Genomic DNA, 53,478 nt, shown 5'->3' on the forward strand with positions numbered 1-53,478 from the left:
TTGATAATATGTTTCAGCTTCAGAGAGACGGTGCATATCATACATATTTGCTCCAAACATCATATTGCATCCGATAACTTTAACTTTGTAAAAACAATTGCCTTCAAATAAACTTTTGGCAATTGTTAGATGATTCAATGAAACATAATGTTGGTCGATTTGATAATAAGCATCAGCTAGTTTGTAATGAAATTCTGCTTTTTCGATTTCATCTGTAACTTCGTTTAACTCTTGTTCGGCATCTCGATAATAATGGATTGCCTGGATATATTCTTTTTGATCAAATTCATACATTCCACGAAAAAATAATGAATAATATTTAAGAAGGCCAGTAAGCCTTTTTTGTTGATTTTCAATTTTCTCAAGCAGTTCTGAGAAGCTTGGTCGCTCATATTTCTTTTCTGGCGGTTCTAAGGAATCTAACATCAATTGGTGACGGAAACACATAAGAGAATAATAGAGAAGTAAATCTTGGTCCTGTTCCATTGCCTTTATTTCCTGCTCAACCTCTGACTTTAAAACTTCAGCATCAGGAACACTAAATTGACGAATCATTTTATACCAATCGTTAATCTTAACGCCTACGTGTGAAGATGGTACTGCTGAACCCATGGTTCATCCTCCCTATTCATCCTTTTTATGTAATATTCTATCATTTTCCATATGACGCTTGTCCGCAAAAAAACCGCAAACTTCAAGGAGGCATTATTCAATCTAAAAAAAGAAAAAAACCAAAACAGCTTTCGTTTTGGTTTTTTTGGAATTTTACAACGGGTTCAAAATCCGGTTCAAGAACCGCTGCGTCCGTTCTTCTTTTGGTGCGGAGAAGATTTGCTCCGGCGGTCCCTGTTCCACGATTACGCCGCCGTCGATGAAGACGACTTCGTCGGCCACATCCTGGGCGAATTTGATTTCGTGGGTCACGACAGCCATGGTCCACCCCTCATTGGCCAAATCCTTGATCACCTTCAGCACCTCTCCGACAAGTTCGGGGTCAAGCGCTGAGGTCGGTTCGTCAAACAGCATGAGTTCAGGCTGAATCGCCAGAGCGCGGGCGATGCCGACGCGTTGCTGCTGTCCTCCGGAAAGCTGGAACGGATATAAATCCATTTTGTCCTTCAATCCGACTTTATCAAGTAGCTGAATCGCTTCTTTTCTGACTTCCTCTTTGTTCCGTTTTTGCACCTGAACAGGGCCCTCCATCACGTTCTCAAGAGCTGTGCGGTGCGGGAACAGGTGATACGCCTGAAACACCATTCCGGATTTCCGGCGAAGCCGAAGGATATCCGCCTGTTTCACCTTTTTGGAGAAATCGATAGAGAAATCGTCAAATGCAAGTTCCCCGCGATTGGGGATCTCCAGCGCGTTCAGGCAGCGGAGCAGCGTCGTTTTCCCAGAACCTGAAGGCCCAAGTATAGCGATGACTTTCCCTTTTTCAATCTTCATATCTATCTTTTTTAAAATTTCATTTTCACCGAATGATTTGTTTAATTCTGTAACGGTAAGCATACTCGGAACCTCCTTATTTGGCCACGTAGCGGTCAAGACGCCGTTCGATGACATGCTGGACGAGTGAAAGCAGGAAGCAGATCATCCAATAAATAAAGGCTGCTTCAATATAGATCACTAAAATTTGATCAAGATTCCGCGCGCCGATTTCCTGGGCTTTTCTGAACAGCTCAGCGACCAGAATCTGAGAGGCGAGGGATGTATCTTTGATCAGGCTGATAAAGGTATTGGATAATGGCGGGATCGATACCCGAAACGCCTGCGGCAAAATAACGCGGAACAGCGTTTTCTGATGGGTCATGCCAATCGTATAGCCGGCTTCCCATTGCCCTTTCGGCACGGATAAAATAGATGCCCGGATAATTTCAGATGCATAGGCGCCGACGTTTAGTGAAAAGGCGATCACTGCGCTTGGAAATGGATCTAATGTGATGTTAAAAGCCGGGAACAGATAGAAAATGATGAACAATTGAACGAGAAGAGGAGTGCCGCGTATCGCGGATACGTATACGCTGAACACCCATCTTAAAGGTCTCACTTTCGACATTCTGGCAAGCGCTGTAATCAGCGCGATGATCATTCCAAATATAAAGGAAAGAATGGTAAGGGGAATCGTATAGTAGATTCCCCCTGAAAGTATCGGCCAGAATGACTGCTGCACCAGATCCCACGGGATCGCCGTGCCAAGCGTCAATGCCGGCAGATTATTTAGAAACATCTTCGCCGAACCATTTTTTAGAAATGTTAGAAAGAGTCCCGTCCTCTTTCATTTCTTTTAATGCTTTGTTGACTTGATCCACAACCTCGCCGCTTCCTTTGCGGAACGCGAAATAGGTTGACTGCGGATCACCTGTTTCAAACGCGATTTTCACGTTTTTGTTGTCTGATGTTTTTAAGTAGTTCAATACAGCAAGTTTGTCGTTGTATGTCATATCGACGCGGCCTTGCTGGATGAGCTGAAGGGATTGTGCCAAGCCTTCAACGCCTTCAACTTTCGCGCCGGCATCTGTAGCTAATTTGTTGTAGTTGCTTGTCAGTGATTGAGCTGATGTTTTTCCTTTTACATCTGCTTCAGACTTAATGTCGTTGTTGTCTTTTTTTGTTACGACAACAGCTCTTGATGTTGTGTATTTATCAGAGAAATCGTATTTGTCTTCACGGTCTGTTTTTCCGACTTGGTTGGCAATAACGTCAAACCGTTTGGAATTCAGGCCGGCAAACATACTGTCCCATTGTGTTTCTTTAAAATCGACTTTCAGCCCTAGGCGTTTTGCGGCTTCTGTGATGACTTCCACATCATAGCCAGTCAGCTTGTCCGTGTCTTTGTCGTGGAAAGTGAACGGTTCATATGTTCCTTCCGTACCGACTGTCAGCACACCTTTTTTCTTAATTGAAGCCCAAAGGTCGCCGTCTTTGGCGTTGTCTTTTGACTGATTGTCATTTCCTGCTCCGCAAGCTGCGAGCACTGCAATGCTTACGACCATGAATAAAGCCAAAAATGCTTTTTTCATCTTATTCCCCACTTTTCTGGTTGATTTTATTGAAATAAAAAATTAGCTTACAAATCTAAAGGATAACTTTTTTTTAGTATGAGTCAAGTAATTGGTTTTCATAAGGCCATTTCTTTTAAAATAAATCCAAAAATTGCTGTATCGGTTTTGGCAAGTAACTGTCTGTTCTCCACATGACAGCCGGTGTCATAATAAAGGGATTGTTTTCGATATGAACGGTATGAACGTGATTCCTCATATGAACGGGAATCATCGTGACGGGCAGAATGGAAGCGCCGAACCCGGATGAGACGAGACTGAGCAAAGTGGCGGAATCGTGGCATTCGCAAACAATGCGCGGCTCCAGATTCAAACGATGAAATTCATTCATGACCTGATTATAGACGCCTTTTCCGTTGACGGGCCGCAGCAGAATCAGCGGAAAGGAAGGGATGTCTTCCATTTTAATGGTGTCTCCGCACGTATATCCGGCTTCATCGGAAAGCACGAGCACACATGGAATGTCATCAAGCTGTTTGAATTGAATCGTGTCGCTTTTGATGATTGTCGTCGTGACAGCCGCATCGATTTGACGGCTTTCCAGTAATTCTAACAGCGTCGCGGGCTCATTCTCCCAAATATTAAAGGTAAGGTGCGGGTATCTCTCTTTGATCTGTGTCACTTTTTCAAGCATCAGAGCGGCGCAATAGATGGTTGAACCGACGGCTAGCGTGCCGGCTACCTCCTCCTTCAGCTCTTGTACCTCGATGACTGCATCTTCAAACCTGTGCAGAATCTCCTTCGCTCTTTTCAGAAAAATAGTTCCTTCATATGTTAGAGTCATTTGTTTTTTCTTATTTCGGTCAAAGAGAATGACACCAAGCTCATCCTCTAGCTGTTTCAGCTGTCTGCTTAAAGGCGGTTGCGCCATATGAAGCTTTTTGGCGGCGGATGTGATTTTCTTTTCTTGGGCGATGGTAATGAAATATCGAAGCTGTCGAATGTCCAAAAAAATAGCGCCTCCTCATTTATACCTTTTGGGTATTAAATATAGATTTAACAGATATTTATCATATGGATATATCAGGAGTATGATGGAAATGAAAGCAGAATTCAAGCGTAAAGGAGGGGGCAAAGTGAAACTCGTTGTCGGAATGACAGGGGCAACAGGTGCCATTTTTGGAGTCAGGCTGCTGGAGTGGCTGAAGGCTGCGGAAGTGGAAACCCATCTCGTTGTGTCTCCTTGGGCGAACGTCACGATCAAACACGAAACAGGCTATACCTTAAAAGAAGTGGAACAGCTGGCTACATACACTTATTCGCATAAGGATCAGGCGGCAGCCATTTCAAGCGGATCGTTTGATACCGATGGAATGATTATTGCGCCTTGCAGCATGAAATCTCTTGCAAGCATTCGCACCGGGATGGCGGATAATCTGCTGACTCGTGCGGGGGATGTCATGCTCAAGGAGAGAAAAAAACTCGTCCTCTTAACGAGAGAGACGCCTTTGAACCAGATTCATCTCGAAAATATGCTAGCGCTTACGAAGATGGGCACGATCATTCTTCCGCCGATGCCGGCATTTTATAATCAGCCGGGCAGCTTAGAGGAAATGGTCGACCATATTGTATTCAGAACGTTGGACCAATTCGGCATTCGCCTTCCTGAAGCGAAACGCTGGAATGGGATTGAAAAACAAAAAGGAGGAGCTTGATCATGGCTTATCAAGATTTCAGAGAATTTCTCGCTGCCCTTGAAAAAGAAGGACAGCTGCTGACAGTGAATGAAGAGGTAAAGCCGGAGCCGGATTTAGGGGCCGCGGCACGAGCAGCCAGCAATCTTGGCGATAAAAGCCCAGCGCTTTTATTCAATAACATTTACGGCTACAATAACGCGCAAATTGCGATAAATGTGATCGGTTCCTGGCCGAACCATGCGATGATGCTCGGCATGCCGAAAGACACGCCGGTAAAAGAACAGTTTTTTGAATTCGCGAAGCGTTATGACCAGTTTCCGATGCCGGTCAAACGTGAGGAAACAGCGCCATTTCATGAAAATGAAATCACTGAAGATATCAATTTGTTCGATATACTGCCTCTTTTTAGAATTAACCGAGGGGACGGCGGCTACTATTTAGACAAAGCGTGTGTCATTTCCCGCGATCTTGAAGATCCAGACAACTTTGGCAAACAAAACGTCGGCATTTACAGAATGCAGGTCAAAGGAAAAGACCGCCTTGGCATTCAGCCTGTACCGCAGCACGATATTGCGGTCCATCTGCGCCAAGCTGAAGAACGCGGCATCAATCTTCCGGTCACCATTGCGCTCGGTTGTGAGCCGGTCATTACAACGGCGGCATCGACTCCGCTTCTTTATGATCAATCAGAATACGAAATGGCGGGCGCGATTCAAGGCGAACCATATCGCATTGTGAAATCAAAGCTGTCTGATCTAGATGTTCCATGGGGCGCCGAAGTGGTGCTTGAAGGTGAAATCATTGCCGGAGAACGTGAATATGAAGGTCCGTTCGGTGAGTTCACAGGCCATTATTCCGGCGGCCGCAGCATGCCGATTATCAAAATTAAACGCGTATATCACAGAAACAATCCGATTTTTGAACATTTATACTTAGGCATGCCTTGGACAGAATGCGATTACATGATTGGCATTAACACTTGTGTGCCGCTTTATCAGCAGTTAAAAGAAGCATATCCGAATGAAATTGTGGCTGTGAACGCCATGTACACACACGGTTTAATCGCGATTGTTTCCACAAAAACCCGCTATGGCGGATTTGCGAAAGCCGTCGGTATGCGCGCACTCACAACACCGCACGGACTTGGCTACTGCAAAATGGTCATTGTCGTTGACGAGGATGTCGATCCATTCAACCTGCCGCAGGTCATGTGGGCGCTTTCCACCAAAATGCATCCGAAACACGATGCGGTCATCATCCCGGACTTATCTGTCCTGCCGCTTGACCCGGGATCTAACCCATCAGGAATCACTCACAAAATGATTCTTGACGCTACTACACCTGCTGCGCCAGAAACAAGAGGCCACTATTCACAGCCGCTTGATTCACCATTAACAACGAAAGAATGGGAACAAAAACTAATGGACTTCATGAACAAATAAGGAAAGGATGATTCGATATGCATACATGTCCTCGATGCGATTCAAAAAAGGGAGAAGTCATGAGCAAATCGCCTGTAAAAGGCGCATGGGAAGTTTACCAGTGCCAAACATGCTTTTTTACATGGAGATCCTGTGAGCCGGAAAGCATTACAAATCCCGCGAAATACAGTCCGGCGTTTAAAATTAATCCGAAGGAAACTGAAACAGCAATTGAAGTTCCGGCTGTGCCGGAACGAAAGGCTTGATCAGCGTGAGTTGTATATCAGACCGTCTCTTTGAGCTGCTTGACGGGAATCGCCTGAAGGAGAAGCAGCAGGAGGCTTTCGTTCTGCAAACGGTATCGGAGGATGGCTGGCCGCACGCCGCTATGATCAGCGTGGGAGAAATTATCGCTCTAAGCCGGACAGATATCCGAATCGCTCTGTGGAAAAACACAGTGACTGCCGCCAACATCCTTCGGACAGGAAAAGCGCAGTTCACGGCATGGTGGAAGGGATCAGCCCATTATGTAAAGCTGCAATGTGAGCCTTTGCCGCCTTTGCAAGAAGCCGAATATGACAGAGAACGTTTTGCCTGCTGCGTCGTTTCGGTGAAGGAAGACGTTGCTAAATATGCTGATTTGACTTCCGGTGTCCGTATCCGGCTTCACAGCCCTGATAAGGTGCTGAACAGATGGGAAAAGACGCTTGAGGAATTAAAACAGTAATATAGACAGCTCGAAAAAAGTGAATCGTTTTTTTAGAAACAGCCGGTCTTGAGAGAAAGAAACGCTTTGAAAAAGACATCGCGAATTTGCAGCAAGACATTAAAAAAGATCCTGAGAGACGCTTCGTACACATGTGTACGAAGCGCTGAGGCGAAAAGCTTTTATCAAGAGCGGCCGCATGCTGCTCTATGGGATGGTGATTTCACGAATATGCCGATCATTGATGAATGATGGGGCCATACATTTGCCGGGTTTGTCTTATTAAGCGGTTAGCAGATGTTCAAATGCCGGTGTCCATCGGATAAGGGAGATATGAATACCTGGTCGCCCCTGTTGCGCTGTGGGATATTGTTGACGGTTTATATTCCCATGTGGAGAAGGTAATTTTTGAGGGTAGCGGCCATCAGCCGATGCTGGAAGAATCGCAAGCCTTAGATCAAAGCTTCAGCAAAAGGACGGATAAATAAGAAACAGCCCGCAGGTCAAAATCCGCGGGCTGTTTCTTATTATAAGACCCCTTTCATCGCACGCTTGATGATCGGCGAAAGCAGCAGAAGAATGCCGCCAAGTACGATAGAAATCAAGCCGATGGTGCCGAAGTAAGTTGTTTCAGGAATTTTATCAAATAATCCGGCTACTTGGGCATTGATCGCTTGGGCTGCTGCGTTAGTCAGAAACCACATACTCATTGTCTGTGCAGAGAATGCAGCTGGCGCCAGTTTCGTTGTGACGGATAAACCGACTGGAGACAGGCACAGCTCTCCAAGCACGACAAGCAGGAAGCTGAGAACGAGCCAAAGCGGGCTTACGAGTGCTTCTTTTCCTTGCATAGCCGGGAATACCATAATGATAAATGACAATCCAGCTAGAATAATTCCGATTGAGAATTTAACTGGTGTGGACGGCTGGCGTTTGCCGAGCTTCATCCATAGCCACGCGAAAATTGGCGCGAAAATGACGACAAACAATGGGTTTAATGATTGGAACCAAGATGACTGAAGTTCTAATCCGCCCAATGAAAGCCTTGTGCGTTCATCAGCGTATACCGCAAGAATGGTCGCTCCCTGTTCCTGAATGGCCCAGAACATGACAGCACCGATAAACAAAGGAATGTAAGCGGCAAGACGAGATTTTTCTGTTTTGTCCGCTTTTTTGCTTGTAAACATGATGATGAAGTAAACAATAGGAATCAAAATACCGAGAATACTGACAAGGTCGATGAAACCATTGACCGTCAGCACGCCTGTTTGTACAGAAATAATCACTGCGATCACCACAATGATAACACCGATTCCAGTACCAATCGCAGATTTTTTAGACAGCGGATTCGGCACATTTGAGCCTGCAAGCCCGAGGTTTTTCTTTCTTGTCAGAGCATATACGATAAGCCCGAGAAGCATTCCGACTGCGGCAGCTCCGAAGCCAAGATGATAGTTGTACTTCTGTCCGAGTGTTCCGACAATTAACGGCGCGAGTAAACCGCCAAGGTTAATCCCCATATAGAAAATACTAAAACCTGAGTCGCGGCGCGGGTCTTCTTTCGTGTAAAGATCTCCAACCACACTTGAAACGTTTGGTTTTAATAAGCCTGTTCCGATAATGATAAGTGCCATGCTGATATAGAATGCTGTCGCGCTGCCCGGATAGGCGAGTGCAATGTGGCCGAACATAATGAATATGCCGCCGTAAAACACGGTGTTTGCGGTTCCGAATACCCGGTCAGCGAGCCATCCGCCGATAATAGTGGACATGTATACGAGTGATCCGTAAATTGACATAATGGCAACCGCTGTGCCTTTGTCAAAGCCAAGCCCTCCGTTTACCGTCTCTGTATACAAATAGTAAAGTAAGATTGCTCTCATTCCATAGTAAGAGAAACGCTCCCAAAATTCGGTGAAAAATAGCGTAAATAGTCCCCGCGGGTGACCAAAGAACCCTTTTTGCGGGACGCTTTTGATGATACTTTCGTTATCAATCGAAGCCATGTCAGCCAAACCCTTTCTTAAAAAAGTGTATTATAAAAATCATATTCTTATATAATACTTGTGTCAATATAATTTATACGCATTTCAAATAGTTCCATAATGGAAAAGTTATAAATGTATAAAAATAGTGATTTTGTCCTAATGATTAAATCCTTTTTCGTAAGGTTTTATTACAAAACGATTCCTTTATATTTTTTCAATAAAATTTTAGAGAGATGTACAAGCGGATCGGGCCTTTGTGAGTATCATGATAGTAATCATGGAGAAGGAGGCTCGCAATTGGCTGAATTCATATTAAATGCGGCGGATTTCGGTATTTCAGGAGATGGTAAAACGGATTCAACAGAACTGATTAATCAGTGCCTCAGTACGGCTGTTTCGAAAGGATATCATACGGTCTGGTTTCCAAAGGGAACCTATTTAATAGACGGAACGCTTGGAGCAGATCCTAATCAGAAGTTTCGAAACGCGGGGATTAAAGTTCCCGCCAACCTTGAGATTGTGATGGACCCCGAGTGTATCATCAAAGTCATCCCGAACAGTTCGTGGGGTTATTCCGCATTTTATGTAGGCAAGCAAGAAAATATCACCATTTCCGGAGGACAAATTATCGGCGAACGCGATGAGCATACGTATGCGTCCGCGGGGGTAAGGTCAACCCATGAATGGGGCTTCGGCATATGTATTGAAGGATGTTTGAATGTCGTCATTGATGATGTCAAAATTTCTGATTTTACCGGCGACGGGATCATTGTCAGTCCGAGGGGATTAAAGACAAATAATGATTATCGAACGTCAGAGCATATTACCATTCGCCGCTGTGAGGTTCGGCGGTCGAGGAGAAATAACATTTCTATTACCGGATGTGACAGGGTCACGGTGGAGGAATGCGTGATTGAAGACGCCGGAACGGGGAATGGAACAGCGCCGAAATTCGGAATTGACATAGAAGGATATGGCGAAGGCGATGTTGACTATGAAGAACCGATCAATGTATCCATTCGCAATAACCATTTTATAGGGAATGTCTCAAGTTCTGTGACCAATTTTAACGGGTACGGCATTTCAATAGAAGGAAACCACTCAGACAATACCATCAGCTATGGGTATGGAGCGCAGACTGTGATCAAAGGAAATATTCTCAGACGGGAGAAAGACGCGGCTCTTGCGCCTAGAGTCGGGATTACGGGACTCGGTGTGTCACAAGGAAAAGAGAGCAGTGATGCGGTGATCGCCGGCAATCTCATTACCGGGTTTTCAACCGGGATTGATGTCAGGGGAAAGAGCGTGCTTGTCACGAACAACAAAATCAGCAACTTTGAAAACACAGGGATATTGGTTTATCAGTCATCCGACGTAAAGGTAGACGGCAACCAGATTCAAAACGGACTGTCTGAAACAAGGCGCAGTACCGGCCTTCGCGCAGTGCTGTCAGATGATACCGCATTTCTGAATAACTGCCTCATTCAAGTCATTGACGGCGTGAATATTTCCGGGGGCGAGATGATCATTAAAGATAATGTGCTGAGAAAATTCAGCCGGGGGATCTGGATCGCTCAAGGAAACGCGGTGATTGAAGGAAATACACTGAATCCTGACGCGTTTGAAGCAGCCCCAGAATCATATACTGTTTCTGTTACAAACAATGCGAGCGCTATCATCAAAAACAATACATGTAAAGAGTTTAAAAATTACCCGATTTACTGTTCCACAAGTGCGAAAACCTCAATTATCGGCAACCACTTTGAAAGATCTCCGCTTTTGGTCACCGTCTATATCAACGCCGGTGTGCATGAGATTTTGGATAATACCATTTCAGTCAACAGAACAGCCGGAAATCCGATAGTCATGTATATCAACGGTTCTGCGGGCTCTATCATTTCTGGAAACACCATCAATAACCTCTCCGCAGGCACGGCGACAGCCATTCAAACAAACACCTCAACCAATTCGAAAATCATCGGCAATCGCATTTTCAAAGGAACCATCAGCAAACATAGCAGCGATACCGCAGACGGCAATATAATCGTCTGAAAAAACGCCCCTTCTAGGGGTTCTTTTTTTTTGATTTATACATCAAGAATATTTCTCTGCTCAATTCCAACATAAAAAATAAAAACACAATCCACTCAGCAAACGTTGTCATTTTGAAGCTGGACATATTGTTGTATATGGCTTTTGTCAAACTGAACCCTTGCAGCGTGTCCATGAAAACAGAAATAACTAACAGACAAAACAATAAAAGCGCAGTCACGCCTAATATCTTCAAGATTGATCACCCTCCGCCTATTATTTTCTATCTTTATCAGAGAGTTATACCGTTCGCCGGACACATGCATAATTTTAACGCCTAAAGGGAGAATATGAGAAAACGACAAAGAAAGGTATTTGTGTATGCCTTTATTTTCAAAGCGAAAGAACATTACCGATGCAAAAGACAAGCAGAATACAGAAGAAAAGAATCACGAACAGCAGAAAGAAAAAGAAAGGCCGGTTCTCATTTCCCCAAGTTTGGAAAAAAACATAGCGGAAATGAAGAAGGAAGTCGGAAGCAGCGCTGATGTCATCATTCGCGAGATCAAAATCGGGGAACAGGAGCGTGTCCGCCTCGCCGTTATTTATATTGCGGGTCTGGTCGATAATAACACGCTTCATGAATCCTTAATTGAGCCTTTGGTTGAGGACCAGTCCATTCAAAATTCTCATGCGATCCAGCAGATTCTAGAAAAAACGCTTCCGCTGGGCGGGGTGAAAGCGGATAAGGATTGGGACAAGCTTTTTTCTGAATTAATGCTCGGCAATGCGCTGGTTTTTGCAGACGATTCAGAAGAGGCGCTGATCTGCAGCACACAGGGCGGAGAACAGCGCTCCATCCAAGAGCCGAGCACCCAGGTGTCCTTTCGCGGCCCGCGCCAAGGGTTTACAGAGTCTCTTCAAACCAATATTTCCATGATCCGACGATACATCAAAAATCCGAATGTATGGGTAGAGAAAATGAAAATCGGATCTGTAACACACACGGATGTCGCGCTGATGTACATTCATGGCATTTGTGAGGAAAAGGTGCTGAAGGAAGTTCGCTCACGCCTGAAAAGAATAGATATTGACAGTATTTTAGAGTCGGGATATATCGAGCAGCTGATTGAAGATGAAACATTTACAACGTTTCCGACCATGTATCATACAGAACGCCCTGATGTTGTAGCGGGAAATCTGCTGGAAGGAAGATTTGCGATCCTTGTGGATGGAACGCCGTTTGTTCTGATTGCCCCGGCCTTATTTGTTCAATTCTTTCAGTCTGTTGAAGATTATTATTCGCGCTTTGACATTGCGACAAGCATAAGGATTCTGCGGGTTTTAGTCTTTTTTATTTCACTTGTGGCGCCGGCTGTTTATGTGGCGGCCACGACGTTTCACCAGGAAATGATTCCTACACAGCTGTTGGTTGTCATTGCCGCTCAGCGGGAAATTGTCCCATTTCCGGCTGTTGTCGAAGCACTCACGATGGAGATTGCGTTTGAGATCCTCAGAGAAGCGGGAGTCAGGCTTCCGCGTGTCGTCGGCTCGGCGGTGTCTATCGTAGGTGCGCTTGTTATCGGGCAGGCCGCCGTACAGGCTGGCATCGTCTCTCCGGCCATGGTCATCATCGTTGCCCTCACGGCTATTGCCAGCTTTGCAACACCGGCGTTTGCGATGGCGATTTCAGCCCGGCTCATTCGGTTCATCTTTATTATTGCATCAGCTGTTATGGGATTTTACGGGCTTATTTTAGGAATTATTATCATGATTGTCCATTTATGCAGCCTTCGTTCCTTTGGCGTTCCTTATATGTCGCCGCTTGCTCCTTATTCTTCTCAAGGCGTAAAGGACACGCTGTTTAGGGTGCCGTGGTGGGCCGATGAAAAACGGCCGGAATCAATCAGTAAGAAAGATAAAGTGCGCCAGTCAAAACATCAGCGGCCTTTGCCCGACGCTTCACGCGGAATGGTGAACAAAGAACTGGAAGAAGGGGATAAGGATGATACGTAATCGTGTATTAGCCGTTATCATGCTTTTAAGCATCATTGTGCTGCCCGGCTGCTGGGATAAGCGGGAACTGACGGACCTGGCGATTATTTCGGCAATTGGCATCGATAGAACAAATGAAGGAAACTATGTACTGCATTTTCAAATTATCAATCCCGGAAATGTAGCCGGCGGGCTTCAGGGAGGCGGCGCGGGAGACAGGCCGCCTGTATCCGTTTATTCGATTGAAGGCGACAACATGACGGAAGCGCTGAGAAAAGCCTCCATGAAAGTATCAAGGCGGCTTTACTTTGCCCATACGAATCTGATCGTGATCAGTGAAAAGCTGGCGAAAGAGGAAGGGTTGGATTTTGTGTTAGATAATCTTGACCGCGACACAGAATTCAGAACAACAGCCACAGTGGTCATCGCTCATAAAACAAAAGCGGAAAACATTGTGAAAACCCTGACCCCGATTGACAAAATTCCGTCAAATAAAGTCAATAAAACACTCGACTTTACACAGGCCCAATATGGGCGGGTCATTAAAACAAATATTCAGGACGTCATAAAAACTCTTGCTGCTTCGACACAAGCGCCGGTCATACCCGGGTATTTGATGATCGGTGACAGCGAAAAAGGGATCAGCCTGGAAAACACACAGACGACTGATCCGAAAGCGATTCTTCAGGCGAACGGTTTAGCGGTCTTCGATAAAACCGGCCATTTAAAATATTGGATTGAAGATGATACGGTAAGCTCCGGTGTGGTTTGGCTTAAGAATCAAATTCAGCACACGTATATTAATGCCGATTGGGGCAAGACAAAAGATGCGGTAAGCTTACAGATCACGCATCAAGTCACAAAGCTAAGCCCCGAGATGCGCAACGGCCGCCCGCGAATTCATGTTCATGTCACTGTCGAAGGCATCATAGACGCGGTCAAATACCCGTTTCAATTGTCTGATCCAAAGGTGCTGGCAAGTATCGAAAAAGCGCTAAACAAAGAATTGGAACATGAAATCAGCAGAACTGTTAAAACCATTAAAAAGAATAAAATAGATTTTATCGGATTTGGAGAGACGATCTACAGAAAGTATCCGAAGCAGTGGGAAAAAATGAAACGCACATGGGACAAAGAGTATTTGCCTGAACTGCCTGTCGATGTAAAGGCGGAGACGTATATCAGAAGAACGGGATTGCGTAATAATCCGATCAGGCACCAGCTTGACCATGAATAGGCCTTGGAGAAAGGGGAAGTGACAGATGGAAAAAGCCCAAATCAGCATAAGGCAGCTGTTTGTCATGATTATCATTTTTGAGCTGGGCAGCTCCTTATTGATTACCCCGGGGACGATTGCGGGCCGTGATGCCTGGATAGCAGTGCTTTTGGGCTGTGCGGCCGGTTTGTTTCTGTTTTATTTGTATCAGGGCATATACCAATGCTACCCGGACTTTTCCCCGAAAGAATATATGGATGAAATGCTCGGCACTACGCTCAGCTGGATTTTTTCTTTTCTCTATATCTTATACTTTGCCTATATTGCCGCACGGGTGCTGCGTGACTTCGGAGAAATGCTGCTGACGTTTGCATATCATGATACACCTATCATTATTGTCAATGCGCTATTAATAGTTGTAAGCATTTATGCAGTCAGAAAAGGGATTGAAGTGCTGGCCCGGTCAGCGGAACTTCTTTTTGGGGCCATGTATTTATTAGGTGCGCTCGGTCTCGTACTGCTTATTGTATCAGGCTCTGTAGAACCGCAAAATTTAAAACCAGTTTTAGCAGACGGCGTTTATCCTATCGTTCACTCTGTTTTTACGCAAACGATGTATGTACCGTTCGGTGAGGTTGTTTTATTTGTGATGATTTTTCCTTATCTCAGTGATCGTAAAGGTGTAAAAAAAACGGGGATGCTTGCCATGATCATCAGCGGATTGGTTGTGACGCTTACCGTGGCCATTAATATCAGTGTGCTTGATGGTGATTTGACATTGAGATCTCAGTTTCCGCTATTAAGCACAATTCAGACGATCAAGGTTGAAGAATTTTTAGACCGTCTCGATGTCTTTTTTATGCTGGCGCTGATTATCGGCGGTTTCTTTAAGGTCAGCCTTTATTTATACGCGGTGGTGGTGGGCGCGTCCACGCTTTTTAAGGAAAAGAACCCTTCTCAACTGGCTTATCCGATGGGATTTGGCATCTTAGTCCTTTCCATTACAATTGCGACCAACTTTTCGGAGCATTTGAACGAAGGCCTGAATGTGGTGCCGCTCTATATTCATTTGCCTTTTCAGTTTTTGTTTCCGCTTTTCTTGTTTATCATAGCCGTTTGGAAAAAGAAGAGAAGAGAGAAATTAAAGCCGTCGGAAGAAAAGAAACAATAAAAAGAGCGGGGGGATGCAGCCGCCGCTCTTTTTACGTTCACTTCTATATAAAAGGGGGATATAGGTTGCGCCCCTGTCTGCACTGGCAGAGGCGCGTTTTGTTATACGACTGCGACGTTTTCCTTCACAGTAAAGCTTCCTCTTGAAAGCCTGATGTTGATGTCCGATACTTTCGCAATTTGCTCATCGTGCGTCACCATGATGACGCATTTATTTTCCTTGTGCGCCAGATCTTGAAAGAGCCGCACAATTTCTTTTGATGTATCCTCATCAAGGTTCCCTGTCGGTTCATCGGCTGCGATGAGATCCGTGTCACAGCAGAAAGCCCTTGTAATTGAAACCCGCTGCTGCTGTCCGCCGCTCAGTGTCAGCACTTTTTGCCGGGCTTGTTTTTCATTGATGCCGACCTTCTGAAGCATTTCCAGCGCGTACGCTTCTTTGTTCTTTTCTTTAGAACCTGTGATTTCCATGGCGGTTGTGACGTTTTGAAGAGCCGTCATATATGGGAGCAGGTTGTACGCCTGAAAGACAATTGATACATATTGATTTCTGAAATTTGTTAAGCCGATTTTGGAAACAGCTTTTCCGCCGTAAAGAATCGTTCCTTCTTTTGGTGCGTCAAGTCCGCCTGCCAGAGACAGGAAAGTGGTTTTTCCTGTCCCTGATGTGCCGACGATCGTGTAGAATTTTCCTTTTTGAAAGCTGATGTTGATATCCTGAAACAATGGTTGGCTCTTGTCTTTATACCAGTAGCCGACTTGTTGAAATTCTAATAAGCTCATAGGTTTCGCCTCTTTCTATTCCTGTTTTGTCAATATCGTTTTTGGATGGAGCCGCAGTACTGAAATAGACGGCAGCAATGTTGCGATGATGGCGATTAAGTTGCCGATTCCGCCAAGAACAAGCATGTCGTTCATAGAAACCGCGACGTTCAGTGAATCAATGACATTCGTGTTTGCTGAGCTGTGGCCGAACATTCCGCCCATGCCGCCGCCAGGCATTTGTCCGCTTTGTGCGCTTGCGTTTTGCGTTGAATCAGTTGATGAGCTGACCTGCTGGGATAAAAGCTGATTTCCGAGCTGGTTTGCGACTAGATTTCCCGTCACTGATGCAAGACCGATGGCGATAACGGCCACGATCAAAATCTCAGCTAAGAACTGTCCGATCAATTTCCAGCGTTTTTCACCGATGGCCATTAAAACGCCCATCTCATATTTTCGTTCTCTGATTGACATCATAACAATCAGGCCGAGAATGACCGCGCCAGCCGCTGATACAAGGTACACGACGTTTTTAGAGAATGAAGCCACATTTTCAATCGGACCGACCATTTGCTGGTAAAGCTGGTCGTTTGTATTCAGTGTGTACGTATCGAAATCAATTGATGTTTTCTTCGCTGCTTTTACGAAATTATCCATATTTTTCGCATCGTCCATATAGTAAACAGCTGAGTCAATTGTGTTTTTATAGTCGTCACCTTTCAGCGCCGCTGTTGTTGTGTAAGGTGTGTACAGCTTGTTGTAAGGATTTAAAAAAGAGAAATTCTGGGCTTGGTCGTCGCCTGAAGACGTTGTTTTATAGATACCGACAATCTTCAGCTTCACCGTTGTATCTTCATCCGTTGCTGATTCAATTGTGATCGAATCGCCTACGCTTAAATCATTTTCTTCCGCTAATGTTTCATTAATCACTGTTACTTTTTTGCCGACGTCTGATTTTGTAATCGCGCGTCCGTCTGTGATTTTTGAATCTCCGTCAGAGAAATCATCGACTAACGCTGTGCTGATGACACCTTCAATCGAAAGATCGGCTTGAACCATTTGCGGTCCGCCTTGTCCGCCGCCTTGGCTGTTTTTCGTATTTGTGCTTGAACTGCTTGAACTGGAATCACTTGAACTAGAGCTTTCAATCGCATCAAAGTTTCCCGCGTTGGCTGAAGCAGACGTGATGTAGTTGTAGCTCTTCACATGATCAAGTGCTGCAAGCTTATTCGCATCAGACACTTTGATCAGTGTTGATTCGAAACTGCGCTTTTCTCCGCTGTCCTGCTGTTTTTCCATTTGCTTTTGGCGGTCCACCTGGAGCGTCACGCTTCCGCCGAGCTCCTGTCTGGCCAGTTCGCTTGATTTTTGTGCTGCCGACTGAATGGTGAGGCCTGACAGAACAAAGACACATATGACTGTAAACACAAATAATTGCAATAACGTTTTTCCCTTTTTCGCCTTCATATTCCAAAAGGCCCGTTTGATAAAGTTCATGTATGTTCCTCCGTATAGGTATTTTTATTGATAAGGCCGCCTATGGAGCGGGCCCGCTTGCTGTTAAATTAATAGTAGTCCTAAGGTATGAAAAAACTATGAACAATGTATTGCTAGTTGGTTAAATAAAAACTAACAAATGTGAAACACAAAACCTTCTGTATAAAATGGTGCTATGATATAGAAAAGCATCAAAACAACCGGAGGATACAATGAAAATATTAATGATAGAAGATAACATTAGTGTATGTACGATGACGGAGATGTTCTTTTTTAAGGAAGGTTTTGAAGCGGAATTCGTTCATGACGGGTTAGAGGGGTACCAGCGTTTTGCGGAGGATAATTGGGATCTGATCATTTTGGACATTATGCTTCCCTCTATGGACGGCGTGACCATCTGCAGAAAAATAAGAGAGACAAGCACGGTGCCGATTATCATGCTGACTGCCAAAGACACTGAATCAGATCAGGTTATCGGTTTTGAGATGGGAGCGGACGATTATGTCACGAAGCCGTTCAGTCCGCTGACGTTGGTTGCCCGCATCAAAGCCGTTATCAGAAGATATCAGGCGACAGGCAAGGCGGTTATGGATGATGATATGATCGAATCTGAATGTTTTACAATTAATAAGAAGACGAGAGAAGTATTCTTAAACGGAGAGCCTGTGGAAAACCTCACGCCGAAGGAATTCGATCTGCTTTATTACCTGGTCCAAAATCCGCGGCAGGTATTCTCCAGAGAACAGCTGCTTGAGCAGGTTTGGGGCTATCAGTTCTACGGAGATGAGCGAACTGTCGACGTTCATATTAAACGGCTGCGGAAAAAGCTTTCCAGCGAGGACAAGCCTTTCCTGTATACGGTGTGGGGAGTAGGGTATAAATTTGATGAAGATTAAATATTTATATCAGCTGCTGCTGAGCCATATCAGTATTTTAATTTTAGCGTTTGTCATTATCATTTCTCTCTTTTCCCACTTTGTGAAAGAGTTTGCCTATCAAAACAAAGTAGAGGAATTGACGTCATATGCGGTGCAGATCGCAAACGAATTCCAAGGCGGCCAGATTGATATGCACAGGCTGTACCCGTATCAGGATATACTGGGCACGAGAAAGACAAAGTTTCTCCTCTTTGATGAAAAACAGCAGCCTTATTTTCTTCCTGAAGGGTTCCCGCCAAGGGATAAACTGAAAAAAGAAGAATGGTCTAAGCTGAAAAAAGGGCAGACTGTCATGATTCGATCGGATGGCCGCTTTAATGAAGAAGTTTCACTAGTTGCACAGCCAATCATGATTCAGAATGAATTTAAAGGCGCGGTTGTGCTGGTTTCTCCGATCAGCGGTGTTGAACAGATGGTCAATCAAGTTAATCTCTACATGTTTTATGCCGTGATCAGCACGCTTGCCATTTCCATTCTCGTTAGCTGGCTGCTATCGAAATTCCATGTGAAACGGATTGAAAAGCTGAGAGAAGCAACGGATAAAGTGGCTTCCGGTGATTATGACATTCACTTGGAAAGCAGCTACGGGGACGAAATCGGCGTGCTGGCGTCTGATTTTACGATCATGGCGAAAAAATTAAAGCAATCAAGGGATGAAATCGACCGCCTTGAGAAGCGGAGAAGGCAGTTTATCGCTGATGTATCACACGAATTAAAAACACCGCTGACGACGATTAACGGCTTGGTTGAAGGACTGAACAGCCATACGATTCCTGATGATAAGAAGGAAAAATGCTTCTCGCTCATCAGTGAGGAAACAAAGCGCATGCTGCGGCTCGTCAAAGAAAATCTGGATTATGAAAAAATCAGATCCCAGCAAATTACCTTGAACAAGCTCGATGTTCCACTGATTGAGGTTTTTGAAATTGTGAAAGAGCACTTGGAACAGCAGGCGGAAGAAAAGCAAAACAAGCTGACGATTCAGGTAGAGGATCACGTCATCGTTCACGCCGATTACGACCGACTCATTCAAATCCTCGTCAACATGACAAAAAACAGCATCCAATTTACGCAAAACGGTAACATTTGGCTACGCGGAATAGAAGGATATAAAGAGACGATTATCGAAATTGAAGATACAGGAGTCGGCATCTCAAAAGAGGATATTGAGCATATTTGGGAGCGGTTCTACAAAGCTGATATTTCAAGAACGAACACGGCATACGGGGAATACGGACTCGGTCTCTCCATCGTCAAGCAGCTCGTTGAAATGCATCAGGGCACAGTAGAAATCAAGAGTGAGGAAGGAAAAGGCACAACATTCATCATCCGCCTTCCTTTAACGGCAAAACAGCCATAACATACAGGGCGGCGGCATCATGAGGTGCAACCGCCTTTTTTGCGTATCACTTCGGTTTATTGCGTGCTCCCGAAACAAAGATTGCGTGTTTTTCGGGTTGGGACGGTCTGTAAACATGATAAAATATGACATAAACAGTTTTTGATGGGAGAGGGTGAAGGAATGAAGAGCGGGGTAATTCCTTCTTCAGCGGTCGGTCAAAAAATTAACGAGTGGTACAAATATATCCGCACATTCAGCGTGCCGGATGCCGAAGTGTTAAAAGCTGAAATCCAGCAGGAACTGAAACACATGCAGCATGATTCCAACTTGCTGCTCTATTATTCACTAATGGAATTTCGCCACCAGCTTATGCTTGATTATCTTGAGCCGTTAGAGAAATTAAATATCGAGGACCAGCCAAGCCTGTCTGAATTATCAAGAAACATCGACAGCAACCAGGCGGATCTCAAAGGGTTGCTCGACTACTATGTGAATTTTTTCCGCGGGATGTATGAGTTTGATAAGCGGGAATTTATTTCTGCCATTACATACTATAAACAGGCGGAAAAGAAGCTCTCCTTTGTCGCAGACCATATTGAACGGGCTGAATTCTATTTTAAAATCGCGGAAGCTTATTATTATATGAAGCAAACGTACTTTTCACTGATCAATATAAAAAACGCCTATGAAATTTATGTGGAGCAGGAAACCTATAATGTGAGAATCATTCAATGCCATTTCGTCTACGGGGTTAACCTGATGGATGAAAGGAATTTTGAACAAGCCGCAAGCCATTTTAAATTGGCGCTCGATATGGCCGAAGCAGAACAAAAAGCCCAGCTGGTCGGAAGAGCGTACTACAATCTCGGACTATGCTATTACAATCAAGACATTCTCGACCCTGCTATTGACTACTTTGAAAAAGCGGTCTCCACGTTTGAAAGCAGCCGGATTATCAATTCACTGCCGCAAGCCTATTTTTTAATCACCCTGATTTATTATAAACGGGGAAAACATGATAAAGCTTCGGAATATCACAAGCGGGGCTATGAATATGCTAAAGAAACAGACGATGCAGATTACGCGGTAAAATTCGAATTTTTGAAATCCCTATATCAGGATCAGCCCAATGAAATAGGAATCGAACGATGTTTCCAATACTTAAAAAATAAAAATATGTACGCTGATATAGAGGATTTAGCCCTAGAAGTAGCAAAATATTACTATGAACAGAAATGGTTTAAACTGTCTGCTTCCTACTTTCTAAAAGTTGAAGAGGCAAGAAAACAAATACAAAGGAGTGAAGGTTTGTATGAAATTGAAATCTAAGTTGTTTGTTATTTGTTTAGCCGCGGCTGCGATTTTTACAGCGGCTGGCGTCTCTGCTAACGTGGAAGCACTCGACTTTCATGTGGCGGAAAGAGGAATGACGTAAGAACCAGCCCCTTCTCATTAGTGAGAAGGGGTTTTTTACAGAAACAGCGCCGCAAGACATGTATCTTTCGGCGCTGCTCTTCACCGGAGAATATTTTTCTTAGTATCCCCCGTTATAAAATGCAGTACCCACAATAATCAAGAGGATAAATAACACAACGATCAAAGTAAATGAGTTTCCTCCATAACCTGACATCTTGTGCCACCTCCTTGTGAGATTACATTATCATATGCTGAATGATCACAGAGGATTGGGTATGGACCATATAAAAAACAAAAACGCCGTAAGATTAATTTGTCTTACGGCGCCATACGAGGTAAGTGAAAAAGGTTTAGTAGAAGCCGCCGCCTACATAAGCCGCTCCAACAATAATCAAAAGAATAAACAATACAACGATTAAAGCGAATGAATTATTGTAACCGCCGCCGCCAGTGTATCCTGACATAAGGCTTCACCTCCCTATAATGGATACTATAAGATATGCAGAACAGATCCGTTTGTCAGGGCCATTAGAGGACAAGAGAAAAATGGACACAGCTATGAGCCAAATGGGCATAAAAAAATAGCAGGCGTTTGCGCCCGCTATTTATGTAATTAAGAGATCAGTACGCCCGCGAAAAATTCATGATATAACGCTTGAACGGCTTTTCTTTCTTCGGCTTCTTTTACGCCGAACATCATGCTTACTTCAGATGATCCCTGATTGATCATTTCGATATTCACTTTTGCCTCTGATAATGCCTTGGCCGCTCTTGCCGTTGTGCCGACATTGTGGCGCATCGCTTCTCCAACAACCATAATCAGTGCGAGATGATGCTCGACAATCACTTCGTCAGCGTGCAGCTCCTCTTGAATCTGTTTGATCACGCTGCGTTCAGTGACGGCATCCATTTGACCCTCCCGTAAGATGATGGTCATGTCATCAATTCCCGATGGAACATGCTCATACGTCAAACCATGCTCCTCCAGAATTTGAAGGGCTCTGCGGCCAAATCCGATTTCTCTGTTCATTAAATATTTGCTGATATAAATGCTGCAAAAGCCGGTATCGCTGGCAATGCCGACGACAGGACCGTTTGTGTTATCCCGCTTGCTTGCGACGCGGGTGCCTTGGGCTGACGGGTTGTTCGTATTTTTGATTTGTACGGGAATCCCCGCTCTGAACGCCGGAATGAGCGCTTCATCATGAAAAACTGAAAAGCCCGCATAGGACAGCTCCCGCATCTCTCTGTATGTCAGTTCGCTGATTTCCTTTGGATTCTCAACGAAGGACGGATTGACAGAGTACACAGCGTCCACGTCTGTAAAGTTTTCGTACAAATCAGCTTGAAGTCCGTTGGCGAGAATGGAACCGGTAATATCAGAACCGCTCCGTGAGAATGTGATCACATCGCCATCCTTGCTGAATCCGAAAAAACCGGGAAAAATAATGAGGCTGTCACGTTCCCGAAGACGATAGAGGTTTTGATAGGATTCAGGAAGAACTTGCGCGTTGCCGGGTTCATGTGTCACAAAAAGGCCGGCATCCTTCGGGTTGACATATTCCGCTTTGACGCCTTTATGGCGGAAATAGGCGGCGATCAGCTTGGCGTTGTTATCCTCCCCGCTGGCTTTGACTGCATCAAGATATTGCTCAGGATTGCTTTTATCTCCTTCTAAAAGCGTAAACAGATCATCGCGGATTGTTTCGATAATGCTTTGCTCCAGCTGAAGCTCATTTGCGATGAGGGCATACCGTTCCACAACAGCTTCTGCCAGTTCAGGGGAGCTGCCTGATGCCAAATATTGTTCTGCACATGAGATTAAGAGATCAGTCACTTTCGTATCCTCAGCATAGCGTTTTCCCGGAGCTGAAACGACTACAGCTTTCCGTGCCGGGTCTGAGGTTACGATGTCAAACACCTTTTCAAGCTGGGCGCCTGAAGCGAGTGAGCTGCCTCCGAATTTAACGACCTTCATGTTTACATCTCCTAATGTTTAAAATTTTCACACAAATTTAGTATTTATTATCTCTCTTTCAGACCTGTAAATCAAGGGGTAATTTCTTTCTGGAGTGAACATTTGTATTTTCCGTGAGGAATTATGTCAGGTAAACTACCTGTATGCATGCGTTTTGAAGATAAATATGGTAAACAACCTAACGATTTGGGATGGAAAATGATTAGAATGATTAGTAAAATTAAATACATGACTAGGTTAATATTTTGAAAGAATATTGACTAACACTAGAAAAATGGTAATATGTAAATGATAATGATAATCAATTACTATATGGCCATATTGTTTTGAGTCCTTGCGGAGTAGGAGATACGTTCTTTTTGCTGTAAGGATGTGAGGAGGCAGCATGAAGCTACGTTACTTATTTATTCTACTTATCATATTAGCAGTCACATCTGTATTTATCGGCGTAGAAGATCTGTCGCCGCTTGATCTCTTTGATTTAAGCAAACAAGAGGCGTCAACGCTGTTTGCAAGCCGTTTGCCGCGATTGATCAGCATCATTATCGCGGGTTTAAGCATGAGCATCTGCGGTTTGATTATGCAGCAGATCAGCAGAAACAAATTCGTGTCACCGACAACTGCGGGCACGGTGGATTGGGCGAGGCTCGGCATTTTAATTTCTTTAATGCTGTTTACATCCGCCAGTCCTTTAATCAAAATGCTGATCGCGTTTGTCTTTGCCCTTGCAGGAAATTTTCTTTTTATGAAAATCCTTGCAAGAATCAAGTTTAACGACACCATCTTTATTCCGCTTGTCGGTTTAATGCTCGGGAATATCGTCAGTTCCATCGCGACATTTATCGCATATAAATATGACTTGATCCAGAATGTGTCATCATGGCTCCAGGGAGACTTCTCTTTAGTCGTGAAAGGACGATACGAGCTTCTTTATCTGAGTATTCCGCTCGTCATCATTGCCTATTTCTATGCGGATAAATTTACAGTGGCCGGTATGGGAGAAAGCTTTTCTGTCAACCTCGGCCTGAAGTACAAGCGGGTTGTGAACATCGGGCTCATGATCGTGTCCTTGATCACGTCTCTTGTCATTTTGACTGTCGGTATGCTTCCGTTTCTCGGTTTAATCATCCCGAATATTGTATCGATTTACAGAGGAGACAATTTGAAGAACAGCCTGCCACACACGGCGCTGCTGGGAGCGGTTTTTGTGCTGTTTTGTGATATATTGGGCAGAATCATTATCTTCCCTTATGAAATCTCGATTGGCTTGATGGTCGGAATCATCGGCAGCGGCATTTTCCTGTTTATGCTGTTAAGGAGAAAAGCGTATGCGTAACCAGATGAAAATTGCGTTGCTCGTTGGTTTATCCATTGTATGTATCGGCTTGTTTTTATTTTATGACATAGGCAATTGGGATTACACCCTGCCGAGAAGAATCAAAAAGGTCGCCGCCATTGTGCTGACGGGGGGAGCGATTGCGTTTTCGACGATGATCTTTCAAACGATTACGAACAACCGCATTCTGACGCCGGGCATCTTAGGCCTAGATTCTCTCTACATGCTGATTCAGACCGGCATTATCTTTTTGTTTGGTTCTGCCAATATGGTCATCATGAATAAAAACATAAACTTTATCATCTCTGTTCTGCTGATGATACTGTTTTCCCTTGTTCTTTATCAGCTCATGTTTAAGGGAGAGGGGAGAAATATCTTTTTCCTTCTGCTCGTTGGAATCGTGTTTGGCACACTGTTTGGCAGCCTGTCTTCTTTTATGCAGATGCTGATTGATCCGAATGAGTTTCAAGTGGTGCAGGACAAGATGTTTGCCAGCTTTAACAACATCAATACGGATTTGTTATGGCTCGCGTTCATCATCTTCCTGCTGACAGGCGTTTACGTCTGGCGTTTCACGAAGTTTTTTGACGTGCTGTCGCTTGGGCGCGAGCACGCCGTGAATTTGGGCATTGACTACGACAAAGTGGTGAAGCAGATGCTGGTCGTGGTTGCGATCCTTGTTTCTGTTTCAACAGCGCTAGTCGGGCCGATTATGTTTTTAGGCCTTCTTGTCGTCAACCTGGCGAGAGAATTCCTGAATACATATAAGCATTCATACTTAATCGCAGGCTCCGTCTTCATCAGCATCATTGCGCTGGTGGGAGGACAGTTTGTAGTTGAGAAAGTGTTTACCTTTTCAACGACGCTGAGCGTCATTATCAATTTTGCCGGCGGGATTTATTTTATCTACTTGCTGTTAAAGGAGAATAAATCATGGTAGAGGTCAAAAATGTAAGCAAACAATATGGCGGGAAAGTGGTCCTTGAAGAGACGTCAGTCACGATTCAAAAGGGCAAAATTACCTCGTTTATCGGTCCAAACGGCGCCGGCAAAAGCACGCTGCTGTCTATAATGAGCCGCCTGATCAAAAAAGATTCCGGCGAGATTTTCATAGACGGCCAAGAGATTGGATCATGCGACAGCAAAGAGCTTGCTAAAAAAATGAGCATTTTGAAGCAGGCGAACCAAATCAATATCAGGCTCACCATCAAAGATCTCGTCAGCTTCGGCAGATTTCCTTACTCACAAGGCCGGCTGACAGAAGAAGACTGGGGTCATATCAACCAGGCGCTCGGCTATATGAAACTGGAAGACATTCAGGACAAATACTTGGATCAGCTGAGCGGCGGACAGTGCCAAAGGGCATTTATCGCAATGGTCATTGCCCAGGACACCGATTATATTTTTCTGGATGAGCCGCTGAACAATCTGGATATGAAACATTCAGTTGAAATTATGAAACTGCTGAAACGGCTGGTGGAGGAGCTTGGAAAAACAATCGTGATCGTTATTCATGATATCAACTTCGCATCTGTCTACTCCGATCATATCGTTGCCTTGAAAAACGGCCGAATCGTAAAAGAGGGGCCGCCCGAGGAGATTATTGAAACCTCTGTGCTTGAAGAAATCTACGATATGACCATCCCGATTCAGACGATTGATCATCAAAGAATAGGTGTTTATTTTTCTTAATATATAGAAGAGGTGAAGAGCATGAAAAAGTTTGCATTATTATTCATCGCTTTGGTGACGGCAGTTGTCATTTCTGCATGCGGAAACCAAAGCGCAAGCAGCAGCAAAGGTTCTGATTCAAAGAATGAACAAATCACAGTGAAGCACCTGCTGGACAAAGACGGCACAAAAGTGCCAAAAAACCCTAAAAAAGTAGTCGTGTTTGATTTTGGAAGCTTAGATACGCTAGATAAACTCGGCCTTGATGATAAAGTGGCAGGCCTGCCGAAACAAGCCCTTCCTAAATATCTGTCCCAATTCAAAGATGACAAATATGCAGATGTCGGAAGCTTAAAAGAGCCGGATTTTGAAAAAGTGGCTGAAATAGACCCTGATCTGATCATTATTTCAGGAAGACAATCTGAGTCTTACAAAGAATTCTCTAAAATCGCGCCGACGATTTACCTTGGCGTGGACACAGCGAAGTACATGGAGTCATTTAAGTCAGACGCAGAAACAATCGGCAAGATCTTTGATAAAGAAGATGAAGTGAAAGACGAACTCGCAACAATTGATAACTCAATTGCGGATCTTAAGAAAACAGCTGAAAAGCTGAACAAAAACGGTCTCGTCATCATGGCGAACGACGGCAAAATCAGCGCCTTTGGTTCTAAATCAAGATACGGCCTGATCCATGACGTATTCGGCGTGACACCGGCTGATAAAAACATCAAAGCCTCTACTCATGGACAAAGTGTTTCTTACGAGTACATTTCAAAAACAAACCCGGATTACCTGTTTGTCATTGACCGCGGTACAGCAATCGGAGAAACATCATCTACAAAGCAAGTCGTTGAAAATGATTACGTGAAAAACGTAAACGCAGTAAAAAATGATCATGTCGTCTACCTTGATTCTGCTACTTGGTACTTATCTGGAGGCGGACTTGAGTCTATGACGCAAATGATTAAAGAAGTAAAAGACGGTTTAGAGAAGTAAACAAAAGGGCCTCCGCTAAAAAGCGGGGGCCTTTTTATGTGATCAGCGTGCCGCCTGCTGTTCGGCAGGGCGCTGAGGTTTCTTTAATGTGAATGAGAGAAGGAAGCCGGCTAGTGCGATGCAGGCTGCCACGAGAAATGCGGCGTTCATGCCGTGCAGGGCGGCGTGTTTCACATTTTCCGTACCTGCTTGTGCCGCCTGGTTGCTCATGACGGATACCAATAGAGCGGTTCCGATCGAGCCGCCCACTTGGCGAATCGTGTTGTTCATCGCTGTTCCATGCGGGATCAGATGGCGCGGCAGCGCATTGATTCCGGCTGTCGTCACTGGCATCATGATCATGGCGGTACCTAAAAGACGAACAGTGTATAAAACGACAATCCAAGCGAGTGACGTATGGTCGGTCAGCTGCATAAACGGCAGCGATGTCAGGAAGATGATGCAGAAACCGGCGATTGCCAGCCCTCTTCCGCCGACACGGTCAAAGATTCTGCCGATGATCGGTGACATGAAGCCCATCACAATGGCTCCCGGAAGAAGCATGAGTCCTGTATCAAAAGCTGTGACGTCTCTGACGTTTTGTGTATAAAGCGGCAGGATGGTTTCCGTACCGATCAATAGTGCGAAGACAAGCGTTCCAAGCAGTGTTGTTAAGCTGAAAACGCCAAACGTAAAGACGCGGAATTCCAGCATCGGTTTTTCAAGTTTCATTTGTCTAGTAATAAATAAAATAAGTGCGACAGCACCCACCAGCAGTGAAATCAAGACAGTTGAACTGGTCCAGCCATAAGATCCAACGCTTGAGAAGCCGTACAGAAGCCCGCCGAATCCAAATGTCGATAGGATCACTGATAAAATATCAATCTGTGTTTTTCTTAAAGTCGTCACGTTCTTCATCAGGATGCTGGCAAGAATTAAATCAATCACAGCAAACGGAAGAATGATATAGAATAGAGATCTCCAAGAGAAAGCTTCGACTGCCCATCCGGAAAGAGTCGGCCCGATTGCAGGCGCGAACGAGATGACCAATCCGACCATACCCATAGCCTGGCCACGCTTTTCAATCGGAAAGATCGTCAGGAATACGGTCTGCATGAGCGGCATCATAATACCGGCACCGGCTGCTTGAATGATACGCGCTGTCAGCAGAACCGGGAAGTTCGGCGCGAACGCTCCGACGACTGTTCCGGCAGTGAAAATGCTCATTGCTATGATGAGCAGCGTCCTGCTCGTAAATTTTTCAATTAAAAATGCCGTAATCGGAATTAAAATCCCATTGGTTAACATAAATGAAGTTGTCAGCCATTGCGCTTGGTTGGCATCTACATTGAAATCCCTCATAATATGGGGAAGCGCGGTAATTAACAGCGTCTGATTCAAAATCGCGACAAACGCCCCGGCTAATAAAATGCCGACAATGATAGAACGATTAAAAGGTTTTGGTGCAATACTTTTATCCAATACATATCCCTTCTTTTCTCTAAGTAATTAACAGTGTTTTTAACATCGAAACGGGCTGTGTTAAAACACCGGTTTGTTCCAGATAGCCAATCAGTGATTTGAGCAAAAAAGCGCGGGGTTCTTTCTTCTTCGCTTCTTCCTCCAGCATAGCGGCTGCGGATGTCAGTTCATCTACGTCAAAGTCCGCAGCGGGCAGGGAAGAGATGCCTTGGTGTAATTCCTTCAGGCTTTCCGACAACAGGGCTGATTTATCCTTTGGCTTGTAGGAGGATGCTGAATGAATATAAAGCTCGATGGCTTCAGGAGGAAGGAGAGACTGCCGGGTTTCCTTGTTTTTGACAAGCTGATTGAGGGTGCTGATGATAAACGCTGCGATCGGGTCAAGCTCAAGCGGTTTTTCCTCTATTTTGATCAGCATGACAAACTCGCGCATCATGCCGTGAAGAATGATGACTAAATCCCACACAAACGGGAGAATGGTTTCTCCATACGCCTGGATCAGCGAATCGCGGTGCCAGCAAATAATCGTTGATCTTGTCTGATGGATATGCTGTTTGACTCGGTTATTATGCAGCTTAGGGTTCCCGTAGGTCAGCATATTGAAAAACTGCTGGTTCCGCCTGAAGCCTTCCAGCTCCATTTTGACCTTTTGCATCAAACGCTCCTCCGGTGTCAGCGAGGTATTTTCCTGAAGTCTTGAGGCCGCGGCCACCATTTGCTTCTGGTTAAATGACAGCAGCTCTAAAAGCAGATCTTCCTTAGACTGAAACAGCTTATATATCGAAGCTTTTGACATCTTACATTCTTCTGCGATCGCCTGCATAGAAACCGACGTAAAATCCTTTTCTGAAAAAAGCTTTCTCGCAGTTAACAAGATATCTGTTTTTTTATCAAGCATCTCATGGCTTCCTTCTTTCTTGAACATTAGAAAACCCATTGGTTCACAGAAAACCAATGAGTAACAATGAAAAAATTTTACCAAATAAACTAAATAGAAGTCAATGGATTTTAACCGGACAATCGAAAGGCCCGCCGGAAAATCCGACAGGCCGGGTGAGGCTTATTTTTCAACTTTAAATCCTTGTTTCTCAAGCATTTCACGGATATGCGGATAGTACAGGCGCTCATAATAGGAAGCGATGCCCTGTGACCAGTTTCTTGTTTCTTTTCCGTTTGTCCGCTCATTCATGTACTCAGACATCGTCTCATCATATGCCTGTATGTGGGACGTCAGCTCATCTTGATTCAAATAGGTTTCCTGATGATTGACTGCTTCCTGCGGAAGACGCGGTTTTTTCGCTGAACGGTCAGCTGGATGCCCGATGACAAGGCCGGAAACAGGGAACACGTATTTCGGAAGCTCAAGCAGTTCGATCAACTCTTGAGGGTTTCCGCGAACCGCGCCAATCGGAACCGTGCCCAGTCCGAGGGATTCGGCCGCTGCTGTCGCTGTGCCGAGGGCGATACCAGCGTCTACAGCGCCAACAAGAACGGACTCCAATCCGTTTGTGATTTCCATATTGAAATCATGCAGATCTTCAAGCGCGATTTTGGCCCGGTTGAAGTCTGCGCAGAATAGCAAGAAAACAGGAGCCTGATCAATCCAAGGCTGACCGCCTGCCAGCTCGGAGATTTTCTTTTTGCGCTCTTTATCCTGCACTGTGATCACAGTCACTTGCTGCCCGTTGATAGAAGTGGGGGCTGCTTGCACCGCTTGAATGATGTGGTCCAATTGTTCCTGTGCTACAGGTTGATCCGTATAGCTGCGAATCGAGCGGTGGTCTGTTAATGATTTGATGACTTCATTCATATGGGACACCCTTTCCTTACTCGCTAAGCTCTGTGCGGACAACATTAAGAGGGGCGCTCAGCAGTTCTTTTCCTTTTGCGACAAATCTTTGGAAATGCGCAGTTTCATTGTGTGATTTCATCGCCGCTTCATCTTTCCATTGCTCAAGCATCACAAATGTATTTTCTTCACCCACTTTTTCAAATAGGTCGTATTGCGCGTTGCCTTCCTCAGCTCTTGAGTGCTGAACAAGCGATTGTGCCTCGCTCAGAAATTCCTCGCGTTTTTCTGGTTTTACTTTGATGTAAGCTTGTAATACGATCATGTCAATCTCCTCCATCGTTATGCTGATTTTATTGTTCGAATTTAATCGAACTAACTGTAACATGTATTCAAAATGAGGTAAAGGAAAAACCCTCAAATAGTAAAATTGTCATTCTAATTGTTGTGTGATACATTTGTGTCATGAACATTCCAAATCATCCAGAAACAGAAACGTTGCAGCTGACAAAGGTTCTTCACGCACTAAGTGATCCGCTTCGTTTAGAGCTGGTAAAGCAATTAGCTGAAGCGAAAGAAAAAACATGCGGCACCTGTGCGGATGTACAGGTTGCCAAATCGACCTTGTCGCATCATTTTAAAGTACTGAGAGAATCAGGCATCGCTCAAGTTCGGATAGAAGGAAAGCGCCGGTATTATTCGCTTCGTGCTGAAGACCTTGAAAAGGCGTTTCCCGGCCTGCTTGAAGCCATACTGAATGTGGATCAGGATCGCTGGTGAATCAATCCCCTGTACCGGGGATTTTTTTATGTCCGTAAACAGCACGGAAAAGCCTCTCGACACCCTCCTGAATGTCTTCTTCCTTCAGCCGCGCGAAGCCGATAATGAGAGCGGGCCGGCCTGTTTGCCGCTTGTTTTTTTCCTCCAAGTCAAATCGGCTCATTCCGAAGATTTCGAGCTGCTGGCCGGCGGCGTGTGCGAGAATGTCTTGTTCGGAGCGGCTTGTATGAAATTCGGTGACGAAATGCAGCCCCGCATTTGCCCCTTTTACGGAAATCTCTCCTCTGAACTTTGTTTCTAAAGCGGTGATCAGGCGCTCTCTCTTTTCTTTATAATGCTGCTTCATTTTTTTAATATGCTTCTGATATTCTCCGGATTCGATAAATTCCTGCAGGGCGAGCTGCGTAAGCGACGAGCATGTTTGCAAATCATAGCCCCGCTGTTTGTATGTCCGCAATAGCTCCGGTGGCAAAACCATATAGCTGATCCGCAAGCCTGGGAGAAGGGACTTTGAAAAGGTGCCCATATAGATGACATGTTGAAAACGATCGAGGCTTTGCAGCGCCGGAATACTATCGACATCATATGTGAATTCACTATCATAATCGTCTTCAATAATAAAACGGTACGGCTTTTCGGCTGCCCAGTTCAGCAGCTGAATTCTTCTGGATACAGGCATAATTGTACCGGTTGGGAATTGATGAGACGGAGTCGTTACCAGCACATCAGGCTGCTGTCTGCTGATTTCAGCAATCGACATGCCTTTGTCATCAAGCATAATGGTCTTCACCTGTTTTCCCGCATGTTTTAAAAGCTGGTACATGCGCCTGTAACCGGGCTCCTCCATGGCATACACCGCTTTCTTGGGCAAAAGCTCAGTCAATAGCTGCATGAGCACCTGTGTTCCTGCCCCTATAACGATTTGTTCCGGCCGGCATTTTACACCCCGCGTCAAAGAAATGAGCCTGGTAACGGCCGCTCTCACTTCATATATCCCTTGCGGATGCGACATATCACCGAGCGTGCGGTATGAGCGGGAGGCCGCTTTTTGCTCGCAGCGAAACCAGCTTTTGATCGGAAAATGGTCTGTATCGGCACTCATGTGTGAAAACGAGATCCAATCGCTCTGATCTTGGTGAACCTCTTTCAGATCATCCGGCAGTGCAAACCGAGGGTGCTCCTCGGCTGAAAACATGTCCAGCTTCTCCACGAAAAAACCCTTTCGCTCAATGGCGTATAAATATCCCTCAGCCAGCAGCTGCTGATAGGCTGCATTCACTGAGTTGACGCTGACCTTCAGCTTCTCTGCCAGCTCCCGTTTGGAGGGAACCTTCGAGTGGGGCAGCAGATTGCGGCTGAGGATTTCTTTTTTCAGCTTTTGATAAATTTGCTGATAGATATAATCGGCTTGTTCTGAGCGATCGAGTGTGATTGTGATATCCATTTGCGGTGTCTCCTTCTGATACCATCAAAAAGTTATAATTGGTACTTTTCATCATACCAAAAAGAAGTCAGAATGATAAGAAAATAGCGACAGGGGGAGATTCACATGAGTGAAACAACAGCAAGCATCACGACTGCCCAGTGGCAGCAAAAACGGGATCAATTCGTATCAAAAGGTGTGAGCAACGGCAACCGCAGTTTGGCGGCCAAAGGAGAGGGGGCTGAGCTGTACGATTTGGACGGCCGGAGGTTTATTGATTTTGCAGGCGCCATCGGAACGGTAAACGTCGGACACTCACATCCGAAGGTGGTTGAGGCTGTAAAGCGGCAGGCGGAGGAGCTCATTCACCCGGGGTTCAATGTCATGATGTACCCGTCTTATATCGAATTAGCCGAAAAACTGTGCGGCATTGCACCGGGCAGCTATGAGAAAAAAGCGATCTTTCTGAACTCGGGGGCGGAAGCGGTAGAGAATGCTGTGAAAATCGCCAGAAAGTATACAAAGCGCCAAGGGGTTGTCTCGTTTACACGAGGGTTTCACGGGCGGACGAATATGACGATGAGCATGACGAGTAAGGTAAAACCTTATAAATTCGGATTCGGACCTTTTGCTTCAGAGGTTTATCAAGCACCGTTCCCCTATTATTATCAAAAGCCGGCGGGCATGAGTGATGAAAGCTATGACGACATGATCATACAAGCGTTTAATGATTTCTTTATCGCTTCTGTCGCGCCGGAAACGGTGGCGTGTGTCGTGATGGAGCCGGTGCAGGGAGAAGGCGGCTTCATTATCCCATCGAAAAGGTTTGTGCAGCACGTTGCGTCATTTTGCAAAGAACACGGCATTGTCTTTGTCGCTGATGAAATTCAAACGGGTTTTGCTAGAACTGGCGCTTATTTCGCGATTGAGCATTTTGATGTAGTGCCTGACCTGATCACGGTTTCTAAATCACTTGCGGCGGGCTTGCCGTTAAGCGGTGTGATCGGCCGTGCGGAACTGCTTGATGCGGCGGCGCCCGGGGAGCTGGGCGGCACGTATGCAGGCAGCCCGCTCGGGTGTGCTGCGGCTTTGGCTGTCTTGGATATCATTGAAGAAGAAGGATTGAATGACCGTTCTGAAGGAATTGGAAAAATCATTGAAGAGAAGGCGTATGAGTGGAAACAAGAATTCCCGTTCATCGGTGACATCCGCAGACTCGGGGCAATGGCGGCCATCGAAATCGTCAAGGAACCCGACACGCGAGAGCCTGATAAGGCGAAAGCGGCAGCGATTGCGGCGTATGCGAATCAAAACGGATTGCTTTTGCTGACAGCGGGAATCAACGGCAATATCATTCGCTTTCTGACGCCGCTCGTCATCTCAGACAGCCTTCTGAATGAAGGGCTCAGCATCTTGGAGGCGGGCCTGCGAGCGTAATCATTGGAAAGAAAACGGCTGGGTCTGCTATCATTTTAAGTAATCATAAAACAGAAAGGAATGTTCAATATGCCAGATCAATTAACGGTCTACAACCCGGCTACGGGCGAGGAGATCAAAACGATTCCTCAGCAATCAGCCAAAGAAGTAGAAGAAGCCATTGAACGTTCACATCAGGCGTTTAAAACGTGGTCTAAAACATCAGCGAATGAAAGAGCGTCTCTCTTAAAAAAATGGTATGAGCTGATTGTTGAACATAAAGAAGAACTTGCAGATTTAATTACAAAGGAAAACGGAAAACCGTATCAGGAAGCGGTCGGTGAGGTACTATACGGCGCAGGCTATATCGAATGGTTCGCAGAGGAAGCGAAGCGTGTGTACGGAAGAACGGTCCCTGCTCCGACAACCGGCAAACGAATTGTCGTCACACGCCAGCCAGTCGGCCCTGTTGCTGCTATCACGCCTTGGAATTTCCCGAATGCGATGATTACACGTAAAGCGGCGCCTGCTCTTGCTGCCGGCTGCACGTTTATTGTCAAGCCGGCACCGGACACACCGCTGTCTGCCTATGAGCTTGCGCGCCTCGCATATGAAGCGGGCATTCCGAAGGACGTCCTTCAGGTTGTGATCGGCGACGGCGAAGAGATCGGAAATGTCTTCACAAGCAGTCCGAAAATCCGCAAAATCACCTTCACAGGATCAACGCCGATAGGGAAAATCCTCATGAAAAACAGTGCGGACACCGTGAAACATGTCTCTATGGAGCTCGGCGGCCATGCCCCGCTGATTGTGGATGAAGATGCAAATATGGACCTTGCCGTTGAACAGGCGATGGCGTCTAAATACAGAAACGCCGGACAGACTTGTGTTTGTGCAAACCGTCTCATCGTTCACGAGTCGATTAAAGACGAATTTGCCGCGAAACTAAGCGAGCAAGTGTCTAAGCTCAAAGTCGGAAATGGGCTTGAAGATGGCGTCAATGTCGGCCCGATTATCAATAAAAGAGGCTTCGAAAAAATCGTCAGCCAAATCGATGATGCCGTTGAAAAAGGCGCGAAGGTTCTTGCAGGGGGCACGTATGACCGAAACGATGACAAAGGCTGCTACTTTGTCAATCCGACAGTGCTCGCCGATGTCGATACGTCCATGAATATCATGCACGAGGAAACTTTCGGCCCGGTTGCACCGATCATCACGTTTTCTGATATTAATGAAGCGATTCAGCTTGCCAACGATACGCCGTACGGCTTGGCTGCTTACTTCTTCACAGAAAACTACCGCCGCGGCATCTATATTTCCGAGAATCTTGAGTACGGCATTATTGGCTGGAATGACGGCGGACCGTCAGCGGTTCAAGCGCCATTCGGCGGAATGAAAGAAAGCGGCGTCGGCCGCGAAGGCGGTTCGGAAGGCATTGAGCCGTACCTTGAAACGAAATATATGTCCATTGGTTTGTAAAAGAATGCAAGCTCCTAAAGAGCTGCCGGATCTTCCGGCAGCTCTTTTTGTGTTTCCGGCGAATAAACCCAACCATTCCAGCCAAAATAACAGCAAATACATTTTGAAAGAAGGTTCCCCAACAATGGATTTATTATTGGCTCTTCTCCCGGCTTTGTTTTGGGGGAGCATTGTTCTCTTCAATGTGAAATTAGGCGGCGGGCCGTACAGCCAGACACTCGGAACGACGATCGGGGCGCTCATTGTGTCTATCGTGATTTATTTTTTTGTTCAGCCCGCTCTGTCATTGCGCATTTTTATTGTCGGCATCGTATCCGGCTTATTTTGGTCCCTTGGACAGAGCAACCAGCTGAAAAGCATTGAATTGATGGGTGTGTCCAAAACAATGCCGATTTCCACTGGAATGCAGCTCGTTTCAACCTCACTGTTCGGTGTGATTGTGTTTCGTGAATGGTCTACACCGATTGCGATTACGCTTGGCATTCTCGCTCTGATCTTTATCATCGTGGGAATCATTCTCGCATCATTGGAAGATAAGAAAGACAAGAAAGAGGGTGAGCCAAGCAACTTTAAAAAAGGCATATTGATTCTTCTTGTCTCGACGCTCGGTTATTTGGTGTATGTCGTCGTTGCCAGATTGTTTAATGTGTCTGGCTGGTCGGCTCTTTTGCCGCAGGCGATCGGGATGGTAATCGGGGGACTTGCTTTAACTTATAAACACAAACCCTTTAACAAATATGCAATCAGAAATATCCTCCCCGGCTTAATCTGGGCAGGAGGAAATATGTTTTTGTTTATTTCTCAGCCGAAGGTCGGCGTCGCGACAAGCTTTTCCCTCTCACAAATGGGAATTGTCATTTCTACGCTTGGCGGCATATTCATCCTGCGTGAAAAGAAATCAAAACGACAGCTTATTGGGATTGGGATTGGGATTGCGCTGATTATCGCGGCAGCCATATTTTTAGGAATCGCCAAAACAAATTCATAACAATTGGAGGAGGATATATATGTATCCGGATTTAAAAGGAAAAGTCGTCGCCATTACAGGAGCCGCATCAGGCCTTGGGAAAGCCATGGCCATTCGCTTCGGCAAGGAGCAGGCAAAAGTGGTGATCAACTACTTTAGCGAAAAACAGAATCCGAACGAGGTCAAAGAAGCGGTCATCAAGGCGGGCGGTGAAGCCGTTATCGTCCAAGGAGATGTTACGAAAGAGGAAGATGTAAAAAACATTGTACAAACTGCGATTAAAGAGTTCGGCACACTCGATATTATGATAAATAATGCCGGACTTGAAAATCCTGTGGCGTCTCACGAAATGCCGCTGAAGGATTGGGATAAAGTCATCAGCACGAACTTAACGGGTGCCTTTTTAGGAAGCCGGGAAGCGATTAAATATTTCGTAGATAACGATATCAAGGGAAATGTCATCAACATGTCCAGTGTGCATGAAGTGATTCCGTGGCCGTTATTTGTCCACTATGCGGCTAGTAAAGGCGGGATTAAGCTGATGACGGAAACATTAGCGCTGGAGTACGCGCCGAAGGGCATTCGTGTCAATAATATTGGGCCAGGCGCGATCAACACGCCAATCAATGCTGAAAAATTCGCTGACCCTAAACAGAAAGCGGATGTTGAAAGCATGATTCCGATGGGATATATCGGCGAACCGGAGGAAATCGCCGCAGTAGCGGTATGGCTTGCTTCGAAGGAAGCCAGCTACGTCACAGGCATCACGTTATTCGCGGACGGCGGTATGACACAATACCCTTCCTTCCAGGCAGGACGCGGATAAATCAAAAAAAGCGACCCAGATATATCTTCTGGATCGCTTTTTTCATTATGCGCGCTTTTTCTTTACAAGCGCTGCTACAGACAAAATAATGGCTGCGGCAGACAGCACAATCGCTGTGATGTCGAGAGCTGAAGAGCCTGTGTCTTCGGAATCGTCTTCCGTTTTCGTGGCGCCGTGCTCATCTGTCACTTGTTTTGCAGCAGTGATGTTTGTAATGGAATGAGGCGTATCGGCATCCTCGTCACCTGTCCATTCGACAATGCTGCCGTCCTTGTAATATTGGTATGCGTCCCAAGCGGCTTCCTCCGCTTTGTCAGGGTTTTTGGCAACAAAGGTAAACCGCTGGAACTGTCCTTCCTGAATGCCGCCGTCAGTCGCCTCCCATGTGACGGAAACTGATTGATCATCGTGTTTCTGGGTGGATATCTTCCAGCCCGGAATAGGCTCGTACTGCTGGAATTCAACATCCTTCGGCATTTTGAGGACAACCTTTGTTGTCGGCAGATTTTTTTCAGAAGGAACTTTCATTGTATAGGTTTCCCATGAGCCTGCAGCGGATTCAGCAGGCTTTACAGTAACGTGTGCGCTGGCAGGGGCCGTAAAGAATAAAAGAGAGCCGACAATAGCTGGACATAGTGTACATGCGATTTTTTTTAACAATGTAAAACACTCCTTTAATGGGCTTTTGTAAACATAATATTGATTTCGTTAAAGTCACCGGTCAAACCGTGGACTTTGATCTTCCAGTTTCCTTTTTCATTAATGGACAGGTTTTCATCCTGGAAGACGCCTTTTGTTTTCTCTTTTAATTGGAAGGCGTTTTTGTTTTCGCTGCCTGACAGACCTGTTTTATAAACGGTTAACGTGATTTGCTGGATGTTTTTCACCGGGTCGCCGTTATGGTCGGTGACTCGCAGCTCAAATACGTTTTTGCCGGGCTGGTTCGGGCTGATGCTGAGAGAAACGCTTTGCCCATTCTCAATCGCTTTGGTTTGGTAGAACGGTTCCGGCACCGGCTCAGGCGGGCTCGGCAGGCTGGTAAACACGGCAGCTGTGATCAATACAGCGATGCCGATTGCCCATTCCGCTTTCACCGTCCGGCTGATTCCTGCGCGGCGCTGCTTTCTGGTGAGCAGAAAATGAAGCGCGCCTAAGACCAGCATCAAAACAAACAATCCGCTTTTTACTAAAAGAGCTTGCCCGTACGCTGTGTGGAACAGTGAATCCATCGAACGAATGATGAAAAATCCATTAAGCAAACCTGAAAACAAAATGACGCCGACTGCAGTAAGTGCCCACGGCGAGAAGCGGCTTACCGTTTCCCATGCGAGCGTTTTGTCAGGCTGCTTCCATTCGTTTGCGAGCAGCAAAACGAGTGCCCCTATTCCACCGACCCAGATGGATGCGGATGATAAATGAAGGAAATCCATCAAAATGCCGACCGCTTTTTCTTCAACGACAGCTGCATGTCCGGTGAACGCTTTGGCAAGCAGGAGACCGAAAAAGAAAATGAGCGGCGCTGTCCAATAGCCAAAGGACGAATAGCGGTTTTTTCGTATTACAGGGATCACAGACAGTGCTAGCAGCACGAACAGCGCGGCCTGTATGATCCAAATGGTGCCGCCTGCTGTCTCAAACAGTGTCTCTCTGATATAGATCGGCTGGAAGGCGCTGCCCCAGCCGCCCGCGTTTGCTTTTGTCTGAATCGGAAGCTGAAGCAAAAGCGCCAGGCCCAATGCGGTAATCGAGACGATCAAGATGCGTCTCGTCCGTTTGGCGAGTTGTTCTGAATCCCCTTTATACCAGAAGAGATGGAAGAAAACCGTCCCGATAAACAAAGATAAGGCTGTATACAGCATCGCTCGGTCTGCTGCTGTTTCGGGGTTCAGCGGTGAACCGGCTGCTTTTTGGCTGCTGAATCCGCCTTCCGCTTTCCCGATGCTGAACGGTATGACGCCGGAGACCGGATGCCCGTCCGCGGACACGGCATTCCATTCCGCTCTGTACACATCATGCGGCAGATTCTTTTTCAGCTTCACTGTCATGATGTGATTGTTATCTTTTTTGATTTCAGTCTTGCCGTTATCCACCCGTTCGCCGTTTGAATTATAGACTTTAATGTAATGAAACCCTTCTTCTACCGGTTCATTAAATTCGATTTCTGCATGTGCAGGGGCGCTTTTTAATTCGCTGTTTTCACTAGGTGAAGATTTGACGATATAGGCGTGAGCAAAGCTTGTTTTCGGCAGGAAAACAAGAAAAAGCAGAAAGAAGATCCACCATCTGTTTCGCTTCATCACTCAGACACCACCTTCCGCTGTATATGTTGTGTTTATTTCTTGGTGCAGGTGCAGCGCTTTTTTCTATCCTGAAGCATATCTTCCAGCGCCTGATCGAAGGTGCGGATGGCTCCGCCGAATCCTTTTTGAAACCGTTCGGCATGATCGAGTGTCGCAAACGGAATCGCCTGCGGCTGGCAGCAGTGCAGGTTTAATTCAGCATTTACCACAAAATAAGCCGATCCGGCACTGACGGTTGTGTGTAACAGAAAATCTCGGCAAATCAAGTGTGAAATCTCTTCCGTTTTATCTGCGTAACGCAAAAACGCACAATGTGCGCAGCACAGCTGTTCAATGTCTTGGTTTACCGTAATCAGCTGAACCGAATGGACCTGATTGACCGGTTTTAGGCAATAGCTGCACATATGATCCGCTTGAGGTGTTCGGGCTGGGAGTGTGATGCCGCCGGCCGTTTTGATGACCTGATTTGACTGTACGAGCTGATTGACATCTCTGTATACCGTCATTTCCGAAACGCCGAACCGTGCGCTGATATCAGTAATTTTGAGCGCGCCTTCTTCTTTCAGCCACTTCAGTATGTGTTGCTGTCTATTAATCGGAAGCATTCATACATCCCCTCCATTAAGATCTATTTAAGCGTAGAGGATTTTAGAGACAGAGACAAGTAAGCTGATGATAAAAAATGTGAAAATGTGTTGAACAGCAACAAAACGAAACAGAAGGGACTCTGGTATAATAGACATATGGAATGGAAAGTGAGGAATACCCTATGAAAGAAACTCTATGCCCCAATTGCGGCAAACCTTTGACAGGCGACATGGTCAGATCATCCAATGTGCCTTGCCAATTTCGCTGCGGACACTGCCGGGAACGGCTTTATGAATATAAAGTATCAGCTCCGATGATGCTGGTGTCACTAGCGGTCATCGTGCTGCTCATTTATCTGTTGCTGCTCCTCCGCGATGCGGCAGGGTCAATGCTGCCGGCGGTACAGCACGTCCCGATGGCTGTTTTTGCGCTTGTGTGCGCGTATCCTGTTTTTATTGTAAGTGAACGGATGATCGCAAAGTACGTGATTCAAAACGGCAACATTATTTATAGAGGTAAGAGAAAAGGCTCCTGATACCAGGAGCCTTTTCAATTTTAAAAAAATGTCACACCCATGTGCCAAAGTCCTCTTTACTTTCAATTGTATAGGGACTGTAAGCGTTTTAACATAGAGTCAAAGGGAAGCAAAATTCTCTGAATCTATTTTTATAGCTCACAGCGACAACAAGGAGGGTTTATATATGCAGCAAGAACAGCAAGGCGGCATGAAAGTGAAAGTGCAGCGCTTCGGCAGTTATTTGAGCGGAATGATTATGCCGAATATCGGCGCGTTTATCGCGTGGGGCATCATTACCGCACTGTTTATTCCGGCGGGATGGGTTCCGAATGAACAGCTGAATACACTTGTCAGCCCGATGATCACATATTTACTGCCGCTTTTGATAGCGTATACAGGCGGAAAAATGATTTACGATCACCGCGGCGGAGTCGTCGGGGCGACAGCGGCAATCGGGGTGATTGTCGGGTCGGATATTCCAATGTTTTTAGGTGCGATGATCATGGGGCCGCTTGGCGGATACCTCATTAAACAGACTGATAAATTGTTCAAGGATAAAGTCAAACAAGGCTTTGAAATGCTGATCAACAACTTTACGGCGGGGATTGTCGGCGCGGCTTTAACGATTCTCGCGTTTTACGCCATCGGTCCGGTTGTCCTGACGTTAAATAAATTGCTGGCGGCAGGTGTGGAAGTCATTGTACACGCTAATTTACTGCCTGTAGCCAGCGTTTTTGTGGAACCGGCGAAAGTGTTGTTCCTCAACAACGCCATTAACCATGGAATCTTAAGTCCAATCGGAATTGAGCAAGCAGCCCAAACGGGAAAATCGATTCTGTTTTTAGTGGAAGCAAACCCTGGGCCAGGGCTCGGCATTTTGCTGGCGTACATGTTCTTTGGAAAAGGTTCTTCAAAATCAACGGCTCCCGGAGCGGCGATCATTCATTTCTTCGGCGGGATTCACGAGATTTACTTCCCATACATTTTGATGAAACCGGCCCTGATTCTGGCGGCCATTGCCGGCGGAGCAAGCGGACTGTTAACATTCACGATCTTTAATGCCGGACTTGTCGCAGCAGCGTCACCGGGCAGCATTATCGCATTGATGGCGATGACGCCAAGAGGCGGCTACTTCGGCGTATTGGCGGGTGTATTGGTCGCAGCAGCTGTTTCGTTCATCGTATCAGCAGTGATCCTGAAATCTTCAAAAGCAAGCGAAGAAGACCTCGCTGCCGCAACAGAAAAAATGCAGTCCATGAAGGGGAAGAAAAGCCAAGCAGCCTCTGTTTTAGAAGCGGAGCAAACGAAAGCTGAGGAAGCGTCTGAGCTGTCTTCTGAAAGCGTAAACAAAATCATCTTCGCGTGTGATGCGGGAATGGGCTCAAGCGCGATGGGAGCATCGATTTTAAGAAACAAAGTGAAAAAAGCGGAGCTTGATATCAGTGTGGCCAACACGGCCATTAACAATCTGCCAAGCGATGCGGACATTGTCATCACCCACAAAGATTTAACAGATCGCGCGAAAGCGAAGCTGCCGAACGCGACACACATATCAGTGGATAACTTCTTAAACAGTCCGAAATATGACGAGCTTCTTGAAAAGCTTAAAAAGTAATCTCATAGAAAGAGAGTGATACCCATGCAAGTACTCGCAAAGGAAAATATTAAACTCAATCAAACGGCATCATCAAAGGAAGAAGCCATCAAAATGGCAGGCCAGACGCTAATTGACAACGGCTATGTGACAGAAGATTACATTGGCAAAATGTTTGAACGTGAAGAAACATCATCTACTTTTATGGGCAATTTCATAGCCATACCACACGGCACAGAAGAGGCGAAAAGCGAGGTGCTTCACTCTGGAATCTCAATCATACAGATTCCAGACGGTGTCGAGTACGGCGCAGGCAACACGGCAAAAGTGGTATTCGGCATTGCGGGCAAAAATAATGAACATTTAGACATGTTGTCTAACATCGCCATCATTTGCTCAGAAGAAGAAAACATTGAACGCCTGATCTCTGCTAAAAGCGAAGAAGATTTGATCGCCATTTTCAACGAGGTGAACTGACATGATCGTCATACATTTCGGTGCGGGAAATATCGGAAGAGGGTTTATCGGCGCGCTGCTTCACCACTCCGGTTATGATGTGGTGTTTGCGGATGTGAACGATACGATGGTCAGCCTCCTTAATGAAAAACGGGAATACACAGTGGAGCTGGCAGAAGAGGGCCACTCATCAGAGGTCATCGGCCCGGTCAGCGCCATTAACAGCGGGAGCCAGACGGAGGAGCTGTATCGGCTGATTAATGAAGCGTCGCTCATCACAACAGCGGTCGGCCCGAATGTGCTGAAGCTGATTGCTCCGTCTATCGCAGAAGGTTTAAGACGAAGAAAAGCTGCAAACATACTGAATATCATTGCCTGCGAAAATATGATCGGCGGCAGCAGCTTCCTGAAGAAAGAGATATACAGCCATTTAACGGAAGCGGAGCAAAAGTCCATCAGTGAAACGGTCGGTTTTCCGAATTCGGCTGTTGACCGGATCGTGCCGGCTCAGCATCATGAAGATCCGCTCAAAGTATCGGTTGAACCGTTTTTTGAATGGGTCATTGATGAATCAGGCTTTAAAGGAGATACACCGGCCATAAACGGCGCGCTGTTTGTTGATGATTTAACGCCGTATATCGAACGCAAGCTGTTTACCGTCAATACCGGCCACGCAGTGACAGCCTATGTCGGCTATCAGCGCGGATTAAAAACCGTAAAAGAAGCAATCGATCACCCGGAAATCCGCCGTGTCGTTCACTCGGCGCTGCTTGAAACCGGTGACTATCTCATCAAAACGTATGGCTTTAAGCAAACCGAACACGAACAATATATCAAAAAAATCATCGGACGCTTTGAAAATCCATTCATTACGGACGATGTGACCCGCGTGGCGAGATCGCCTCTCAGAAAGCTGGGAGAAAATGATAGACTCGTAGGTCCTGCAAAGAAAATAAAAGAACCGAATGCACTGGCGGAAGGGATCGCCGCGGCACTGCGCTTCAATTTCACCGGTGATCCTGAAGCGGTGGAACTGCAAGAGCTGATCGAAGAAAAAGGATACAGCGGCGTGCTTCAAGAGGTGTGCGGCATTCAGTCCCATGAACCGCTGCATGCGATTGTTTTAAAGAAACTCAACCAATAACCGACCCGTGACAGCATGTCACGGGCTTTTTTTGCCATCTTGCAATCTAGTATAATAGTAAGCGCTTACGATAATAGGGGGAGGAGAATGACACAATGAAACAATTCGAGATTGCGGCAATACCCGGAGACGGAGTAGGAATAGAGGTTGTGGCGGCTGCGGAAAAAGTGCTTCATACAGCAGCCGAAGTTCACGGAGGTTTGTCATTCTCATTTACGCCTTTTCCATGGAGCTGTGACTATTATATGGAACACGGCGAAATGATGCCTGAAGACGGAATACATACGCTCACTCAATTTGAAGCGGTTTTTTTAGGAGCGGTCGGAAATCTAAAGCTGGTTCCCGATCATATGTCATTATGGGGGCTGCTGCTGAAAATCCGAAGGGAGCTTGAGCTTTCCATTAATATGAGACCTGCCAAACAAATGGCGGGCATTATGTCACCGCTTTTGCATCCAAATGATTTTGACCTCGTGGTGATTCGTGAAAACAGTGAAGGCGAATACAGTGAGATCGGCGGTCGCATTCACAGGGGTGATGATGAAATTGCCATCCAGAATGCCGTGTTCACGAGAAAAGCGACAGAGCGTGTCATGCGTTTTGCCTTCGAATTGGCGAAAAAGCGGCGCGGCCATGTGACGAGCGCAACAAAGTCCAATGGAATTTATCACGCGATGCCGTTCTGGGATGAAGTCTTTCAACAGACTGCTGCGGATTACAGCGTAATTGACACGTCATCCCAGCACATTGATGCGTTGGCTGCTTTTTTTGTGACGCGTCCTGAAACGTTTGACGTCATTGTGGCAAGCAACCTGTTCGGTGATATTTTAACCGACATCAGCTCAAGCCTGATGGGAAGCATCGGCATTGCGCCGTCTGCGAACATCAACCCGTCCGGCAAATATCCATCCATGTTCGAACCGGTTCACGGCTCAGCTCCTGACATTGCCGGCCAGGGCCTTGCCAATCCAATCGGCCAGATTTGGACAGCGAAGCTGATGATTGACCATTTCGGAGAGGAAGAACTGGGAGCAAAGGTTCTCGACGTGATGGAACAAGTAACAGCTGACGGCATCAAAACACGCGATATTGGCGGACAAAGCACAACGGCTGATGTCACAGATGAAATCTGTGCTCGTTTAAGAAAACTTTGATAAATCAGGGCGGGGCGGTTTTTCTGCCTCGTTTTTTATGATGGAAAGCGTTTTGAAGAAGAGTGATCTGTCAAAATAAACCGCATCAGGATTGGCAAAGCCGTGAAGAGCATCAAATTGATATATCGTCAAATGGGGATGCTGTTTTTCCCGCAGTTTTTTGATGAGAAGGGCAACGTCAAACGACGGTTCAAAAGAAGGGAAAAACAATAGGACCGGGCATGCAGGAATGTGGTCAAGAGAAGCGCGTATCCGGGAACCGTAATAGCAAACAGCTCCGCTCACCTCAGGCATACTGCTGCATTTCCATGCGATCGTTGCGCCCGCGCTGAATCCAACCACAAAGATGCGCCGTCCGGTGTTTTGCCTGATCAAGCTCTGAATGATGGTTTCTCCTGTTTTCAGCCGTTCGTGTTTTGTAAATTGATCGTATGCGGTTTTTTCCTCTTGCAATGTGTAGACTTCACCATCCCCGAGAAGGTTAGGCGTTACCACATCATATCCAGCCATTTTTATCAGCCGGGCCATCTTTTTCATATGGCTGTTAACACCGTATATTTCGTGTGTGAGAATGACGAGCGGTTTTGGGGGCATAACGGTCTCCTTTGCGTTTTTTCCATTATATCCTATCGTTCAGCTTTTGGCTGATATATAATAGTCAAAAAAGGAGAAATAGAATGAACTCATTATTTTTGCCTCATCGCTATCCGTTTTTGTTTATTGATGGCGTGACGGAAAGCGAGCCCGGCAAACATGCAGCCGCTTATAAGCTGATCAGTGAGAACGACTGGTTTATCACTGATAATCAAACAGAAATGCCGTTTTCACTTGTGATTGAAGCACTTGCGCAAACCGCGGCTTTTACAGGGATTACAGATGAGAACAGCTTGGGCTTATTGTCTTCAGTGAAGAAAGCGGAAAAACTGGGCGCGGCCGTGCCCGGTGACCGGCTTGATCTTACGTTTGAAGTTACGCGCAACCGACGCGGGTTTGTGTTCGGGCATGCCAAGGCGTCAGTGGGCGGACAGCCTGTTGCTGAAGCTGAAATCGGCATTTATATCGAAAAATGAAAAAAACCCTTCACAACGATTTGTGAGGGGTTCTATTACTTCGTATCGTAATCCCGTTCGCTTTGTGAGTCATCTCTTTGCTGCCGTTTGTGTTTTTCATCCTTCATGTTTTCCTTCAGCTCTTCATTCGGAATTGGATCGGTTAAGTCGTTGTGTTCAGGATTTTCATTTGGTTTGTTTTGCTGTTTTCTTTCTGTCATCTTTGATCACCTCACCGTTTGTTTTCCTCTTACCAGGACGCCTCAAACATGTGAAATCGCTTTTTTGTTCCGATGGGTATAATGTATTAGAATAGAAAGATGCACAATTAAAAGATAAAGAGAGGTACATATATGTCTGTTCAAAGAGAAGATGTAGATATCAAGCTGATCGCAATTGATATGGATGGGACGCTGCTGAATGACGAGCAGCTGATCTCCGATGAAAACCGTAAAGCCATTCGTGAAGCCGAGGATAAAGGCGTGTCCGTGGTTATCAGCACGGGCCGGACGCTGATGACCTGCCGGGAGCTGGCGGAATCGCTGAAGCTGTCATCCTTTTTAATCACGGCAAATGGCAGCGAAATTTGGGATTCGAATTTTAATTTGGTGGAACGCAAGCTGCTCCATACGGATCACATTCAAATGATGTGGGATTTGCGGAATAAGCACAACACTAATTTCTGGGCTTCTACCGTAAATAAAGTATGGAGAGGCGAGTTTCCGGAAAACATTACGGATCATGAATGGCTCAAATTCGGCTTTGACATTGAGGATGACGACATCCGAAACGAAGTGCTGGAGGAGCTGAGGAAAAACAAAGAGCTTGAAATCACCAATTCAAGCCCGACAAACATTGAGGTCAACGCGCTGGGCATCAACAAAGCCGCGGCTCTTGCGAAGGTTTCTGAAAAACTCGGCTTTACGATGGAGAATGTGATGTCGATGGGTGACAGCCTCAATGACATCGCGATGATCAAAGAAGCGGGTCTGGGTGTTGCGATGGGAAATGCGCAAGACGTCGTGAAAGAAACGGCTGATTGGACCACGGATACAAATATTGAGGATGGTGTCGCTAAAGCGATTCGCCATTGGGTACTATAAAAAAGGAGTCCTAAGATGGACTCTTTTTTTAATTTGGGAGGTTTTCTTCTGGGACCATGGGAGGTTTTCTGACAAAAGGATTTCACAAACTGATAGGTTTGAATTATAATAAAGCAAAGTTCAAAGATTCGGAATAGTCGTTCCGAATTTCGGAACAATGATAACATAAAGCATATTGTTTGCTTTGGCTGGAGGGATTCTGTGTTTCAGGTTGATTTGAACTGTGATTTAGGAGAAAGCTTCGGAGCCTACACGATGGGCCTTGACCAAGATATTTTAGAGTATGTCACATCAGCGAACATCGCATGCGGATTTCATGCAGGAGACCCCGGTGTCATGCGGAAAACCGTCGCGCTTGCGGCAGAAAAAGGCGTAAAAATCGGCGCGCATCCGGGTTTGCCGGATTTACTCGGTTTCGGCCGCCGCAATATGGCAATTTCACCTGAGGAAGCGTATGATCTTGTCGTCTATCAAATTGGCGCGCTCTCTGGTTTTTTAAAAGCAGAAGGACTTCGCATGCAGCACGTCAAACCGCATGGCGCTTTATACAATATGGCGGCAGTCGATCAAAAGCTGTCTGACGCCATCGCGAAAGCTGTCTGCAAGGTTGATTCCGGCCTGGTTCTTTTCGGTCTTGCTGAGAGCGAGCTCGTAAAAGCGGGAGAACGGTTCGGACTGCAAACAGCAAGTGAAGTGTTCGCCGACAGAACATACCAAGCGGACGGCACACTGACGCCGCGATCCCAGCCGGACGCACTCATTGAAAGCGATGATGCCGCCGTCACCCAGGTGATCAAAATGGTGAAAGAAGGGGCGGTCAAATCTCAGCAAGGCCATGATGTGTCATTAAAAGCGGACACGGTTTGCATTCATGGAGACGGAGCCCATGCGCTGACATTTGCGCAGAAAATCAGAAAAGAGCTCAAAGCGGCGGGAATTGAAGTGGCCGCTATTTCAGCACAGAAGTCAACATAAAGGAGGAACAATAGATGGAGCAGCAGAAAAAAACAGCAGGAAAAAAAGCGGGCAGCTGGTCATTGCTGATGGGGGCCGCCTTTTTAATGGCGACATCAGCGGTCGGCCCGGGATTCCTGACACAAACCGCAACATTCACAAACACACTCGCGGCAAGCTTTGGTTTTGTCATTATCATATCTATTATTTTGGATGTTTTCGCCCAAACCAACGTATGGCGCATCATAGCGGTTTCTGGAAAACGCGGTCAGGAAATTGCGAATATGGTGCTTCCGGGATTGGGTTATTTCATCGCCATTCTCGTCGTGCTTGGCGGATTGGCTTTTAATATCGGGAATATCGGAGGTGCTGGACTGGGGCTTCAGGTATTGTTTGGCATTACACCAACAACAGGCGCTTTGATCAGTGCTGCCGTTGCCATTTTAATCTTTTTAATTAAAGAAGCGGGAAAAGCGATGGACCGTTTTACGCAAATTGCCGGTTTTGTCATGATCCTTTTAACTTTGTATGTCGCGATCACGACAGCTCCGCCTGTAGGAGAGGCTGTGGCGAATACGATTGCGCCGGAGCAAATCAGCATTTTTGCTATTGTCACGCTTGTGGGCGGTACCGTCGGCGGTTATATCACATTTGCCGGAGGCCACCGCTTGCTGGATGCCGGGATCAAAGGGAAGGAATCCATCCCGCAGGTGACAAAAAGTTCGGTTGTCGGCATTTTAATTACATCTGTCATGCGTATTGCTCTTTTCCTCGCGGTGCTTGGCGTTGTTTCAAAAGGCCTGCATATCGATGAAAGCAACCCGGCGGCTTCTGTTTTCAAGCTGGCTGCTGGAAATGTCGGTTATAAAATTTTCGGATTGATCATGTGGTCTGCGGCCATTACCTCTGTCATCGGAGCAGCTTACACGTCTGTTTCGTTCTTTAAAACCTTTTCTCCGAAAATTGAAAAAAATTCACGCGGCATTATTATCGGGTTTATCGTGATTTCTACGTTAGCTTTTGTCACAATCGGACAGCCTGCAAAAATCCTCGTGCTTGTCGGTTCGCTGAATGGCTTAATTCTGCCGATTGCGCTCGGAACGCTGCTGATTGCCGCATATAAGAAAAAGATTATCGGTGATTATAAGCATCCGCTTTGGCTGACCGTTTCAGGTTCACTTGTGGTGGTCGTAATGGCTGTGATGGGTGTCTACATGTTATTTACACAACTTCCTCAATTGTGGAGCTGATAAAGGTGGAGCAATTAAATAAAATGGCGCCGCAGGATGTGCGCGCCCTGATACGAGAAGGGAAAATAAACGGGCCGACCGCAGGAATGTCCGGCGGCTATGCCCAAGCGAATCTTGTGATCTTGAAGAAAGACCTTGCGTTTGACTTCCTGCTGTTTTGCCAACGGAATCAAAAGCCATGCCCTGTGCTGGATGTGACAGAAGCGGGTTCGCCTGTGCCGTTTCTGGCAGCGCCGGATGCCGATATCAGAACGGACTTTCCGAAATACCGTATTTACAGGCATGGTATCTTGACGGAAGAAGTATCTGATATCACGCCATACTGGGAGGATGACTTTGTCGGCTTTCTGATTGGATGCAGTTTCTCCTTTGAACAGGCGCTGATCAATAATGGAATAGCTGTCCGGCATATTGATGAGGGGACGAACGTTCCGATGTATAAAACGAATATTGATTGTGTTGCAGCGGGGGTGTTTCAAGGAAAGATGGTTGTCAGCATGAGACCCGTTCCAGAACGGCTGGCTGTACGCGCTGCACAAGTGACCTCGCGTTTTCCGGCAGTGCACGGAGGGCCGATTCATATCGGCAATCCGGGAGCAATCGGCATTGTTGATGCGGACAAACCGGATTTCGGAGATGCCGTTTCCATTCGTGAAGGCGAGGTTCCTGTTTTTTGGGCATGCGGTGTGACCCCGCAAGCCGTGGCTATGAATGTAAAACCTGAAATGGTCATCACACATGCGCCGGGGCATATGCTCATCACAGATATTCGAGACGAGTCGCTTGCGGTGCTGTAACCTCTCGTCCTCCTGATGAACGAGAAATAAAAGAGGTGAGAAAGATGACTGTAAGATGTCAAATCGAACAGCTCGGTGATTCTGCAATGATGATCCGATTCGGAGAAGAAATAAACGAACAGGTCAACGGTTTTGTCCATGCCGCGGCCGCTTATATAGAAGAACAGCCATTTCCGGGGTTCATTGAGTGTATCCCGGCTTTTACAAGTCTAACGGTATTTTATGATATGTATGAAGTGTACAAGCATTTGCCTAAAGGCATAAGCTCACCTTTTGAGAAGGTAAAACTTGATGTCGAAGAGGGGCTGAAGGAAATAGCTAAAGACTATGAAAATAGCCGCCGTATTGTAGAAATTCCCGTATGCTATGGCGGTGAATTCGGGCCCGATTTAGAAGAGGTGGCGAAGATCAATCAGCTCTCTCCGGAGGAAGTCGTAAAGATTCATACAAGCGGCGAATATGTGGTGTATATGCTTGGTTTTGCTCCTGGTTTTCCTTTTTTAGGCGGGATGTCCAAACGCATTGCCGCTCCAAGAAAATCATCGCCAAGACCTTCGATTCCCGCAGGTTCGGTAGGAATTGCGGGATTGCAGACAGGCGTTTACCCGATTTCGACGCCGGGCGGCTGGCAGCTGATCGGCAAAACGCCGTTGGCTCTTTTCCGGCCGCAGGAAAACCCGCCGACATTACTGCGGGCGGGAGACACTGTGAAATTCGTGCGCATCTCAGAAGAAGACTATCACGCCTATAAGGAGGAGTCCAATTGAGCATGAAAGTGTTAAAGCCCGGACTGCTCACAACGGTTCAGGATATAGGCAGAAAGGGTTATCAAAAATACGGTGTACTGGCAAGCGGAGCCATGGACACGGTTTCGCTGCGCATTGCCAATCTGCTGATCGGCAACAGCGAAAATGAAGCCGGTCTTGAAATTACGCTGATGGGGCCCGGTCCGTCGTTTTATTTTACAAAAAAGACGCTGATTGCGGTGACAGGAGCGGACTTCACGCTACGTATTAATGACGAGGAAGCACCTTTATGGAAGCCTGTGCTCGTCAAGGAAAACAGCACAGTCAGTTTTGGTCCCTGTAAACTTGGCAGCCGTGCTTATTTAGCGGCGGCCGGCGGTTTCGATGTGCCTGACGTCATGGAAAGCAAAAGCACGTACGTCAGAGCAGGAATCGGCGGACTTCATGGCAGAGCGCTTCAGAAGGAAGATGAACTGTCCATTGGAGAAATATTATCTCTTTCGCAAACCATCCTTTCCCAATTAAACCTCCAGCTTGGAAAGCGGGAATTTGCAGCACCGAAATGGTCGGTTAGCCGCGGCAGGTTTCTGCCATTAAAAAAGAATCCCATTATTCGTGTACTGGAAGGAAAACAATTCGGCTTTTTCACAGCAGAATCGAAAACGCGTTTTTATGCAGAAACGTTTCGGGTCACGCCGCAGTCCGACCGTATGGGTTACAGGCTCAAAGGAGAAGCGCTCGAACTGAAGGCGCCGCTTGAGATGGTGTCGGAAGCGGTTTCGTTTGGAACTGTTCAGGTGCCGCCTGACGGCAACCCGATTATCCTGCTTGCAGACCGGCAAACGACCGGCGGCTATCCGAGGATCGCGCACATCATATCCGCTGATCTTCCGATTGTCTCCCAAATCATGCCGGGCGAGCACGTCCAGTTTGAGCCTGTATCCCTTCAAGAAGCGGAAGCGCTTGCAATAGAACGGGAACAGCATATAAAAGAACTGAAAACGAGAATGAAAATGGAATGGCTGACGTAATAAAGGAGATCAATGATGCAGAATAAAAACAAAACCGTAGTCAAATCTATGGCTCTGCTTAATTTGTTTTTGCATGAACCAAGCCTTACCTTAAGTGAACTGGTGTCGCTGTCAAAAATGCCGAAAACCTCTGTTCACCGGATGGTCAGCTCTTTGGAGGAAATGGGGTTCCTCAATCGGGATTCGTCCGGCGCTTATTCGCTGGGACTGGTGTTTCTTGAATTTGGACAGCTTGTCACTGACAGGCTCGATATCAGAAAAATAGCGAAACCGGTGATGGAAGAGCTGTGCCGGGAAGTGGATGAAGCCGTGCAATTGATCATGAGGGACGGCAATGAAGCGATATACGTTGAGAAAATCGAAGGAACACAGACTGTACGGCTGTACACGGCGATCGGCAGGCGTTCTCCTCTGTATGCAGGAGCGTGTGCGAGAAGCATTTTGTCCTTTCTTCCCCGTGAAGAAATCGAAACATACATCAAACAAACAGAGCTCATTTCAATTGGGGCCGGGACGATTACCGATCCGGAAAAGCTGCTGGAGGAGATTGATGCCTCCGTGCAGAATGGCTATACCGTCAGCTATTCAGAGCTCGAAAACTATACGGCGGCCATCGGCGCCCCGATCTTTAACCATAAGCGGCAAGTGGCAGCCGGCATCAGCATTGCAGGCTTGGAAGCAAGATTTACAGAAGACAGGCTTCCTTATTTAACAGAAAAGGTGAAAGATGCCGCTATGCAGATTTCCAGAAAAATAGGGTATTCTTGAGTAGCCGATCTTTTCCCCGCTGCGTACATTAACGTATCGACGTTCAGGAGTGGAGGAAAAAACATGGTGCTTCAATATACAGCACTGGGGGATTCTTTGACGACAGGGAGAGGAGCCGGGCTGTTTTCCCCCGGATTCGTCCATCGCTTCGGAAACATGATGGAATCCGATTTGAAAACAAAAACGGCAATATCCATCTTTGCCAAATCAGGCCTTAATACAGAAGAAATTCTGGGGCTCCTGTCATTTCCCTTTGTGCAAACATGTATTAAGGGCTCAGACATGATAACGATCACAGGGTGCGGAAATGATCTTATTGATTCAGTCTTTGCTTACCAAACTACTAAAGATGAAACGACTTTCAGCCGAGCATCCGCTCATTGCCATGAGAATTTTGAAAAGATGATTGCCAAAATTGCCGAAATCAAAGGAGAAAACCCGTCTCCGTACGCCATCCGTGTGTTCAACTTATACAATCCGTTTCCCAGCATTGACATCGCTGGCAAATGGATCACATCTTTTAATTCGCATTTAGAAACACTTGCGGCGGCGCCCCATGTCAAAATCGCGGATGCCTATAGCATTTTCAAAGGAAAAGAGCAGGAATATCTGTCCTTTGACGGTGTCCATCCGAACAGCAAAGGCTATCAAGCAATGGCTCAAGCCGTTCACAAGCTGGGTTATAAAGAATTGCCAGTTTCATAGAAACGCGCCTTATGACAGA

The 53,478-nt window shown here is 46.1% G+C and carries 57 protein-coding genes and 1 pseudogene (1 of these 58 only partly in view); 36 read left to right on the forward strand and 22 right to left on the reverse strand.

All coding sequences use genetic code 11. The features are described from left to right. From V6D41_RS18280 to bsdA, 5 genes are all read right to left on the reverse strand, one after another. Window positions 1-612 carry the 5' portion of a Rap family tetratricopeptide repeat protein gene (locus V6D41_RS18280; RefSeq protein ID WP_333519192.1) on the reverse strand. The gene continues 519 nt to the left of window position 1, outside the view, so the window shows 612 of its 1,131 coding nt (coding positions 1-612); the start codon lies at window positions 610-612; its stop codon lies beyond the left edge, outside the window. A gap of 153 nt (window positions 613-765) precedes the next feature. Next, the gene (gene tcyC / locus V6D41_RS18285) at window positions 766-1,509 is read right to left on the reverse strand and encodes a cystine ABC transporter ATP-binding protein TcyC (protein ID WP_333519193.1); all 744 of its coding nucleotides are present in this window, start codon (window positions 1,507-1,509) and stop codon (window positions 766-768) included. 13 nt (window positions 1,510-1,522) lie between these two features. Beyond that, entirely contained in the window at window positions 1,523-2,227 is a 705-nt protein-coding gene (gene tcyB, locus V6D41_RS18290; protein ID WP_148962972.1) for a cystine ABC transporter permease TcyB, read from the reverse strand. Further along, complete coding sequence (gene tcyA / locus V6D41_RS18295) at window positions 2,214-3,020, reverse strand: cystine ABC transporter substrate-binding lipoprotein TcyA (RefSeq protein ID WP_333519194.1); 807 nt, start codon at window positions 3,018-3,020, stop codon at window positions 2,214-2,216. Before tcyA ends, tcyB begins: the two co-directional genes overlap by 14 nt. A gap of 115 nt (window positions 3,021-3,135) precedes the next feature. After that, on the reverse strand, window positions 3,136-4,008 hold the full coding sequence (gene bsdA / locus V6D41_RS18300; RefSeq protein ID WP_333519195.1) for a transcriptional regulator BsdA: 873 nt from the start codon (window positions 4,006-4,008) through the stop codon (window positions 3,136-3,138). Between the two features lie 91 nt (window positions 4,009-4,099). On the opposite strand from bsdA, the gene V6D41_RS18305 reads away from it, so the two are divergent. The 5 genes and pseudogenes from V6D41_RS18305 to V6D41_RS18325 form a co-directional block, all read left to right on the forward strand. Next, window positions 4,100-4,714, forward strand: a complete 615-nt coding sequence (locus tag V6D41_RS18305; RefSeq protein ID WP_333519196.1) for a non-oxidative hydroxyarylic acid decarboxylases subunit B — start codon at window positions 4,100-4,102, stop codon at window positions 4,712-4,714. Window positions 4,715-4,716: 2 nt separating this feature from the next. Then, a complete protein-coding gene (gene bsdC / locus V6D41_RS18310) occupies window positions 4,717-6,138 on the forward strand; it encodes a phenolic acid decarboxylase BsdC (RefSeq protein ID WP_333519197.1) in 1,422 nt (473 codons plus the stop codon). A gap of 17 nt (window positions 6,139-6,155) precedes the next feature. Beyond that, entirely contained in the window at window positions 6,156-6,383 is a 228-nt protein-coding gene (gene bsdD, locus V6D41_RS18315; RefSeq protein ID WP_333519198.1) for a phenolic acid decarboxylase subunit BsdD, read from the forward strand. Continuing rightward, on the forward strand, window positions 6,380-6,844 hold the full coding sequence (locus tag V6D41_RS18320; protein ID WP_333519199.1) for a pyridoxamine 5'-phosphate oxidase family protein: 465 nt from the start codon (window positions 6,380-6,382) through the stop codon (window positions 6,842-6,844). The genes bsdD and V6D41_RS18320 overlap by 4 nt, the downstream gene beginning before the upstream one ends. Before the next feature lie 29 nt (window positions 6,845-6,873). Next, a pseudogene (locus tag V6D41_RS18325) lies at window positions 6,874-7,311 on the forward strand (alpha/beta fold hydrolase); the annotation flags it as partial. Window positions 7,312-7,350: 39 nt separating this feature from the next. Here the strand turns inward: V6D41_RS18325 and V6D41_RS18330 are convergent. Then, on the reverse strand, window positions 7,351-8,829 hold the full coding sequence (locus tag V6D41_RS18330) for a peptide MFS transporter (protein ID WP_333519200.1): 1,479 nt from the start codon (window positions 8,827-8,829) through the stop codon (window positions 7,351-7,353). A gap of 279 nt (window positions 8,830-9,108) precedes the next feature. On the opposite strand from V6D41_RS18330, the gene V6D41_RS18335 reads away from it, so the two are divergent. Continuing rightward, window positions 9,109-10,863: a right-handed parallel beta-helix repeat-containing protein gene (locus tag V6D41_RS18335; protein WP_333519201.1), complete on the forward strand. Its 1,755-nt coding sequence runs from the start codon at window positions 9,109-9,111 to the stop codon at window positions 10,861-10,863. 13 nt (window positions 10,864-10,876) lie between these two features. On the opposite strand, the gene V6D41_RS18340 is transcribed toward V6D41_RS18335, so the two are convergent. After that, a complete protein-coding gene (locus V6D41_RS18340; RefSeq protein ID WP_148962981.1) occupies window positions 10,877-11,098 on the reverse strand; it encodes a hypothetical protein in 222 nt (73 codons plus the stop codon). 125 nt (window positions 11,099-11,223) lie between these two features. Here V6D41_RS18340 and gerKA point away from each other — a divergent pair, with 125 nt between their 5' ends. Genes gerKA through V6D41_RS18355 form a run of 3 tightly spaced genes read left to right on the forward strand, consistent with a single transcriptional unit; the run spans window position 11,224 to window position 15,224 of the window. Next, the gene (gerKA, locus tag V6D41_RS18345) at window positions 11,224-12,858 is read left to right on the forward strand and encodes a spore germination protein GerKA (protein WP_333519202.1); all 1,635 of its coding nucleotides are present in this window, start codon (window positions 11,224-11,226) and stop codon (window positions 12,856-12,858) included. Continuing rightward, entirely contained in the window at window positions 12,848-14,074 is a 1,227-nt protein-coding gene (locus V6D41_RS18350) for a Ger(x)C family spore germination protein (protein WP_333519203.1), read from the forward strand. Before gerKA ends, V6D41_RS18350 begins: the two co-directional genes overlap by 11 nt. Before the next feature lie 25 nt (window positions 14,075-14,099). Then, on the forward strand, window positions 14,100-15,224 hold the full coding sequence (locus tag V6D41_RS18355) for a spore germination protein (protein ID WP_333519204.1): 1,125 nt from the start codon (window positions 14,100-14,102) through the stop codon (window positions 15,222-15,224). A gap of 101 nt (window positions 15,225-15,325) precedes the next feature. Here the strand turns inward: V6D41_RS18355 and V6D41_RS18360 are convergent, their stop codons facing one another. Then, window positions 15,326-16,006 (reverse strand): ABC transporter ATP-binding protein, encoded by a 681-nt coding sequence (locus V6D41_RS18360; protein ID WP_289346457.1) that lies wholly within the window; start codon window positions 16,004-16,006, stop codon window positions 15,326-15,328. Window positions 16,007-16,021: 15 nt separating this feature from the next. Further along, window positions 16,022-17,482 carry an ABC transporter permease gene (locus V6D41_RS18365; RefSeq protein ID WP_333519205.1) on the reverse strand — a complete coding sequence of 487 codons (1,461 nt, stop codon included), beginning with the start codon at window positions 17,480-17,482 and terminating at the stop codon, window positions 16,022-16,024. A gap of 212 nt (window positions 17,483-17,694) precedes the next feature. Here V6D41_RS18365 and yclJ point away from each other — a divergent pair, with 212 nt between their 5' ends. The 4 genes from yclJ to phrC all read left to right on the forward strand — a co-directional run bounded on the left by yclJ (window position 17,695) and on the right by phrC (window position 21,197). Then, window positions 17,695-18,378, forward strand: a complete 684-nt coding sequence (yclJ, locus tag V6D41_RS18370; RefSeq protein ID WP_333519206.1) for a two-component system response regulator YclJ — start codon at window positions 17,695-17,697, stop codon at window positions 18,376-18,378. Beyond that, the gene (locus V6D41_RS18375) at window positions 18,365-19,780 is read left to right on the forward strand and encodes a sensor histidine kinase (RefSeq protein WP_148962988.1); all 1,416 of its coding nucleotides are present in this window, start codon (window positions 18,365-18,367) and stop codon (window positions 19,778-19,780) included. Before yclJ ends, V6D41_RS18375 begins: the two co-directional genes overlap by 14 nt. 162 nt (window positions 19,781-19,942) lie before the next feature. Next, window positions 19,943-21,091, forward strand: a complete 1,149-nt coding sequence (gene rapC, locus V6D41_RS18380; protein WP_333519207.1) for a response regulator aspartate phosphatase RapC — start codon at window positions 19,943-19,945, stop codon at window positions 21,089-21,091. After that, window positions 21,075-21,197, forward strand: a complete 123-nt coding sequence (phrC, locus tag V6D41_RS18385) for a phosphatase RapC inhibitor PhrC (protein ID WP_333519208.1) — start codon at window positions 21,075-21,077, stop codon at window positions 21,195-21,197. The genes rapC and phrC overlap by 17 nt, the downstream gene beginning before the upstream one ends. 99 nt (window positions 21,198-21,296) lie before the next feature. Here phrC and V6D41_RS18390 read toward each other — a convergent pair whose 3' ends face one another. From V6D41_RS18390 to V6D41_RS18400, 3 genes are all read right to left on the reverse strand, one after another. Further along, complete coding sequence (locus tag V6D41_RS18390) at window positions 21,297-21,392, reverse strand: YjcZ family sporulation protein (protein WP_148962990.1); 96 nt, start codon at window positions 21,390-21,392, stop codon at window positions 21,297-21,299. Between the two features lie 136 nt (window positions 21,393-21,528). Further along, window positions 21,529-21,642, reverse strand: a complete 114-nt coding sequence (locus V6D41_RS18395; RefSeq protein ID WP_039075856.1) for a YjcZ family sporulation protein — start codon at window positions 21,640-21,642, stop codon at window positions 21,529-21,531. A gap of 149 nt (window positions 21,643-21,791) precedes the next feature. After that, window positions 21,792-23,156 (reverse strand): aspartate kinase, encoded by a 1,365-nt coding sequence (locus V6D41_RS18400; RefSeq protein ID WP_333519209.1) that lies wholly within the window; start codon window positions 23,154-23,156, stop codon window positions 21,792-21,794. Window positions 23,157-23,541: 385 nt separating this feature from the next. Between V6D41_RS18400 and yclN the strand changes: the two genes are divergently transcribed. The 4 genes from yclN to V6D41_RS18420 are packed head-to-tail and all read left to right on the forward strand — an operon-like array spanning window position 23,542 to window position 27,162. After that, window positions 23,542-24,492 carry a petrobactin ABC transporter permease YclN gene (gene yclN / locus V6D41_RS18405; protein ID WP_333519210.1) on the forward strand — a complete coding sequence of 317 codons (951 nt, stop codon included), beginning with the start codon at window positions 23,542-23,544 and terminating at the stop codon, window positions 24,490-24,492. Next, window positions 24,485-25,432 (forward strand): petrobactin ABC transporter permease YclO, encoded by a 948-nt coding sequence (gene yclO, locus V6D41_RS18410; protein ID WP_333519211.1) that lies wholly within the window; start codon window positions 24,485-24,487, stop codon window positions 25,430-25,432. The genes yclN and yclO overlap by 8 nt, the downstream gene beginning before the upstream one ends. Next, complete coding sequence (gene yclP / locus V6D41_RS18415) at window positions 25,426-26,184, forward strand: petrobactin ABC transporter ATP-binding protein YclP (RefSeq protein ID WP_087993033.1); 759 nt, start codon at window positions 25,426-25,428, stop codon at window positions 26,182-26,184. The genes yclO and yclP overlap by 7 nt, the downstream gene beginning before the upstream one ends. 21 nt (window positions 26,185-26,205) lie before the next feature. After that, window positions 26,206-27,162 (forward strand): siderophore ABC transporter substrate-binding protein, encoded by a 957-nt coding sequence (locus V6D41_RS18420; protein WP_333519212.1) that lies wholly within the window; start codon window positions 26,206-26,208, stop codon window positions 27,160-27,162. Window positions 27,163-27,204: 42 nt separating this feature from the next. On the opposite strand, the gene V6D41_RS18425 is transcribed toward V6D41_RS18420, so the two are convergent. The 4 genes from V6D41_RS18425 to V6D41_RS18440 form a co-directional block, all read right to left on the reverse strand. Then, entirely contained in the window at window positions 27,205-28,623 is a 1,419-nt protein-coding gene (locus V6D41_RS18425; RefSeq protein WP_333519213.1) for an MDR family MFS transporter, read from the reverse strand. A gap of 19 nt (window positions 28,624-28,642) precedes the next feature. Further along, the gene (locus tag V6D41_RS18430; protein ID WP_148962996.1) at window positions 28,643-29,521 is read right to left on the reverse strand and encodes a TetR/AcrR family transcriptional regulator; all 879 of its coding nucleotides are present in this window, start codon (window positions 29,519-29,521) and stop codon (window positions 28,643-28,645) included. A 162-nt stretch (window positions 29,522-29,683) separates the two neighbouring features. Continuing rightward, window positions 29,684-30,433 carry an NADPH-dependent oxidoreductase gene (locus V6D41_RS18435; RefSeq protein ID WP_333519214.1) on the reverse strand — a complete coding sequence of 250 codons (750 nt, stop codon included), beginning with the start codon at window positions 30,431-30,433 and terminating at the stop codon, window positions 29,684-29,686. Between the two features lie 16 nt (window positions 30,434-30,449). Continuing rightward, on the reverse strand, window positions 30,450-30,737 hold the full coding sequence (locus tag V6D41_RS18440) for a putative quinol monooxygenase (protein WP_333519215.1): 288 nt from the start codon (window positions 30,735-30,737) through the stop codon (window positions 30,450-30,452). Between the two features lie 140 nt (window positions 30,738-30,877). On the opposite strand from V6D41_RS18440, the gene V6D41_RS18445 reads away from it, so the two are divergent. Continuing rightward, window positions 30,878-31,192 (forward strand): ArsR/SmtB family transcription factor, encoded by a 315-nt coding sequence (locus tag V6D41_RS18445; protein WP_087993028.1) that lies wholly within the window; start codon window positions 30,878-30,880, stop codon window positions 31,190-31,192. Window position 31,193: 1 nt separating this feature from the next. Here V6D41_RS18445 and gabR read toward each other — a convergent pair whose 3' ends face one another. Beyond that, window positions 31,194-32,636, reverse strand: coding sequence for a MocR-like transcriptional regulator GabR (gene gabR / locus V6D41_RS18450; RefSeq protein WP_333519216.1), 1,443 nt, complete (start codon window positions 32,634-32,636; stop codon window positions 31,194-31,196). A 105-nt stretch (window positions 32,637-32,741) separates the two neighbouring features. Between gabR and gabT the strand changes: the two genes are divergently transcribed. The 4 genes from gabT (at window position 32,742) to gdh (ending at window position 37,303) form a co-directional block, all read left to right on the forward strand. Continuing rightward, complete coding sequence (gene gabT, locus V6D41_RS18455; RefSeq protein ID WP_333519217.1) at window positions 32,742-34,052, forward strand: 4-aminobutyrate--2-oxoglutarate transaminase; 1,311 nt, start codon at window positions 32,742-32,744, stop codon at window positions 34,050-34,052. A 69-nt stretch (window positions 34,053-34,121) separates the two neighbouring features. Beyond that, window positions 34,122-35,510, forward strand: coding sequence for a succinate-semialdehyde dehydrogenase (gene gabD, locus V6D41_RS18460; RefSeq protein WP_333519218.1), 1,389 nt, complete (start codon window positions 34,122-34,124; stop codon window positions 35,508-35,510). A 124-nt stretch (window positions 35,511-35,634) separates the two neighbouring features. Further along, window positions 35,635-36,498 carry a glucose uptake protein GlcU gene (gene glcU, locus V6D41_RS18465; RefSeq protein WP_087993078.1) on the forward strand — a complete coding sequence of 288 codons (864 nt, stop codon included), beginning with the start codon at window positions 35,635-35,637 and terminating at the stop codon, window positions 36,496-36,498. A gap of 19 nt (window positions 36,499-36,517) precedes the next feature. Further along, window positions 36,518-37,303, forward strand: coding sequence for a glucose 1-dehydrogenase (gdh, locus tag V6D41_RS18470; RefSeq protein WP_333519219.1), 786 nt, complete (start codon window positions 36,518-36,520; stop codon window positions 37,301-37,303). Between the two features lie 45 nt (window positions 37,304-37,348). Here gdh and V6D41_RS18475 read toward each other — a convergent pair whose 3' ends face one another. Genes V6D41_RS18475 through ycnK form a run of 3 tightly spaced genes read right to left on the reverse strand, consistent with a single transcriptional unit; the run spans window position 37,349 to window position 40,208 of the window. After that, window positions 37,349-37,963, reverse strand: coding sequence for a YcnI family copper-binding membrane protein (locus V6D41_RS18475; RefSeq protein WP_333519220.1), 615 nt, complete (start codon window positions 37,961-37,963; stop codon window positions 37,349-37,351). A gap of 14 nt (window positions 37,964-37,977) precedes the next feature. Beyond that, window positions 37,978-39,600, reverse strand: coding sequence for a copper resistance CopC/CopD family protein (locus tag V6D41_RS18480; RefSeq protein WP_333519221.1), 1,623 nt, complete (start codon window positions 39,598-39,600; stop codon window positions 37,978-37,980). A 35-nt stretch (window positions 39,601-39,635) separates the two neighbouring features. Continuing rightward, a complete protein-coding gene (gene ycnK, locus V6D41_RS18485) occupies window positions 39,636-40,208 on the reverse strand; it encodes a copper uptake transcriptional regulator YcnK (protein ID WP_333519222.1) in 573 nt (190 codons plus the stop codon). A gap of 164 nt (window positions 40,209-40,372) precedes the next feature. Between ycnK and V6D41_RS18490 the strand changes: the two genes are divergently transcribed. The 5 genes from V6D41_RS18490 to V6D41_RS18510 all read left to right on the forward strand — a co-directional run bounded on the left by V6D41_RS18490 (window position 40,373) and on the right by V6D41_RS18510 (window position 45,056). Continuing rightward, entirely contained in the window at window positions 40,373-40,726 is a 354-nt protein-coding gene (locus V6D41_RS18490; RefSeq protein ID WP_333519223.1) for a hypothetical protein, read from the forward strand. Between the two features lie 166 nt (window positions 40,727-40,892). After that, a complete protein-coding gene (locus V6D41_RS18495; protein WP_333519224.1) occupies window positions 40,893-42,323 on the forward strand; it encodes a PTS mannitol transporter subunit IICB in 1,431 nt (476 codons plus the stop codon). 24 nt (window positions 42,324-42,347) lie between these two features. After that, the gene (locus tag V6D41_RS18500) at window positions 42,348-42,779 is read left to right on the forward strand and encodes a PTS sugar transporter subunit IIA (RefSeq protein WP_333519225.1); all 432 of its coding nucleotides are present in this window, start codon (window positions 42,348-42,350) and stop codon (window positions 42,777-42,779) included. Between the two features lies 1 nt (window position 42,780). Next, window positions 42,781-43,902 carry a mannitol-1-phosphate 5-dehydrogenase gene (locus V6D41_RS18505; RefSeq protein ID WP_333519226.1) on the forward strand — a complete coding sequence of 374 codons (1,122 nt, stop codon included), beginning with the start codon at window positions 42,781-42,783 and terminating at the stop codon, window positions 43,900-43,902. A 95-nt stretch (window positions 43,903-43,997) separates the two neighbouring features. Then, window positions 43,998-45,056, forward strand: a complete 1,059-nt coding sequence (locus tag V6D41_RS18510; RefSeq protein WP_333519227.1) for a tartrate dehydrogenase — start codon at window positions 43,998-44,000, stop codon at window positions 45,054-45,056. Here V6D41_RS18510 and V6D41_RS18515 read toward each other — a convergent pair. Continuing rightward, on the reverse strand, window positions 45,042-45,650 hold the full coding sequence (locus V6D41_RS18515; RefSeq protein ID WP_333519228.1) for a dienelactone hydrolase family protein: 609 nt from the start codon (window positions 45,648-45,650) through the stop codon (window positions 45,042-45,044). The genes V6D41_RS18510 and V6D41_RS18515 overlap by 15 nt on opposite strands. Window positions 45,651-45,733: 83 nt before the next feature. Between V6D41_RS18515 and V6D41_RS18520 the strand changes: the two genes are divergently transcribed. Then, window positions 45,734-46,126: a 3-hydroxyacyl-ACP dehydratase FabZ family protein gene (locus V6D41_RS18520; protein WP_333519229.1), complete on the forward strand. Its 393-nt coding sequence runs from the start codon at window positions 45,734-45,736 to the stop codon at window positions 46,124-46,126. A 35-nt stretch (window positions 46,127-46,161) separates the two neighbouring features. Here the strand turns inward: V6D41_RS18520 and V6D41_RS18525 are convergent, their stop codons facing one another. Beyond that, window positions 46,162-46,326 (reverse strand): hypothetical protein, encoded by a 165-nt coding sequence (locus V6D41_RS18525; protein WP_087993013.1) that lies wholly within the window; start codon window positions 46,324-46,326, stop codon window positions 46,162-46,164. A 132-nt stretch (window positions 46,327-46,458) separates the two neighbouring features. On the opposite strand from V6D41_RS18525, the gene V6D41_RS18530 reads away from it, so the two are divergent. From V6D41_RS18530 to V6D41_RS18565, 8 genes are all read left to right on the forward strand, one after another. Next, on the forward strand, window positions 46,459-47,208 hold the full coding sequence (locus V6D41_RS18530; protein ID WP_148963013.1) for a Cof-type HAD-IIB family hydrolase: 750 nt from the start codon (window positions 46,459-46,461) through the stop codon (window positions 47,206-47,208). A gap of 201 nt (window positions 47,209-47,409) precedes the next feature. Beyond that, complete coding sequence (locus V6D41_RS18535) at window positions 47,410-48,183, forward strand: 5-oxoprolinase subunit PxpA (RefSeq protein WP_333519230.1); 774 nt, start codon at window positions 47,410-47,412, stop codon at window positions 48,181-48,183. A 14-nt stretch (window positions 48,184-48,197) separates the two neighbouring features. Continuing rightward, a complete protein-coding gene (locus tag V6D41_RS18540; protein ID WP_333519231.1) occupies window positions 48,198-49,412 on the forward strand; it encodes an NRAMP family divalent metal transporter in 1,215 nt (404 codons plus the stop codon). Between the two features lie 5 nt (window positions 49,413-49,417). Beyond that, window positions 49,418-50,209 carry a putative hydro-lyase gene (locus V6D41_RS18545; protein WP_333519232.1) on the forward strand — a complete coding sequence of 264 codons (792 nt, stop codon included), beginning with the start codon at window positions 49,418-49,420 and terminating at the stop codon, window positions 50,207-50,209. A gap of 44 nt (window positions 50,210-50,253) precedes the next feature. Beyond that, window positions 50,254-50,976, forward strand: coding sequence for a 5-oxoprolinase subunit PxpB (pxpB, locus tag V6D41_RS18550; protein WP_333519233.1), 723 nt, complete (start codon window positions 50,254-50,256; stop codon window positions 50,974-50,976). A 2-nt stretch (window positions 50,977-50,978) separates the two neighbouring features. Continuing rightward, entirely contained in the window at window positions 50,979-51,986 is a 1,008-nt protein-coding gene (locus V6D41_RS18555) for a biotin-dependent carboxyltransferase family protein (RefSeq protein ID WP_333519248.1), read from the forward strand. A gap of 15 nt (window positions 51,987-52,001) precedes the next feature. Further along, complete coding sequence (locus V6D41_RS18560; RefSeq protein ID WP_333519234.1) at window positions 52,002-52,754, forward strand: IclR family transcriptional regulator; 753 nt, start codon at window positions 52,002-52,004, stop codon at window positions 52,752-52,754. A 63-nt stretch (window positions 52,755-52,817) separates the two neighbouring features. Beyond that, entirely contained in the window at window positions 52,818-53,459 is a 642-nt protein-coding gene (locus V6D41_RS18565) for an SGNH/GDSL hydrolase family protein (RefSeq protein ID WP_333519235.1), read from the forward strand. Window positions 53,460-53,478: the final 19 nt, after the last annotated feature.

Origin of the sequence: Bacillus sp. 0102A (assembly GCF_036765155.1) — a bacterium.
GTDB classification, from domain to species: Bacteria; Bacillota; Bacilli; order Bacillales; family Bacillaceae; genus Bacillus; species Bacillus subtilis_G.

Bases quoted from the DNA above. Each gene is read 5' to 3' on its own strand.
- V6D41_RS18520 (WP_333519229.1), top strand. From the start codon at position 45,734: ATGAACTCATTATTTTTGCCTCATCGCTATCCGTTTTTGTTTATTGAT.
- tcyB (WP_148962972.1), bottom strand. From the start codon at position 2,227: ATGTTTCTAAATAATCTGCCGGCATTGACGCTTGGCACGGCGATCCCG.
- V6D41_RS18500 (WP_333519225.1), top strand. From the start codon at position 42,348: ATGCAAGTACTCGCAAAGGAAAATATTAAACTCAATCAAACGGCATCA.
- V6D41_RS18440 (WP_333519215.1), bottom strand. From the start codon at position 30,737: ATGATCGTATTACAAGCTTACATCAAAGTAAAACCAGAAAAACGCGAG.
- V6D41_RS18445 (WP_087993028.1), top strand. From the start codon at position 30,878: ATGAACATTCCAAATCATCCAGAAACAGAAACGTTGCAGCTGACAAAG.
- bsdD (WP_333519198.1), top strand. From the start codon at position 6,156: ATGCATACATGTCCTCGATGCGATTCAAAAAAGGGAGAAGTCATGAGC.
- gabR (WP_333519216.1), bottom strand. From the start codon at position 32,636: ATGGATATCACAATCACACTCGATCGCTCAGAACAAGCCGATTATATC.
- V6D41_RS18530 (WP_148963013.1), top strand. From the start codon at position 46,459: ATGTCTGTTCAAAGAGAAGATGTAGATATCAAGCTGATCGCAATTGAT.
- pxpB (WP_333519233.1), top strand. From the start codon at position 50,254: ATGACTGTAAGATGTCAAATCGAACAGCTCGGTGATTCTGCAATGATG.
- V6D41_RS18430 (WP_148962996.1), bottom strand. From the start codon at position 29,521: ATGCTTGATAAAAAAACAGATATCTTGTTAACTGCGAGAAAGCTTTTT.
- yclO (WP_333519211.1), top strand. From the start codon at position 24,485: ATGCGTAACCAGATGAAAATTGCGTTGCTCGTTGGTTTATCCATTGTA.
- V6D41_RS18480 (WP_333519221.1), bottom strand. From the start codon at position 39,600: ATGAAGCGAAACAGATGGTGGATCTTCTTTCTGCTTTTTCTTGTTTTC.
- V6D41_RS18435 (WP_333519214.1), bottom strand. From the start codon at position 30,433: ATGAATGAAGTCATCAAATCATTAACAGACCACCGCTCGATTCGCAGC.
- yclN (WP_333519210.1), top strand. From the start codon at position 23,542: ATGAAGCTACGTTACTTATTTATTCTACTTATCATATTAGCAGTCACA.
- V6D41_RS18350 (WP_333519203.1), top strand. From the start codon at position 12,848: ATGATACGTAATCGTGTATTAGCCGTTATCATGCTTTTAAGCATCATT.
- V6D41_RS18355 (WP_333519204.1), top strand. From the start codon at position 14,100: ATGGAAAAAGCCCAAATCAGCATAAGGCAGCTGTTTGTCATGATTATC.
- yclP (WP_087993033.1), top strand. From the start codon at position 25,426: ATGGTAGAGGTCAAAAATGTAAGCAAACAATATGGCGGGAAAGTGGTC.
- phrC (WP_333519208.1), top strand. From the start codon at position 21,075: ATGAAATTGAAATCTAAGTTGTTTGTTATTTGTTTAGCCGCGGCTGCG.
- V6D41_RS18565 (WP_333519235.1), top strand. From the start codon at position 52,818: ATGGTGCTTCAATATACAGCACTGGGGGATTCTTTGACGACAGGGAGA.
- tcyC (WP_333519193.1), bottom strand. From the start codon at position 1,509: ATGCTTACCGTTACAGAATTAAACAAATCATTCGGTGAAAATGAAATT.
- V6D41_RS18505 (WP_333519226.1), top strand. From the start codon at position 42,781: ATGATCGTCATACATTTCGGTGCGGGAAATATCGGAAGAGGGTTTATC.
- glcU (WP_087993078.1), top strand. From the start codon at position 35,635: ATGGATTTATTATTGGCTCTTCTCCCGGCTTTGTTTTGGGGGAGCATT.
- V6D41_RS18515 (WP_333519228.1), bottom strand. From the start codon at position 45,650: ATGCCCCCAAAACCGCTCGTCATTCTCACACACGAAATATACGGTGTT.
- V6D41_RS18420 (WP_333519212.1), top strand. From the start codon at position 26,206: ATGAAAAAGTTTGCATTATTATTCATCGCTTTGGTGACGGCAGTTGTC.
- V6D41_RS18525 (WP_087993013.1), bottom strand. From the start codon at position 46,326: ATGACAGAAAGAAAACAGCAAAACAAACCAAATGAAAATCCTGAACAC.
- ycnK (WP_333519222.1), bottom strand. From the start codon at position 40,208: ATGCTTCCGATTAATAGACAGCAACACATACTGAAGTGGCTGAAAGAA.
- V6D41_RS18560 (WP_333519234.1), top strand. From the start codon at position 52,002: ATGCAGAATAAAAACAAAACCGTAGTCAAATCTATGGCTCTGCTTAAT.
- V6D41_RS18400 (WP_333519209.1), bottom strand. From the start codon at position 23,156: ATGAAGGTCGTTAAATTCGGAGGCAGCTCACTCGCTTCAGGCGCCCAG.
- rapC (WP_333519207.1), top strand. From the start codon at position 19,943: ATGAAGAGCGGGGTAATTCCTTCTTCAGCGGTCGGTCAAAAAATTAAC.
- V6D41_RS18510 (WP_333519227.1), top strand. From the start codon at position 43,998: ATGAAACAATTCGAGATTGCGGCAATACCCGGAGACGGAGTAGGAATA.
- V6D41_RS18395 (WP_039075856.1), bottom strand. From the start codon at position 21,642: ATGTCAGGATACACTGGCGGCGGCGGTTACAATAATTCATTCGCTTTA.
- V6D41_RS18495 (WP_333519224.1), top strand. From the start codon at position 40,893: ATGCAGCAAGAACAGCAAGGCGGCATGAAAGTGAAAGTGCAGCGCTTC.
- V6D41_RS18555 (WP_333519248.1), top strand. From the start codon at position 50,979: ATGAAAGTGTTAAAGCCCGGACTGCTCACAACGGTTCAGGATATAGGC.
- gdh (WP_333519219.1), top strand. From the start codon at position 36,518: ATGTATCCGGATTTAAAAGGAAAAGTCGTCGCCATTACAGGAGCCGCA.
- yclJ (WP_333519206.1), top strand. From the start codon at position 17,695: ATGAAAATATTAATGATAGAAGATAACATTAGTGTATGTACGATGACG.
- V6D41_RS18330 (WP_333519200.1), bottom strand. From the start codon at position 8,829: ATGGCTTCGATTGATAACGAAAGTATCATCAAAAGCGTCCCGCAAAAA.
- gabT (WP_333519217.1), top strand. From the start codon at position 32,742: ATGAGTGAAACAACAGCAAGCATCACGACTGCCCAGTGGCAGCAAAAA.
- gabD (WP_333519218.1), top strand. From the start codon at position 34,122: ATGCCAGATCAATTAACGGTCTACAACCCGGCTACGGGCGAGGAGATC.
- bsdC (WP_333519197.1), top strand. From the start codon at position 4,717: ATGGCTTATCAAGATTTCAGAGAATTTCTCGCTGCCCTTGAAAAAGAA.
- V6D41_RS18360 (WP_289346457.1), bottom strand. From the start codon at position 16,006: ATGAGCTTATTAGAATTTCAACAAGTCGGCTACTGGTATAAAGACAAG.
- V6D41_RS18390 (WP_148962990.1), bottom strand. From the start codon at position 21,392: ATGTCAGGTTATGGAGGAAACTCATTTACTTTGATCGTTGTGTTATTT.
- V6D41_RS18365 (WP_333519205.1), bottom strand. From the start codon at position 17,482: ATGAACTTTATCAAACGGGCCTTTTGGAATATGAAGGCGAAAAAGGGA.
- gerKA (WP_333519202.1), top strand. From the start codon at position 11,224: ATGCCTTTATTTTCAAAGCGAAAGAACATTACCGATGCAAAAGACAAG.
- tcyA (WP_333519194.1), bottom strand. From the start codon at position 3,020: ATGAAAAAAGCATTTTTGGCTTTATTCATGGTCGTAAGCATTGCAGTG.
- V6D41_RS18490 (WP_333519223.1), top strand. From the start codon at position 40,373: ATGAAAGAAACTCTATGCCCCAATTGCGGCAAACCTTTGACAGGCGAC.
- V6D41_RS18540 (WP_333519231.1), top strand. From the start codon at position 48,198: ATGGAGCAGCAGAAAAAAACAGCAGGAAAAAAAGCGGGCAGCTGGTCA.
- V6D41_RS18305 (WP_333519196.1), top strand. From the start codon at position 4,100: ATGAAAGCAGAATTCAAGCGTAAAGGAGGGGGCAAAGTGAAACTCGTT.